Source organism: Allobosea sp. BK604, assembly GCF_004341515.1.
In the GTDB taxonomy this organism is placed as follows: domain Bacteria; phylum Pseudomonadota; class Alphaproteobacteria; order Rhizobiales; family Beijerinckiaceae; genus Allobosea.
Genome location: NZ_SLZF01000008.1, coordinates 169,053 through 222,600 on the forward strand (window position 1 = coordinate 169,053; position 53,548 = coordinate 222,600).

Sequence of the window (53,548 nt, forward strand, 5' to 3'; positions counted from 1 at the left end):
GCCGCGTCTCGGTCAAGGCCGCGAGCGGCGGCCGCGTCGCCAGCGCGCGATAGTTCAAGCCATGCGGAGCCCCCACATGACATCCCACACATTCCTGAGGCTCTCGGGTGCCGTTGCGCTCGGCCTCTCGCTCGGCGCCTGCGGCATTCCCGACAGGCTCGCCAATGTCGGCCAGGCGCCGGCGCTCTCGCCGATCGAGGATCCGACGGCGACCAAGGGCTACAAGCCGGTTCAGATGCCGATGCCGGCGATCGAGCACGCCTCCTATGCGCCGAATTCGCTCTGGCGCACGGGCTCGCGCTCCTTCTTCAAGGACCAGCGCGCCCGCATGGTCGGCGATCTCGTGACCGTGAAGGTCAAGGTCACCGACCGGGCCCAGCTCGACAACACGACCAAGCGCAGCCGCAAGAACGGCGAGGATTTCGGCGCCGAGAACACGTTCGGCTTCGAGAACAAGCTCAACAACATCCTGCCCAACGGCGCCAAGGCCGATTCCCTGCTGAAGCTCGATTCGGAAGGATCGAGCGAGGGCTCCGGCTCGGTGCGCCGGGCCGAGCAGCTCGCCACCAATGTCGCGGCCGTGGTCACCCAGACCCTGCCGAACGGCAATCTCGTGATCGAGGGCAAGCAGGAGATCCGCGTCAATTTCGAGGTGCGCGAACTGATCGTCGCCGGCGTGATCCGGCCGGAGGATATCGAATCCGACAACACGATCGATTCGGCCAAGATCGCCCAGGCCCGCATCGCCTATGGCGGCCGCGGCCAGATCACCGATGTCCAGCAGCCCCGCTACGGCCAGCAGGTGATGGATATCCTCTTGCCCTTCTGACCGACCGTTTGCGAGTTCTCTCAGAACGGTCTCTAGCGAAAATATCCGGAAACCCGGCAGTCCGCGGAACGCTCCCCCTCGTTTCCGCGCCTGCCGGCGGGCGGTCTCCTCCCGAGCCGCCCTTCCTCCCGGCTGCCAGCGACGCTCCCCAAGCTTTCAAAGCTGGCGGCCACGAAGCCCCGCGCCTCCCGCGCGGGGCTTTTCGCAGCAACGAAAAAGGCCTCGCGCGTGGCGGAGGCCTCGATCGGTAAGCTTAGGCAGGGCGCGGCGTCTCAATCGTCCCGGAAGACCCGCTCGTTGCGCTCGTGGCGTTCCTGGGCCTCGAGCGAGAGCGTCGCGATCGGGCGGGCTTCCAGGCGCTTCAGCGAGATCGGCTCGCCGGTCTCCTCGCAATAGCCGTAGGAGCCGTCGTCGATGCGGGCGATCGCCGCCTCGATCTTGGCGATCAGCTTGCGCTGCCGGTCGCGGGCCCGCAGCTCGATGGCGCGGTCGGTTTCGGATGAGGCGCGGTCAGCGATATCGGGATGGTTCTCGCTTTCGCTCTGCAGCGTCACGAGCGTCTCCTTGGCCTCCTTCAGGATCTCGTCCTTCCAGGCCAGGAGCTTGCCGCGGAAATACTCGCGCTGCCGCTCGTTCATAAACGGTTCCGAGTCGGAAGGCCGGTAATCCGCGTCCAGGATAATCTGTTTCGACATGAGGCGCGCTCTCTGAGTGTCTGTTCCCCGGCGTGCCTACCGACTCTGCCTTAGTCGGGCCGCCGATTTGGCGCCCTTATAGCGATGGAGCTCGACCGTAACAATCGCGTTCGACACGGTTTCGCCGCTGCCCGCGAAACCTCTGTCATAAAAGCGAAATTTAGGATTAGACCGAACGGCGCTTCCGGTCAGCGCAGGCGCGCGAGCGCGGCCGCAATCTCGCTTTCGACCAGCCGCGCGACATTCTGGCGGTAATGCGTCTGGTCGAAGAAGTTCGCCGGATCGCGCGTGAGCGGCGAGTCGAGCCTCATATCGACGAGTGTCGTCAGCGGCCGTTTCTCGGCAAGCTCCCTGAAAGCGGCGTGGCAGGCGGCGTCGGCGGCAGGCTCGGCACTGCCTTGCGCCGGGAGGGCGCTGCGATAGACCGGCGGGCGCACCAGCACCAATGGCAGCCCGGCCGGAGCCGCCTCGAGCAGGGCCGCCAGCTGGGTTGCGGCGGGGAAGGGGCCGGTCGCGTTGGCGCCGCTGGTATCGAAATGTTTCCCGAGCCGCTGGCGGCCCGATTCTTCGAGCGCGCCCTGGATCTCGTAACCCTCGGTATAGTCCCAGTAGCCATCGGGCCGGGCCCGCTTCGGCGCGGTCACGAGCAGATAACGCAGCCGGTGCGTCATCTCCTCGAAGACATCGTAGCGCAGCAGGCCGAGGAGGTATTCGCCCGTGCTGCGGCTGAAGAGCCAGAACGGAAAGGGCCTGTCATTGGGCAGGGCCGGATCGGCGGTGCACCAGTAGCTGTCGATGCCGATCACCAGCGCCTTCGCCGGCGTCTGCCGGTGACGCAGGAACCAGTCGATGAGCGCCAGCGTCTCCTTCGGGCCGCTTGCCGGGGCGATCAACGAGACGAAGGCGAGGCCGGTCTTGGCCTTGAGTTCGTCGGGCGAGGCGAGCTGGATATGCGAATTGCCGAAGATGGCGGCGTTGAAGGCCGGGTCCCGGCCGCGGCTGGCGGCAGCGGTGCGCGGTCCCTGCGGGCGCACGCCTTCCTTCAGCCGCAGCGGCGAACGGCCGCTGTCATAGGGATCGAGCAGGAAAACGGTGAGCAGGAACAGGGCGAGCAGGCTCGCCACGGTCGCGACGAACACCCATAGGAAGCCCACGGCGCGGCGCGCGGCCCCGGCATCCAGGACCGGGCGAAGCTGTCCCGCCGGTTCAGAACTGGAAGTAAATGAACTCATAATTGGCGTCGTCACCGATCTTGAAGAGAACGAGGACAAAGAGGATTGCGGTCAGCACGGCGATCCAGCGCGCCGGCGGCAGCTTGTGCACCAGCGCCCAGGAGGTCGGGCCGAGGATTGCGAAGGCGGCGGCCGGCAGCAGCGCGCGCCATTTGAAGCCGATGCCGTGCGGCGCGAAGCCGAACATCGCCTTGTAGATGACGAGCGCCGCCTCGAAGCTGGTGGCGCGGAACAGCACCCAGCAGAGCATCACGAAGATGAAGGTCAGGAGCCAGCCGAGCGGGGCGGGCATCGGCAAATTGGCGCGCCGCCAGAACAGCGCGACGATCAGCGCGATGCCATGGGCAGCGCCCCAGGCGATGAAGGTCAGGCCCGCGCCGTGCCAGAGGCCGCCGAGCGCCATCGTGGCGAAGAGCGCCCAGACCTGCAGCGGCAGGCCGTTCCGCGAGCCGCCGAGCGGGATGTAGAGATAGTCGCGCAGGAAGCGCGACAGCGTCATATGCCAGCGGCGCCAGAAATCCTGGATGCTGGTGCTGCGATAGGGCGCATCGAAATTCTGCGGCAGCACGATGCCGAAGAGCAGGGCGAGGCCCAACGCCATGTCGGTATAGCCGGAGAAGTCGAAATAGATCTGGAAGGTGAATGCGAGCACACCCTGCCAGGCTTCCGCCATCGAGACCGCTTGCCCGGCGGCCGCGGCGGCGAAGACCGGGTTGGCATATTCCGCCAGCGGGTCGCCGAGCATCACCTTCTTGGCCAGGCCGAAGGTGAGCAGCATCAGCCCGCGGGCGACACGCTCGGCCGAATCAGCCCGGAGATAGGGCCGCTCTTCGAACTGGTGCATGATCTCGCGCCAGCGCACCAGCGGCCCCGCCAGCACCTGCGGGAAGAAGGCGATGTAGAGCGCGTAGCGCACCAGGTCGTAGCGCGGCGCTTCGCCGCGGCGCAGATCAGTCAGGTACATCACATGGTGGAAGGTGAAGAAGGAGATGCCGAGCGGCAGCGCCAGGTCGAGCTTTGGCGCCGGCAATCCCGGAATCATCCCAGCAAGATCGGCGAAGAAGTTGAAGTACTTGAACAGCGCCAGCACGGCGAGGTTGAGCACGATCGCCAGCGTGATCAGCCCGGCGCGCTTGGTCTTCAGGAAAGCTTCGGCGATCAGCCAGTTGATCAGGATCGAGAAGGCGAGCAGCGGAATGAAGCGCCAGTCCCAATAGCCGTAGAAGGCGAAGGAGAGGCCCGCCAGCAGCGGCAGCCGCCAGCCCGGCTGGAAACGCTCGACCAGCCAATGCAGGGCGAGCGCGAGCGGCAGGAAGCCGAGCAGGAAAACGAAGGAGTTAAACAGCATCTGGCGGGGGTGGGGCCTTTAGGTCGAGCGCCGCCTTAGACGATTATGACGCGGGTGTCATGCCGGAAGCGTTGCAATGTAGCCATCTCGTTGGCGACGGCGATCTGTCCGCGCCGCCCTCGCGCTGATGTGTTGCTGGCAATGGCGCTGTGGCAATAGTGACTTGCAAAAAGATAGTGACTGTCTTAGCTCAGCCGCGTCATGCAGCCGGTGCTCGCCCCTCTCGCCGAATGCCCCTGCGCCCGCACGGTCGAATCCGTCGGCGAATGGTGGAGCATCCTGATCCTGCGGGATGCTCTCCAGGGCATTACGCGTTTCGACGAATTCCAGCGCAGCCTCGGCATCGCGCCGAACATGCTGGCGCGGCGGCTGAGGCACCTGACCGAGAGCGGGATGTTCGAGCGCCGGCTCTACCAGCAGCGGCCGCCGCGGCACGAATACGTGCTGACGGCGAAGGGCAGGGATTTCTTTCCGGTCGTTGCGGCGCTGGTCACGTTCGGCAACCGGTATCTGGCGCCCGAGGGCGAGGCCTTGTTGCTGGCTGAACGCGGCACGGCGCGGCCTGTCGTGCCCGTTCTGGTCGATGTCACCACATCGCGCCCCGTCACGGCCGCGAGCGTTACCGCCATAGCGGGCCCGCGCGCGAGCGCGGGCATGCACCATCGTCTGGCAACGCTCGCGACGCGGGCGGCTGCCTCATCTCCGAACGAGTAGGAATCCAGATGCGCCGTATCGTCGTCACCGGAATGGGCGTGGTCTCGCCGCTTGGCTGTGGGGCGGAACTCGCGTGGCAGCGCCTGCTCGCCGGCCGTTCCGGCTTGCGCCGAATGCCCGATTCGATTGTCGAGACCTTGCTGGCCAAGGTCGCCGGCGTGGTGCCGACGAAGGATGAGGACGGCGAGGGGGGCTTCGATCCCGATATCGCGATTGCGCCGAAGGATCAGCGCAAGATGGATCGCTTTATCCAGTTCGCGCTGGTCGCGGCCAAGGAGGCGCTGGCGCAGGCGGGCTGGCACCCACAGGGCGAGATCGAGCAGGAACGTACGGCGACGGTGATCGCATCGGGCATCGGTGGCTTCCCGGCCATTGCCGAGGCGGTGCGGACCACCGATTCGCGCGGCGTGCGGCGGCTTTCGCCCTTCACCATTCCGTCCTTCCTGGTCAATCTCGCGGCCGGCCACGTCTCGATTGATCATGGCTTCAAGGGGCCTATCGGCGCGCCGGTGACGGCCTGCGCCGCCGGCGTCCAGGCCATTGGCGACGCGGCGCGGATGATCAGGGCCGGCGAAGCCGATATCGCGCTTTGCGGCGGCACCGAGGCCTGCGTCGATCTCGTCGCGCTCGGCGGCTTCGCGGCGGCGCGCGCGCTTTCGACCGGGTTCAACGACGAGCCGGAAAAGGCCTCGCGCCCCTTCGACCGCGACCGAGACGGCTTCGTCATGGGCGAGGGCGCGGGGCTGCTGGTGATTGAGGCGCTGGAACATGCCGAGGCGCGCGGCGCGACGATCCTGGCCGAGCTCACCGGCTACGGAACCTCGGCCGATGCCTATCACATCACCTCAGGGCCCGAGGATGGCTCGGGCGCGCGCCGGGCAATGGAGGCGGCACTGAAGCAGGCCGGGTTGAAGCCGGGCGATATCCGCCATCTCAATGCGCATTCGACCTCGACGCCGGTGGGCGATCGCGGCGAACTGGCCGCGGTGAAGGCGGTGTTCGGCAGCGAGGGCAGCATCGCGATCAGCGCAACGAAATCGGCCACCGGCCATTTGCTCGGTGCTGCCGGCGGACTGGAGGCGATCTTCACGATCCTGGCGCTGCGCGACCAGATCGCGCCGCCGACGCTCAACCTGGAGAATCCCGACGAGGACGCGGCCGGGCTCGACCTCGTGGCAAAGAAGTCGAGGCCGCTCGCGATGGAGCATGCCATCTCGAACGGATTTGGCTTTGGTGGCGTGAATGCGAGCGTGGTGTTCAGGCGCTGGGCCTGACCCTAGAGTATTTCCGCGTTTCTTCGAATCGCGAAAATTCTCTATCTGATTGTTTTGGCGCATTATCTTCACGCGAACCGGTATCCACTTCGCTCGAAAATGCTCTAGCCGTCAGAGCGTCAGCACGATCTTGCCGAACTGCTCGTTCGATTCGAGGTAGCGATGCGCCGCCACGATCTCCTCGAACGGGAAGGTCCGGGCGATGATCGGCTTCAGCGAGCCCTCGCCCAGCCCGTCCAGGATGAAACTCTTCGCAACTGCGAGGCGCGCCGCGTCACCGGTTATCTCGTGAACGAGATAACCGCGTAGCGTCAGGCTCTTGCTCAGGACGTTGTACAGCGGAAACGGCGTCGCTTCGGGGCTGAGGCCGCCATATTCGATCAGGATGCCCCCCTGCGTCATCGCGCCGGTCAGCGGCAGGAAGGCCGGGCCACCGACCGCGTCGAGCACCACCCGGACGCCAGCCGGACCGGTGATCGCCCGCAAGGCCGCTTCGAGGTCGTCCTCAGCCGAGGCGACGACATGGGCCGCGCCAGCCTCCCTCAAGACCTGCGCCTTGCGCGAGCTCCGCGTCACGGCGATCGGGAACGCGCCGATCCGGTTGGCAATCTGGATCGCGGCGAGGCCGACGCTGCTCGACGCGGCGGTGATAGCGACGAAATCGCCGCGCTGGATGCGGGCGATATCGATCAGCGCGCCATAGGCGGTGAGATATTGCATCCAGGTTGCCGCGGCCGCCTCCCAGCCAAGCGACGGCGGGTGTTTGACCGCCAGCTCCGCGGGGATGGTGATCAGCTCGCCATGCACTGGCCAGCGAACCATGGAGCGCGGCGGCACGAGGCTGACCGCATCGCCGGTAGAGAGGTCCTCGACGCCATCGCCGATGCTCTCGACGATGCCGGAAGCCTCGAGGCCGAGGCCCGAAGGAAAGCGGGCCTGCTCGATATAGCTGCCGGCACGCAGCAAGGCGTCGGCGCGATTGAGACCAAGCGCCTTGGCGTGGATCCGGATTTCGCGGGGGCCGGGCGGCGGAACCTCGATCTCCTCGATGCCGAGGACCTCGGGGCCGCCATGGCGATGGAAGCGGGCAGCGCGAGCCATAAGCCAAACTCCAAATCAGTGATCATGAATGAGCTTTGGCAGTGGCGTAATTGGCGATAAATCAGGCTCTCGGCTCGATAGTCGGAACAAATGGTATCGAATGATGGATCGTCTCACCAGCATGACCGTCTTCGTCAGGGCGGTCGATCTCGGCTCCTTTGCGGCCGCCGCTGCGGCGCTGGGCCTCTCCGCCCCGATGGTCGGCAAGCATGTCCGCTTTCTGGAAGAACGTCTCGGCGCGCGATTGCTCCACCGGACCACGCGCCGCCAGAGCCTGACCGAGTTCGGGCAAGCCTATTGCGAGCGCTGCCGGATCGTCCTTGCCGAGGCGGAGGCTGCGGAGGCGCTGGTTGCCGACCAGGTGGGCGAGCCGCGCGGCAGGCTCAGGGTCACGATGCCGGTCCTGTTCGGCCGGCGCTGCGTCATGCCGATCCTGCTCGACCTGACCCGGCATCACTCCAAGCTGGAGCTCGACCTGTCCTTCGGCGATGGCTTCGTCGATCTGGCGGAGAGCGGTCATGACCTCGCCATCCGCACCGGCGAACTCGACGATGCTGCGAACCTCATTACGCGTCGCGTCGCTCGGCAGCGCATGATCGTCTGCGCCGCGCCGTCCTATCTCGAGCGCTGCGGAGTTCCCGCCGGGCTCGCCGATCTGGAGAACCACGACGCCGTCGTTTATCGCCGCTCGGGACGCGTTCGCCCCTGGTTGTTTCCACGCGAGGGCGGACCGCCTGCGCAAGCCATGCCGCGACACCGGGTGCGGCTCGACGATCTCCAGGCGCTTGCCGATGCGGCGGCGCTCGGCATGGGCCTGGCCTGGCTGCCGTCCTGGCTGGTGCGCGAGCGGCTCCAGCTTGGAGCGCTCGTCGAAGTCCTGCCGGGCGAGGGCGCGCTGCCCTATGACGTGCACGCGCTCTGGCTGCAGACGCCGCATCTGCCGCCGAAGATCCGCGTCGCCATCGATGCATTGGCGGCGGGGCTGCCGGGCTTGATGTGAAGCCCAGCCCGAAAGTTGCCGCTCAGAGCGGAATATTATCGTGCTTGCGCCAGGGCCGCTCGACACTTTTCGTGCGCAGCATCGCCAGCGCCCGCGCGATCCGGCGCCGGGTCGAATGCGGCATGATCACCTCGTCGATATAGCCGCGCTCGGCCGCGACGAAGGGGGACATGAAGCGGTCCTCGTATTCCTTGGTCTGGCGCGCGATCGTATCAGCGTCGCCGCCACGGAAGATGATCTCGACCGCGCCCTTGGCGCCCATCACCGCGATCTGCGCCGTCGGCCAGGCATAGTTGACGTCGGCGCCGATATGCTTCGAGGCCATCACGTCATAGGCGCCGCCGAAGGCTTTTCGGGTGATGACCGTGACCAGCGGTACCGTGCATTCCGAGTAGGCGTAGAGCAGCTTGGCGCCGTGCTTGATCAGGCCGCCATATTCCTGCGCGGTACCGGGCAGGAAGCCGGGAACGTCGACGAAGGTGACGATTGGGATCTCGAAGGCGTCGCAATAGCGCACGAAGCGGGCGGCCTTGCGCGAGGCATCGGAATCGAGCACGCCGGCCAGCACCATCGGCTGGTTGGCGACGACACCGACCGTGCGGCCCTCGATGCGGCCGAAGCCGGTGACGATGTTCCTGGCGTAGGATTCCTGGATCTCGAAGAAATCGCCCTCGTCGAGCGTCTTCAGGATCAGTTCCTTGATGTCGTAGGGCTTGTTCGGGTTGTCGGGCACGAGCGTGTCGAGGCTCATGTCGATCCGGTCGGGAACGTCGAAGGAGGGCCATTCCGGCACGCCGACCGTATTGTTGGCCGGCAGGAAATCGATCAGGCGGCGCACCTGCAGCAGTGCCTCGACATCGTTCTCGAACGAGCCGTCCGCGACCGAGGATTTCGAGGTGTGGACCTTGGCGCCGCCGAGTTCCTCCGAGGTCACGGTCTCGTTGGTGACGGTCTTCACCACGTCCGGGCCGGTGACGAACATGTAGGAGGTGTCGCGGACCATGAAAATGAAATCGGTCATGGCGGGGGAATAGACGTCGCCGCCGGCGCAGGGGCCCATGATCACCGAGATCTGTGGGATCACGCCGGAGGCGGCGACATTGCGCTTGAAGACCTCGCCATAGCCGCCCAGCGCCGCGACGCCTTCCTGGATGCGGGCTCCGCCTGCATCGAACAGGCCGACGATCGGGGCGCGCATCTTCAGCGCCATGTCCTGGATCTTGATGATCTTCTGCGCATGGGTCTCGGAGAGCGAGCCGCCAAAGACGGTGAAATCCTTGGAGAAGACGAAGACGGTGCGACCATTGACTGTGCCCCAACCGGTGACGACGCCGTCGCCGGGAATCTTCTCGGCCTTGTCCATGCCGAAATCGACGCAGCGCTGCTGCACGAACATGTCGAACTCCTCGAAGGAGCCGTGGTCGAGCAGGAGCTCGATCCGCTCGCGCGCGGTCAGCTTGCCGCGCTTGTGCTGCGCCTCGATGCGCCGCTCGCCGCCGCCTCTGCGCGCGCCTTCGCGGCGCTCTTCGAGCTGTTCGAGAATGTCCTTCATGGAGAGCCCCCGGCGCCGAGCGAATTCGCTATCCGGCTTAAGGGGCGCAGGCCAGCCTGTCCATGGCGCGGCAACGAGGCTTTCGTGCAAGGCCGGGTGGGATCAGGCGGACGGCCTGGTCGGGTCGCCCAGCACGCGGTTGAGTTCGACTGCCTCGCGGACGAGCCGAGCGACGACTGCCGGCTCGACAGCGTCGCCCTCATGCAGTTCAAGCGTCGCCATCTCGTATTTTCCGCCGGGCTTGAGACGCGGCTCGATCTCGCGCAAGCGCTTGCCGCGCCAGAAACCGAAGAGCACGCGTTCGGCCTCGGCGCGGATCAGCAGCACCGGCCCTGCGGAAAAATAGACCAGATGGGTCCATTTGATCCGCTCGTCGAGCGCAGCCGCGCTCTTGACCGCTTCGCGAAGGGCCGCGACAGTTGCGCGGCGCCAGCCGTCGAGCTGCGCGACATAGCTGTCGGAATCGCCGGCGGTCGGGGCGCAGGGCTTCATTCTGGTCAGCCCTGCCTCAGCAGCAGCGCGGCGACATCGAACTCGCGTCGCCGGACGGCCCGGCGCTCCGCGGCTTCCTCGTCCTGGCCCCAGATCGCGATCTGGTAGTCCTCGTCGAGATGGGCCGCGGCCCAGGCCGCGTCGGCGTCGAGCCGGCCATCGGCCAGCGCCAGCGTCAGGATGGTGGAGCCGGTCAGGGTCATGACGTTATGGGCGCCTGCAAGCGCAAGCGGAGCGGGGATCTCGGCGACGCGGCGGGCGACCGCCGCCAGCGCATCCGCCGGCTGCTCGGCGAACATCACGCCTTCCGCCAGGGCGAAGCGGGCGCCGAGCGCGGCTTCCGTACCAGCGACGATCGGGTCCCAGATCTCGCGCTGACGCTCGACCAGATTGTCCGGCTCTCCGGCGCGGTAGCAGAGCGCATCGCTGCCGGCATAGCGCACGATTTCGGCGCGGACCGCCTCATGCTGGTCGGCGACGCCGTCGAGCGCCGAATTGACCAGCCGGGTCAGCGGCATCGCGGCCGGGTCGATCCGCTCGACCTGCCCATGCCATTCGGCCGCCAGCGCTTCGGCCACCGGGCGCGAGGCGATGGCGAGCGGCTTGCGCGCCGGTGTGCGGGCGGTCTTGCCGTCGAGCGCGACATGGAAGAGCCCATCGCGTTCGAGCACGCTCGCAGCCTCGTAGAAGCGCTTGGGCAGGGGATTGCGCATCGCCTGCTGCGCCGCGGCGACGGGATCGGGCTGGCGCGCGCCTTGCGAGCCGAACCGTTCGAGAAATGCATCCGTGGACATGCCCGCCCCATAAACCATTTCGACAGGGGCGGGAATGATCCGTGATGTCGCTTCAGCGCACCATTCAGCAGACACTGCTCAGAGGAACATGCCGCCGGAGGCTTCGATGCGCTGGCCGGTGACCCAGCGATTCCCGTCCGACAGCAGCGAGGCGATCATCGGGCCGATATCGTCGGGCAGGCCGGCGCGGCCCATCGCCGTCACCGAGGCGACGAAAGCATTGACCTCGGGATTGTCGCGCACGCCGCCGCCGCTGAAATCGGTCTCGATCGCGCCGGGCGCAACCGTATTCACTGCGATGCGGCGCGGGCCGAGTTCCTTGGCGAGGTACCGGGTGAAGACCTCGATCGCGCCCTTCATCGCCGCATAGGCCCCATAGCCGGGGATCGTGAAGCGGGCGAGGCCGCTGGAGATGTTCGCGATCCGCCCGCCATCGGCGATCAGCGGCAGCAGCTTCTGGGTCAGGAAGAAGACGCCCTTGAAGTGGATGTCGAAAAGCCGGTCGAACTCCGCCTCCCTGGTCTCGGCGATCCCCGCATGCAGCGAGGTCCCGGCATTGTTGACGAGATAGTCGAAATCGTCGCGGCGCCAGGTCCCCGACAGCGCCCGTCGGACATTGCCGACGAAGGCGTCGAAGGAGGCGACCTCACCGGTATCGAGCTGCAGCGCCAAGGCCTTGCGGCCGAGCGCCTCGATCTCCGCGACGGCGGCCTCGGCTTCTGCCTTATTGGAGTGATAGGTCAGGATGACGTCGACGCCAGTCCTGGCCAGGCTCACGGCGGTGTTGCGGCCAAGGCCACGGCTGCCGCCGGTGACGATGGCGATCCTAGCCGTTGATTTTTCTGCGATTTCGGTGGTCATGTTCGAGCTCCAGCTTGGGATGATGTGGCTGGAGCCTAGGCCTTCGGGGGCGTTCTCATGAATGCCTGAACTCTCGAATTTCCTGCCTGATCCTCCAAATGAGCTGGACGATTGGGCAGGTGCGGCTATCTACTGATCTGCGCGCCCCAATTGCGAAAGACGATCCGATGCAGCCCTCACTCAAGGATGCACTCAGCCGTTACATCGCCCGGCATGGCGGCAGCGATGGGTTGTTCGAGACCGCGATCGGCGGGCTCTTCCTGATGCGCTCGAGCCGCGAGGAGATGCCGAAGCCGGTGGTCCACCGGCCGGCGATCTGCCTGGTGGCGCAGGGCGCCAAGCGCGTCCTGTTCGGCGAGGACAGTTTCGATTTCGGCGAGATGCAGGCGCTGATCGTCGGCCTGGAGCTGCCCGCTTTCGGCCGGGTGATCGAGGCGAGCGCGGAGGAACCTTTCCTGGCGCTCGCGCTCGAGTTCGACGTGGCGATGCTGCGCCAGGTCATGGCCGAGCTCGACACGCCGCCTGTGCCGAAGGTGGAGGCCGGCCTCAGCGTCTTCGTCGACGATGCGTTGGGCGGTCCGCTGGCCGCCTGTTTCCTGCGGCTGGTCGAGCTGCTCGATACGCCTAAGGCGATTCCGGTGCTCTTCCCCGCCATCATGCGGGAAATCTGCTTCTGGCTGCTGACCGGCCCGAATGGCGGGCGGATCTGCAAGCTCGCCCTGCCGGACAGCCATACGCAGCGCATCGCCGCGGCGATCCATGTGTTGCGGGCGCATTTCGCCGAGCCGGTGCGGATCGAGCAACTCGCCGCCGCGGCGCGGATGAGCCCGTCCTCCTTCCATCAGCATTTCAAGACGCTGACCGGGATGACGCCGCTGCAATACCAGAAGCAGCTCAGGCTGCTGGAGGCGCGCCGGCTCATGGTCGCCGTTGGCAGCAATGTCACCAATGCGGCCTATGAGGTCGGCTACGAGAGCGCCTCGCAGTTCAGCCGCGAATATGCCCGCATGTTCGGCGCGCCGCCGAGGCGCGACGTCGTGGAGCTCAAGGTCGTGCCTGCCTGAGCCAGGGCTCAGGCCGCCCTGATCCGGCCGAGGAACTGCGCCACCTCGGTGTCGAGCTGCGCAGATTGTTCGGCAAGCCTGTCGGCGGATTGGGCGACATAGCTCGCGGCCTCGCCAGCCTCGGCCGCGACCTTGCTGACGATCTCGATATTGCTCGCCGCCGTCACCGTCTCCTTGGCTGCGGCATCGATATTATGCGCGATGCCGATGGTCGCGGCGCTCTGCTGCTCGACCACCGTCGCGACCGCGGCCGAGACCTGATTGAGCGAGCCGATGCTCGTGTACATCGCATCGATCGCGCGGATCGCGTCGTCGCTGGAGGTGCGGATCGCCTCGATCTGGCTCTGGATATCCTCGGTCGCGCGCGAGGTCTGGTTGGCGAGCGCCTTGACCTCCTGGGCGACGACGGCGAAGCCGCTGCCGGACTGGCCGAAGCGGGCCGCCTCGATCGAGGCGTTGAGCGCGAGCAGGTTGGTCTGGCTGGCGATGGTCGAGATCAGCCCGACGATGTTGCCGATATCATCGGCCTTGCGCGAGAGCTGGCTTACCGTCTCGAGGACCGTTCCGGCCTTGGTCGTGGTCGAGACGACGATGCGGGCGGTCTCGCTGACCTGCCGGTCGATCTCGCCGATCGAGGCGGCGAGCTCGGTGGTCGCCTGGGTCACCGCGATGACGTTCGAGGAGGTCTGGTGCGAGGACAGGTAGGCGGCGTCGGAACGTTCCGCGACCTCCGTCGCTCCCACGGTCATTTGCTGCGAAGCGGAGCGCAATGTCTGCACGGAGACGATGACGTCGCGGGCGATGCCGGCGATCTTGCGCTCGAAATCATCGGCCACCTCGAGCAGCACGGCCTGCCGCTCGCTGCGCGCCTGTTCGGTGTTGGTCGCGACCTCCTGCCGGGCCTGCTCCGCGGCCAGCTTGGCTGTGGTCGCCGCGTCGCGCGCGTTTTCCGAGGTTTCGAGCGTCCGGCGCAGATGGGCCACGGCCCAGCTCAGGGCGATCGCCTGCACGAAGACAATCGTGGCGTGCAGCAGCACCCGGTCGACATCTCCGCCATCGGGAAAGACGCCGACATGGTGGACGATGTTGAGCACCGCATGATGCGCCACGATGGCGAAGGCCGCCGGCAGGAAGATGCGCCAGTCGAGCCAGCCCGACAGCACCGCCAGCATGGCGAAGAAATACATATGGATGTCGGCCTGGTAGGGATGCCGCGCGAAGACATAGACCAGCAGCATCACCTGGCCGATCGTGGCGATCGAGCTGACCTGCCGGGTTATCCAATGCGTGCCGAACACCCACCAGACCGTGGTCGCGAGCGCTGCGAGCGCCATCCCGCAGGTGGTGAACAGGCTGGCCTTGTCCGTTCCGGTCGCGTTGCCGGCGATGGAGAGAAGCACGGAATTCGCCCAGAGTACTGCGATGAGCACATAGGCGAAACGGGTGCGGAGCTGCTGCACGTCCGTCATCGATAGGCCAGTCCAGATTCAGCGAGGCAGAGACGCGCGAAGGAGGCATCGACCACGAACCATGCCCCGGCGCGATAGAGCGCGGCGACATAGCCAGGGCCGGTGCCGAGGCTGATGATGAGAGACGGGTCGCCGCCGGCCTCCAGCAGCCGTCCGCCGGCATGGCTGATGGCCAGGAAGATCTGCGATGCCGGCGTCTCCGGCGGGAAATACGAAGCGACTGGTCGTCCCGGAACGGGCCAGGCCGCCGTGAGAAAAGCCGTCAGCGCCACGACAAGACTGAAGAGCGCGCCAAAGGCGATCTCACGCATTCTGCGATCCTTCCCGGCGGCTTCTGCCGTCGGCGAGAGACAATCAGCGAAGTGAGGGGTATGCAACTTTCACTTGCACAATGCCTGCGGCAGGCTTTCGGAAGCGTAAACGTCTTGTCGAAAAGGCCGGCATTTGGAGTATTCGGCGGCGAACGAGCCCGGCGCCCTCCGCGCCTCCAAGCAATCGGCCGAGTCAGCCCGCGAACCGGTCGCGCCAGGCCGGCTTGGCGCCTGCAAAGGGCAGGGCGGTGGCGGCATGGACGCCGCGCGCGACCGCGCGCGCCAGCACATCCGCGGCGGTGGCGCAGAGTTCGGTCAGCCCAAAGGCGTCCGAGGGCGCGCCGCTGAGGCCGGTCGCGGCCGCGAAGACGATGTCGCCATCGAGCGGGGCGTGTGCGGGCCGCAGCGCCCGCGCCAGGCCGTCATGGGCCGCGAGCGCAAGTCGCTTCGCCTGCGCCTTGGTCAGCGCGGCGTCGGTGGCGACGAGCGCGATCGTGGTGTTCTGGCCGGTGCCGCCCTTGAAGCGCAGGCCGAGATCCTCGGGTGTGATCGCCGCCGGCCAGCCGAGCCCGCCGAATTCGGCATCGCGCTCATAGGGCGCCGCCCAGAAATGTGGACCGTCGCCGATCGTGGCGCTGCCGACGGCGTTGACCGCGACCATCGCGCCGACGATCTGGCCGGTGGCGGCGCGGCCGCTGGCCGAGCCGAGACCGCCCTTCAGCGTCGCAGTGGTCGCGCCGTAGCCGGCGCCGAAAGTGCCGAGCGCGAGATCGGGGCCGGCCGCCTCCACCGCGGCACGGCCGAGCGCGCGATAGGGCGCCTCCGCTTCGCCGCCCTTGGCCCAGCTCTTGTCGCCGCCATTGAGCAGGTCGAAGAGGATGGCCTGCGGCACGATCGGCACGCGCATTCCGCCGACGGGAAAGCCGCGCCCGCTGGCGGCCAGCGCCGACATGACGCCGTCGGCAGCGGCGAGGCCCCAGGCCGAGCCGCCGGAGAGCACGATGGCGTCGACATGCTCGACCGTCATTTCCGGTTCCAGCAGCGGCGTCTCGCGCGTGCCGGGCGCGCCACCGAGAATCGCGACGGAAGCGACGGTCGGACGCTCGAACAGGGCGACCGAGACGCCGGTGGCCGCGACGGGGTCATGGGCCTGGCCGATGAGCACGCCGCGGACATCGGTGATCAGGTTGCGCATGGTGATCCTGGGAGAATGGCGATCCGGGGAGAAAAGATTGGAATCATGCGTCGATTGGCATGCCATTGCCACATTACGATCTTTTCATGAAGGCGCCATCGCCGGTTCAGGGGCGGGGGGCCACCTTGCGATGATCGCGAACCGGCTTCGAGACCCGCTCAGCGACGAAAATGTGGTTCTGATCGACGGAGATCATCGATGAAACGCATAGCCCTCATTGCAGCTTCGTCGGCGGCCGCGCTTGCCGCGACGCTGGCTATCGCCCAGCCCCAGCCGATTCCGCCCGCCGGCGGCAGCGGCGGTGACGCAACCCGCCAGGAGCGGACCGAACAGCGCGACCAGCGCCGCAGCGAATGGCGTGAGCGCCGCGCCGAGCAGATGCAGCAGCGCATGAACGAGCGGCTCGCCAAGCTGCGCGCCGATCTCAAGCTGAAGCCCGATCAGGTGCCGCTGTTCGACACGCTTGAGAATGTGATCAAGCAGGGCGCCCAACAGCGCCGCGAGCGCTGGGCCAGTATGCGCGAGCAGCGCGAAAACTTCCGCCATGCCGACATCATGGAGCGGCTCGACGGGATGGCCTCCCGCCAGGCCGAGCGCGCCCAGCGCACCAAGGCGCTCGCTGACGCGACACGCCCGCTCTGGACCACGCTCAGCGACGAGCAGAAGACCGTGATGCGCCGCTCGGTGCGCGAGGCCTTCGCGATGGCGCGGCAGCGGATGGAGCGGATGCGCGAGCGTTTCGAGGACCGCCGCGGCGGGCGTGACGACCATGAGGATCGCGGCCGCCGCTGGCGTGACCGCTGGCACGATAACGACGATCGCGGCTGATCGTCTCGCAGAGCAGTAAGATCAACGGGCGGCTCGCGAGAGCCGCCCTTTTTACTGGCTTGGATCATCGGACCGGACATCCCGGTCCAATGATCCGGCTTCATTTTTTGCATCGGCTTTTCCGAAAACAGCAATCCACTTCTCGGGCCGATGCACTAGCGAGGACGCCGGGATCAGGTGCCGACCGCGTCCTTCACGCATTTATTGGTGAAGCTCGTCTTGGCCGCGCCGGCGAGCTTCTTGTCGGCGGCCTGCTTGTCGCAGGCAGCGCCGACATCCTTCTCGCACTTGGTCAGGAAACTGGTCTTGGCGGCGCCGGCGAGCTTCTTCTCGGTGGCCTGCGTCGTGCAACTCGCGCTCTGGGCATGGGCGAGGCTGGAGAGGCAGGTCAGGGCGAGCGCTGCGATCAAGGTCTTCATGATGGTCCTCCCCGAATCTGGGTTCGCCAATGATAGCAGAGGCTTGGAGAGGTGTCAGCGAAGGCGGGTCGCGAAGTAGAGCGGGCAGCCGCCCGCTCCTGCGATAGAATATGGCTAATGCAATTTTACCATATTCATTCAAATTGAGTTCACTTTCCGGCCTATAGGGTGGGCCGATCGCTCTCGCGAAAGGGAGGGTATCGTGAAGATTGCATGGTTGATCTGGCTGATGCGGGGCTTCATCGCCTTCGTCTTCGTGCTTTGCCTGTTCGGCCCCTATGGTCTTTCGATTCTGATCGGCTGCCTCGGCCTCGGCTGCTATTTCTACAGGAACGAGGTTGGCTCGCACCTGTAGGCAGCCAAGCCGGTCGAACGGCCGGGCCTGTCGCGCAAAGGAAAAGGGCGGCTCTCGCGAGCCGCCCTTTTCTGATTCCGGCCAGGGCCTTGCGGCCCGGCGCTCCGATCTTGAGTCAACTCAGCGCGAGTAGAACTCGATGACCAGGTTCGGTTCCATCTGCACCGCGTAGGGCACGTCCGTCAGGGTCGGGGTGCGGGTGAAGTTGGCCGAGAACTTGGTGTGGTCGGCGTCGATATAATCCGGCACGTCACGCTCGGCGAGGGCGGCCGACTCGATGACGATGGCGAGCTGGCGCGAGCTCTCCTTGACCGCGATCACGTCGCCCGGCTTGACCTGATAGGAGGCGATGTTGACGCGGCGGCCGTTCACCGTGATGTGGCCGTGGTTGATGAACTGGCGGGCGGCGAAGACCGTCGGCACGAACTTGGCGCGGTAGATCACCGCGTCGAGACGGCGCTCGAGCAGGCCGACCAGGTTCTCGCCCGAGTCGCCCTTGAGGCGGATCGCCTCGGCATAGTAGCGGCGGAACTGCTTCTCGGAGATCGAGCCGTAATAGCCCTTCAGCTTCTGCTTGGCGCGCAGCTGCGTGCCGAAGTCGGAGAGCTTGCCCTTGCGGCGCTGGCCGTGCTGGCCCGGGCCGTATTCGCGGCGGTTGACCGGGGACTTCGGACGGCCCCAGATGTTCTGACCGAGACGGCGGTCAATCTTGTACTTCGCCTCATGGCGCTTCGACATGTCGCGTGTCCTCTGTGGTTCGCGAGTTGAGGACCGCGCCCTCCTGTCCCCGTGCCAGCTCGCCGCGCATCCTTGCGGATGCAGATGGCGACCTGCCATTTTTTCGAGCATCGGATTTGTCCGAAAAGTGCAACCCACTTTTCGGTCCTTTGCTCCCGGGGCGACAGATCCGGCTCTGAAGTGAGCGGATCACGGGTGCGGAAAAAGCCGCGCGGCCCCGTGAGGAGCCGCGCGACGGGAGCCCTATAGGCGCAAAAGCCGGCTCAAGTCAATCGACAGGGCAAAACCGCGCCCTCACCAGCGGCGGCCATAGACATGCCGGGGTCCGTGATAGGAGTGGCGCACCTGCCAGCGGCGGTGCTTGTACCAGCCATAATGATGGCCGCGATTCCAGCCGTAATGCCGACGCGGGCCATGGTGCCAGCCGTGGTGACCATGATTTTTCTGCCAGCCATGCGGCCTGGCCTGAGCCTCCGAGCCTGCGCCGGGTCCGACGGCGGCGAGGCCAAGCGCAAGCGCCGCCATCAGCAAAAGCTTCTTCATCGCATATCCTCCTATCCAGACCGCCGCGGGCGGTGGAGGGGAGAACGCTCGGTCGGCCAATCCGTTCCGGCCGCGAGTTGGAGCGGGACCTCAGTTCGCCAGCGGCATCGGCTCGAGCGATACCTGGGCCAGTCCATAGCCCGCAAGCGCGATGCGCAGCGGCCCGGTGAGGCCGGCGCCGCCGGTGAAGAGCGCCGGCGCCTCGCCTGCGACAAGGACCGGGCGCGAGGGCGAGGGGCCGATGAGTTGCGTGACACGGCGGGCGATGGCGGGCGCCGGGTCGATCCAATTGACCGGCCAGGGCGCGAGCCGGCGCATCCGTTCCAGCAACAGCGGATAATGCGTGCAGGACAGCGTCACCACATCGGTGCGCTCGCCATTGCGCTCGATGAAGCATGGGGCGATCTCGGCCAGGATCGCGTCATCGGCGACGGGCTCGCCCTTGAGCGCCGCTTCGGCCAGGCCGGCAAGACGGGTGGAGCCGACCAGCGTGACCTCGCAGGCGGCGGCATAGGTCTCGATCAGCCCGCGCGTATAGTCGCGCGCGACCGTGCCCGGCGTCGCCAGCACCGAGATCAGGCGGCTGCGGCTCAGCTCGGCCGCGGGCTTCACCGCCGGCACGGTGCCGACGAAGGGAATGGTGAAGCGGGCCCTCAGCGTTGGCAGCACCAGCGTCGAGGCGGTATTGCAGGCGATGACCACGAGATCGGGATGGCAGCGCGCCACCAGCCGCTCCATCACCGCCAGCACGCGGTCGATCAGCTGTGCCTCGCTCAGGCGGCCATAGGGAAAGCCGGCATCGTCGGCGGCGTAGACGATCTGCGCATCCGGGCGGGCGCGGGTCACCTCCGACAGGACGGTGAGGCCGCCAAGGCCGGAATCGAAGACGAGAATCGTAGGGGTGCGCGTGATCACGGGGGAGGTGCCATAGGCCGTTCCGGCCAAAAGATCGACCCGCATCGTCGGCGCTCGTTCTGGGCTGTGCGAAGCTTCGATTGGGCCAGAGTCGGGTTAAGGATCCGTCAAGAATGTCCTATCCGCAGCGATTCAATTTGATGGACTCCGTCCATTAAATAGTTGACTTGGTCCACTAACTGAGGCGATCCTCCTGGAGTCACGAGGATAAGCCATGCCGAGCCCGAATTTGGCCGCGATCGCGGCGATCCGCCGATTCAACCGTTTCCATACCCGCTGGATCGGCGCGCTCGGCGGCAGCCTGCACGGCTCGGGCTTCGCGCTGACCGAGGCGCGGGTGCTCTACGAGCTGGCGCATCGTGACGATTGGCTCGCCAGCGAGCTGGCGCGCGAGCTCGGGCTCGATCCCGCCTATCTCTCGCGCATCCTCAAGCGCTTTGCCGCCGCGGGCTGGCTGGCGCGCGAGCGCTCGCGCGAGGATGGCCGGGCGCTACACCTGCGGCTGACCGAGAAGGGGCATGAGGCGTTCCGGCCGCTCAGCCAGGCCTCGCAGGATCAGGCTGCGGCGATCGTGACGCGGTTGAAGCCGCAGGAGCAGGAGGCGCTGGTCGATGCGCTCGGCACGGCCGAGACGCTGCTCTCCGGCGCGCCGGCCGGACAGGCGCGGCCGATCATCCGCCCGCACCGCCCGGGCGATATCGGCTGGGTGATCTCGGCCCATGGCCGACTCTATGCCGAGGATTATGGCTGGGACATCAGCTTCGAGGCGCTGGTTGCCGAGATCGCGGCAAAATTCCTGCACGAGTTCAGGCCGGGCAGGGAGCGCTGCTTCATCGCCGAGCTCGAAGGCGCGCGCGTGGGCTCGGCCTTCGTGGTGCGGGAGAGCGACGAGGTCGCCAAGCTCAGGCTGGTGCTGGTCGAGAAGCGGGCGCAGGGGCTCGGCCTTGGCAAGGCGCTCGTCAAGGAGGCGGTCGGCTTTGCCCGGGCGGCTGGCTACCGCCGCATGGTGCTCTGGACCAACGACATCCTGCATGCGGCCCGCGCGATCTATATCGCCGAAGGCTTCAAGCTGGTCGCGGAGGAGCAGCACCATTCCTTCGGGCAGGACCTGGTCGGGCAGAACTGGGAGCTGGACTTCGAGGCAGGGTTGTAAGCGAGACCGTCCGTAGCGGTTGAGCAGCGGAGGTCGACGAGCCGACTGCGCGATCCCGCTCGCGCAATCGGTCAGCCCTGGCACTCACAATGCGGAGTTCGTCGCTCGCAATCGATCGACGACTTCGGAGAGGACGTACCACACGAAATTCGGGGTCGTCTCGACCATGTATCGGAACTGTTTAGGGTTCACCAAGGCGATCTCGCACGCCTCGGTGGCCTTCGCAGTCGCGGTGCGCTGCTTGTTGTCGATGAGCGAGACAACGCCGAACGGGCGGCCCTCACCGACCTCCTCGATGAGCTTGCCGTGGCTGCTCACCTCCACTTTTCCACGCAGAACGATGTAAGCGTAAGAGGGGTCGTCGCCCTCTCGAAAGACTGTATCACCGGCGCCGTAGTTGATGACAGTTCCCAACCCGCGGGCCAGTTGGCGAAAGTCAATTGATTTGGCGTTCGGTAAAGGATTCGAGGCAAGGCTGTTCATGGGGACACCTTCACCAACGAGGACGTCACCATATCGTCATAAATTGGCGCGGTGATCAAGAACGAAATCGCCAGTGGGTTCTTGAGACAAGGCCGCGCGCTTCGCGCTTCCGCCAAGCCCGAAACCTATTTCTGGCCAGTTGGCGTACGCCGTAAGAACCGGACGTTCCGAATTTTATTAAGAGATTGACAAGCGAATGCTTGGAATCAGCCGTTTGCTTGCTGTCGATCGAGGGCGCCCTGCAGCTGCTCTACGCGGATGGCCAAGGCTTCCCTGGTCAGATTGATCCCTTCGGGCGCGCCGTCTACCGACAGGAGGACGCCTCGCTCGGCCATTTCGAGCTGTTCCTGGGCAAGTTCCAGATGCTTCTTCAAGATCTGCGTGGCGCGGTCTTTGGCCGCCTGGTTCGTGTCCATAGGGCCCTCGCTTTTTCGCTCCCGATCGAGCGAGGATCGCATAGCTGAGGCGACTCGCCAAACGTTCTGCCGTCTCCATCCGGGCGTAGCCCAAAGGAGTTGCAGGCTCGCGGTCGGGCCCTGGACCATGGAGGCGCCGAGGCCGTCAGACAGGCTTCTGCGGAACCCGCCCAGACCACGCGTCGTTGGTCTGCCGCCCAAGTGGCGAAAACCCGAAAGCGAGGCGATGATGAGACTTTCCGGTGGCTGCAATTGCGGACAGGTCCGCTACGAACTCGATGGCGAGCCCCTTCGTGTCGGCATCTGCCATTGCGAGGCCTGCCGGAAGGAGTCCGGCTCGGCCTTCTCCTATTTCGGGGTCTGGCCGAGGGCCAGCACGACCCTGTCGGGCGAACTCGGCTGTTGGCAAAGCCGGGCCGGGGGCGATCGCTTCTGCCCGACATGCGGCTCGTCGCTGTTCTGCTGGAAGGACGGCTCGGACGAGATCGAAATCAAGCTCGGCACCTTGGACGGTCCGCCCAAGGCGCTTGTGCCGGGCTATGAGCTCTGGACCATCCGGCGCGAGCCGTGGCTCGCCCACCAGAAGGGCGCGGAGCAGCACACGCGTGACCGCGAGGATTCCAGCGCCTGATCTCCGCGTTTGGCATGGATCGACGCGATCTCGTCATCCTGATCGGTGACACTCCCGGTTGTCGGCTCCGGAACAGACTATTGGAGGCAGGCCTGATTTGGCGGGGGCTCTGGAAGATATGGACCATCGACAAGCCGGCGGCGCTGGGCGACTGGCTGTGGGACGTGTTCGTCGTGCAGTTCGCGGCCTTTCTGGACCGCTTCACCTGGCGGCATGTGGTCGCGCTCCTGCCATTCGTCTTTCTCGTCATTGCCTACGAGCACGGGATTCCGATTCCGCCGGAATTTGCCCTGGTCGGTGAATTGCTGGCCTATATCGATATCGTCTCGCTCCTCTTGCTGGTCGGCTTCCTGAGCCGGGCAAGCACGGTCCTCTACCTGGTCAGGCAAGCGGCGGCGCGGACGCTCAGCCTTGCCGGCCGCATGACGCAGCGGCACGATGCGCGCCATGGACGCCAGGGAGGCGCTCGGAACCGGACGCGGCGGGGCAATGGGGGCCAGAACGATGATGACGGCGGTGCAGTTTTCCAACCGTTGGCCTGGGCCTGACGCGCCAGAGCATTTCCGCGGCAAAGCCGGCCGAATATTGCGGCCAGGAGCAGGGTCTGATGGCTAAACACAGGATCTATACGACGAGCGTCGCAAGCGTCTATCCGCTATACGTCGCCAAGGCGGAGAAGAAAGGGCGCACGAAAGCAGAGGTCGATCAGGTTTTCTCCTGGCTCACGGGGTATGATCAAAAAGAACTGGAAGCCGAATTGGAAAAGCGGACGGATTTCGAGACGTTTTTCGCCGCTGCTCCCAAGCTCAACCCTTCGCGAAACCTCATCAAGGGCATCGTTTGCGGTGTCCGGGTGGAGGATATCGAGGAGCCGACGATGCGGGAGATCCGCTATCTGGATAAGCTGATCGACGAACTGGCGCGGGGAAAGGCGATGGAGAAGATTCTGCGGCAGAATTGATGCAGGGGAATCCGAAGGGGCAGCTGGCAGCGAGGGGCGCCGGAAGCGGATGGTGCTTGTTGCCTTCCGACAGTTGATCGGCGTCAGCTATTCCGCTCGCGAACAACGGCAGAGCAGGGCACCAGCCTGTGCTCCTCGTCGAGTTCCCTGGCGTGATGGGCGCCCCATTCGATCAGCGAATCCAGGATGGGCCTCAGGCTCTCACCGAGCGGGGTGAGCAGATACTCGATCGCCTGACGGTCTCCGGCCCTGGGTTGCCGGCTGACCAATCCGTGTTCCTCGAGCGCCCGCAGTTGCTCGATCAACACCTTCTGCGAGACGCCGACAATGCGCTGCTCGAGGTCGCAGGTCCGTTGCGGCCCGTCCAGCAGCACATAGAGCAGGATCGCTTTCCAGCGCCCGGAGAGGACACCCAGCGCCCGCTCCACCGGCAGGCCCGGCAATCTGTTGATGATCTTCATGCGCCACCACTGACCAAACGGTTCGTAGATGGGGATGGCTAGCGGAGATTAAACCGTCGATCCAAGTCAACCAGAGGCAGATCGATGGCAAACCTGTTCGAATCTCAAATGCTTGGCGGCACCGTTTCGCTGAAGAACCGCATCGTCATGCCGCCCATGACGCGCACCCGCACATCCGAGGGCGACATCCCCAACCAGCTGATGGCGACCTATTACGGCCAGCGAGCCGGAGCCGGCCTGATTGTCGCCGAGGTGGCCGACGTCGCGCCGTCCAGCAATGGCTACGCCATGACGCCGGGCATCTACACGCAGGCCCAGTTGCAGGGCTGGCGTCTGGTGACCGATGAGGTCCATCGCAAGGACGGCACCATCTTCCTGCAGATCTGGCATGTCGGCAGAATGGCCCATCCCTCGCTCATGCCGAATGGAGAGGCGCCCTGGGGCGTGACCGAGGCACGGGCCGAGGGCTCGGATGTCTTCGCCCATGATGCCGAGGGCAAGCTCGGCTACATGCGGGCGGGCACGCCGCGCCGCCTCGAGACGGAAGAGGTATCGGCCCTGGTCGGCACCTTCGCCCAGGCCTTCGCCAACGCGCGCCAGGCCGGCTTCGACGGCGTCGAGCTCCACGCGGCCAATGGCTATCTGTTCGACCAGTTCATGAACTCGGTGCTGAACACGCGCACCGATCGCTATGGCGGCGGCAGTGTCGAGGATCGCACGCGGTTCCTGATGGAAGCCGTCGATGCGGCGGTTCGCGAATTGGGCCCGGGACGCGTCGGCGTCCGCCTCGCCCCGTTCGGCACGTTCAACTCCATGCCGGAGGACCCGCTCGCTGAAGAGACATTGCTGTACCTCGCCGAGCAATTGGGCCGCCGCGGTGTCGCCTATATGCACCTGGTCTACGAGCTCATGCCCAAGGGGAACATGGAGAGCGCGACCTTCGAGAAGCTCCATCTCGACCATGCGGTGCTTGCCAAGGTGCGGGCGGCGTTTCCGGGCGCGATCATCTGGTGCGGTGGCTTCACCAGCCGTGAAGGCGCTCAGGACGCGCTCGACACCGGGCTGGTGGACCTGATCGCCTTCGGCAGGCCCTTTATCGGAAATCCGGACTTGCCCGAGCGCCTCAGGCACGGCTGGCCGATAGCGGTGGCGGACCGATCGACCTATTATACGCGCCGCGGCGAGGTGGGTTACACCGACTTCCCGGCCTATCGGATCGAGAGCGCTGCATGCGAGGCAGCCTGACTGCAACGGCGGGCCGAGCAGGCGTGCAGCACCATCTGCCGACGCCTGCCGCGTCCGGCCAACGCCGCCGCGCCACCCGCGAATCCCAAGGAAAAGCCGATGATGGTCGAGCCGATATCGGGCGTGCGCATCCCGGACAGCAAGCTTGCGCGGGACGTCACCCAGCTCATTCGGGACACCGAGAGCGAGCTGCTCTTCCATCATTCGGCCCGGGTCTATTTCTGGGGCGCCATCACCGGCAACCGGCAGGGCCTGAATTTCGATCCGGAACTGCTCTACACGGCCGCGATGTTCCACGACCTCGGCCTGACCGCGCGCTATGAAGGCAGCCAACTCCGCTTCGAGGTCGATGGCGCGAATGCTGCGCGCGATTTCCTGCGGAGCCGCGGCATTTCCGAGGGTGATATCGAGACGGTCTGGAACGCGGTGGCCCTGCACACGACGCCGGGCATTCCGGAATTCATGCGCCCGGAAATAGCGCTGGTTCAGGCCGGCGCCGGCATGGACGTTGCCGGTCGCGGCTATGAGCAATTCACCGACGGGCAACGCGAGGCGGTGATCGCGGCCTTCCCGCGCGAGCCCGATTTCAAGCACGGCATCATCGACGCGTTCTATCAGGGCATGAAACACCGGCCGGCCAGCACCTTCGGGACCTTCAACGACGACGTGCTGGCGTTCAAGGACCCGGGTTTTCAGCGGATCGATATGTGCAGCGTCATCCTTGCTTCGAAGTGGCGAAGCTGAGGGCGCCCCCCCGCTGCGGCGAGTCCGGGGCCAGCGATCATTCCAGCCAGCGGAACGCGCGACGGATGAACTCCCGTCCCGTTCCAAGAACGGGTTCGCCATGGGCCATGAGCACGTTCTCGGCGGGCCAGGCCAGGATGGTTTGAAGCGCAGCGCGAGCGGCGCGCCGGTCGGTGAAGGCGAGGCGAAATTTCCGCGGCACGGCGGGCTCGGTGCCGGTCATGAGATCCAGGCGGGCGACGACGGCGCGCCAGCCCTTGAACCATCCGGGGCGGAACTGCTGGACGAGATCGGTGAACAGGACCGTGCCGCTCTTGCGGTGAAAGAACACCACCTCGATCGTGATCCGGTTGCCATGCATGATGGCGAGATCGAGATCCTCCGCCCAATCCGCGATCGAGGTGTCGTCGAGATCGCCGTCGAAACGGATATCCTTGCGCTTATCGCGCAAGCCGGGCGGGGCATGGACCTTGGCGTCGGGATAGGCCTTTTGCCACTCGCTCAGGAAGACATGGTGCAGCGAATTGGGCGGGACGAGGTAGCGGACCTCGCCCAAGGCGCCCAGCTCTGCGCGAAGCGCGTCCGAGAGCGCCACCGGCGACCAGATGACGACGCCGCCGCTGGATAGTCGGATCACGGCCATGCGTGTCGGGTATTGAAAGCTGGCCGCTGCCGTGACGGTCGGCCCCTGCGCAATCCAGATCTCCGGACCGAACAGCTTTAGCGCAGCGGCATTCGGCATGGGCACAGGCTCACGGTCCGGGCGGCATCGACCAGCGCATGATGCCGGGGCGAGCGCGTGTCGGGAAGGGGTTGGACGTGGCCTCGGACCCCGCGCAGCTGCAGTTCAAACCTTGATCCGCGCCACCGCCGCGGCCGCAGTCCGTCCGGCCAGGGTCGCGCCGCCGACCGTCATCGCGCCGCCACCGGCCGTCGCTTCGCCGGCGAGCCAGATGCGCCCGCCGATCGGCTCGGCCAGCCGGTCGCGAGCGCTCTCCTGGCCGGGCAGGCAGACCGAGTAGGAGCCGTGCGAGAACGGGTCGGTCCACCAGGCCGGGAAGCTCGTCGCCTTCACCGTCTTGCGGAACTCCTCGCCGATCATTTTCGCCAAGAGATCGACCGTGTGCGCCTCGGCCTCCTTCGGCCCGGCCAGCGAGAGCTTGCGGGCATAGTCGCCGCCGAAATAGCCGATGATGATGTCCTTGCCGTCCGGGTAGAGGTCGAAATTCATCATCTCCTCCGGCGCGCCGGCTTCGAGATAGCTCGTGCCGGGCGTGATGCCGAAGCGGTCGCCTTCCATCCGGAAGGCGATCTTGGTCAGCGCGCCCATGACCATGCCGTTGAGCGCATCGCGCGTACGCGCCGGCAGCTCGGGCGTGAAGCGGATCGCGCCGGCCTTGAGCACGCCGACGGGTACGGTGACGATGCAGGCACGCGCCTTGAGCGTGCCCGAGCGCGTGGTGATCTCGACGCCCGGCCCGTCCCAGCGGATGGCGCTGACCGGCTCGTCGAGGCGGATATCGAGGCCTTCGCCATGGCGCGAGACGAGGTTGCCGTAGCCGGTGGGCACGATGAAGTCGTCGCCCGACCATAGGCGCTGGTAGTCGCGGGCCGAGATGCGGCCTGATTCCTCGCCGATCGAGAGCAGCAGGCCGGAGGAGGCGATCGGCGCGAGGTCGGGCCCGAGATCGCCGAGCAGCTCCGCCACCGACATGTCGCGTTTGGTGATGTCGACCGTCTCGAGCCTGCGGTCGATCTGGTTGAAGACGCTGCGCCGGCGCAGCCGATCGGTCTCTGGCATCGGCTTGCCATTGGCGAAGAGCTGGAAGCCGCCGCCCCAGGGCTCGTTCGGCGTGGCGATGCCGAGATCGGCGGCGATCTTCACCCAGGGGTTCCGTTCGGCCCAGTGAATATACATCGCGCCGGCATCATAGGCGGGGCCGAGCGAGGCGTCGGTGAAGGCACGCCCACCGGCGCGCTTGCGCGCCTCGAGGATGACGACCTTGCGCCCGACGGCCCTCAATTCGCGCGCAGCGCTGATGCCGGCCGCGCCGGCGCCGATGACGACGACGTCGAGATCGGCCGCAAAGGCCCGCTCGCGCGTGCCGACGATATTCGCGGCAAGCGCGCTAGTGCCCATGAGGAAGGTCCGGCGGTCGAGCATTGCTGATCTATCTGCGGGCTTGGGCGCATGATGCGCCGCTCTTTGTGCGTTGCAATACACAACTGCTTTTGCGGCCGGATCAGGGCGATCACGAGATGGGGAGCGGGCGCGAGCCGGACGCGGCCATGAGGGCTATGCGGCTGCAGTCGCTATAAAAATTCTAAGATGAGCGAAGAATCTGCGTAGTTTTAGATTGGAATATTTCTATAGTTTGCGTTGCCGTGCAGTCGTCATTGACAGGGTGAAATATCATCAATATCCGATCTGAGCCTTAACTTACAGTATAGGCGCTGTTTACATCAATTATAAATCTAAAGATCACCCATTCCAGTTGGGTGATCTCTTCGACTAAGCGGGGTTGGGCGATGAGCGAGCATTCCGGCAGGTTACGTTACGGCGTAGCGCTTGGAACCTTGATGGTGTTCTTGGCTGCGGTTCCAGCGGGAGCGCAGCAACGACCGAGCGCGTCGTCGCCAGCCGCGAACCCGTCCGACGCGCCGGTGGTGCTCGATCCGATCACGGTCCAGGGGGAGGGCGAGTCGGGCGCGCCGCTGGTGACCGGGCCGACCACGACCCGTACGACGCGCGAGGATCTCGACCGGCAGCAGGTTCAGAGCGTCAACGATCTCGGCAACCGGCTCGAGGCCGGCATCGGCCTGAACCGCGCCAATAACAGCATCAGCATCCGTGGCCTCGACGGTCCGCGCGTCCTGACCACGATCGACGGCATCCGCCAGCCCTTCCTGGTCGACACCCGCATCAACCGTGGTGGCGCCAACGCGTTCGATTTCGACTCGCTGTCGACGATCGACCTGCTGCGCGGCGGCAGCGGCGCCGCCACGGTCGGCGGCGGAGCGCTGGGCGGCGTCTTCGCCGTGCGCACGCTCGATCCGAAGGACCTGCTCAGGAACGGCCGCAATTTCGGCGCTTTGGCCAAGACCGGCTTCGACACCACCGACGATGCCTGGTTCGGCAGCGCCGCCGTCGCCGCCCGCCTGCAGCAGACCTATTTCTTGCTGCAGGGCAGCCTGCGCCAGGGCCACGAGATCGAGAACCAGGGCACGGTCAATAGCTTCGGCCCGACCCGGACCATGCCGAACCCGGTCGATTTCAATCAGTACGGCCTGCTCGCCAAGATCCAGCACTATGTCGATGACGTGCACCGCTTCGGCCTGACAGCGGAGCTGTTCAAGCGCAAGGACGACATCAAGCCTTATGGAACCACGACCCTGACCGGCAATATGCGGCCCGGCAGCTGGTTCACCGGCGAGGAGGTCGAGCGCAACCGCGTCTCGCTGTCCTATGACTTCAAGCTGCCCGGAGCCTTCGTCGACGAGGCCCATGCGACGCTCTACTGGCAGCGCCTGGTGCGCAATGACACCGCCGATGGCTATCGCTGGACCAGCATCGTCGGCCCCTATACCCGGGACAACGAGAACGAAGAGAACGCCTACGGCTTCAACGGCCATATCATCAAGAACTTCCAGACTGGCATGTTCTCCCACGGGATCACGGCCGGAACGGAGTTGCGCATGACGCGGCTGGAGCAGTTCTCGGCGGGATACGACATGTGTCCGCCGCGTCCGACGTCCGGCCTGTTCACGGGCGCTTTCGCCACCTGCAACAACCTGCACACCAACCAGGCCGACATGCCGAAGATCGACGGCAAGCTCGCCGCCTTCTACCTGCATGACGAGATCGGCATACTCGACAACAGGCTGCGGATCACGCCCGGCCTGCGCTACGACTGGTACGAGGAAGTGCCGCAATACACGCCGGCCTATAGCGCCGGCGGTTCGCGGCCGACCGGTTTGCCGCCGTCCTCCAGCGATTCAGCCTGGTCGCCGCGGGTGCGCCTCGAATACGACATCGTGAAGAACGCGCCCTGGGTGAAGGACGTGACCTTCTTCGCGCAATGGGCCAAGTCCTTCCGGCCGCCGACCGCTAACGAGCTCTATAGCCGCTTCGGTGGTCCGGGCACCTATCTGCGCATCGGCAATCCCCTGCTGCGTCCGGAAGTCGGCAACGGCATCGATGTCGGCTTCCGCTTCGGCGACCAGTCGCTCGGCGGTTCGGTGACCTATTTCCACACGAACTACCGCAACTTCATCGATACCGTGCAGCTCGTCCCGCCCGGTGGCGACTATCCCCAAGGCGGCATCACCAGCTACCGCAACATTCCGAAGGCCGAGATCCAGGGTATCGAGGCCAATCTGCGCTACTCCTTCGCGGAGCATTGGTATGCGCGCGGCTCGTTCTCCTTCATTCGCGGCCGCGACAAGAGCAACGACACCTTCCTGAACTCGATCCCGCCGATGCAGGCCATTGTCGGTGTCGGCTACGCCAATACGACCTGGGGCGCCGAGGTCTTCGCCAAGTTCGCCAGCGATCGTGACGATGTCGCCGCCGGCCCCGGCCTGAGCTCCGGCTTCAAGGCGCCGGGCTATTCGGTGTGGAACGCCAGCGCCTGGTGGCGCCCGATGCCGCAGATCGCCGATCTCGAGCTGCAGGTCGGCGTCTACAATATCTTCGACGAGAAGTATTTCGACGCGGTCGCGATCCCGGTCGGCGTGCTGGCGCAGCCGCGCGACTATTACAGCGAGCCCGGCCGCACGGTGAAGGCGACGATGAAGTACCAGTTCTAAACGAGAGAACTCGAGACCCTCTCGATCAGGCCGGCGTTCGCGCCGGCCTTTTTTCTTGAGGCGCGGGGGACCTCTTCTCCTGAATGAGGGAGAGGAGGCGGCCCGCCGTCAGACGTTTTTGCGCGCCCTTGCCGTCATGCTCGGCCTTGTGCCGAGCATCCATGTCTTGAACACCGGCCTCGACGAAGGAAGACGTGGATGGTCGGGACAAGCCCGAGCAAGACGGGGGAACCGGTTCGGTGGCCGCCCTCATCCTCAGGCGTTTCGTGCGCCTATCGCTCTTCCTTCGGCCCGCCGACCAGCGACTTGAATACGCCGCGCAGGGTGCGGGCCTCCTGCTCGGTCATCTCGAGCCGGTGCAGGATGTCGCGCAGGTTGGCGGTCATGATCGGCTTCTTGCCGGCCGGGAAGAAGCCGCAGCGGTCGAGCTCGGCTTCGAGATAGTCGAACATCGAGAGGATGGTGGCGCGGCTCGCCGGCGGGGAGGCGTTGTTCTCGCGGAAAGGCGGCTCGCCGCCGGTCGCCTTGAACCATTCATAGCCGGTCAGCAGCACAGCCTGCGCCAGGTTGAGCGAGGCGAAGGTGGGGTTCACCGGGAAGGTCAGGATCGCATCGGCAAACGAGATCTCCTCGTTGGTGAGGCCGATGCGCTCGCGGCCGAACAGGATGCCGACGCGCTCGCCGGAGCCGAGCCGCTCAGCGATCGGCGGCATCGCCTCGGCCGGCGTGACGACGCGCTTCATCTGGCCGCGCTCGCGGGCGGTGGTGGCGAGCACATAGTTGAGGTCGGCGATGGCGGAAGCCGCGTCCGGGAAGAGCCGCGCATTGTCGAGCACATGGGTGGCGCCCGAGGCGGCGGAGGTCGCGCCTTTCTTCAGCCCGCCGCCGGTCGGCCAGCCGTCGCGCGGGGCGACGAGGCGCATCTCGGAGAGGCCGAAATTCGCCATGGCGCGGGCGCACATGCCGATATTCTCGGCGAGCTGGGGCTCGACCAAGATGATGACGGGGGCTGCGGCCTCAGCGGGCGGGCGGGTGCGGTCGGTGCCGGAGCCGGGCATGTAGTATCTGCTTCGTCTTGGGATCGGGCTCGTGGGCCCGATCCTATCAGGTGTTGATCAGAGCCGCTTCAGGCGCTGCGGCGCAGGCCGAAGTCAAGCCTGGCCTCCGGAGCGAACTCGCTTGTGCGCCTCGCCGGGGCAACCGTCGCCCTTGATCCGGAAGCTGGAGACCAGCCCATTCAGGCGCTGGATCTGGCCGGTGAGCGAGCTGGCGGAGGCCGCGCTTTCCTCGGCCAGGGCGGCGTTCTGCTGGGTCATCTCGTCCATATGGGCGACGGTCTGGCTCATCTCGTCGATGCCGTTCGCCTGCTCGGAGGACGCGGCGGAAATATCCGACACCGTCGCCGAGACTTTCTTCGAGGCTTCGACGATCTTGCCGAGCGCCTCGCCGGCAGAGCGGACGAGGCCGACGCCTTGCTCGACCTCGGCGCCCGATTCGCTGATCAGAGCCGTGATGTCCTTGGCGGCGTCGGAGGAACGCTGGGCGAGGGTGCGGACCTCGGAGGCGACGACGGCAAAGCCCTTGCCGGCATCGCCGGCGCGGGCGGCCTCGACCGCAGCGTTGAGGGCGAGCAGGTTGGTCTGGAAGGCGATCTCGTCGATCACCGAGGTGATGTCGGAGATCTTGCGCGAGGCGGCCTCGATCCGCGTCATCGCCTCGACGGCTTCGGTGACGATCGCACCGCCCTTTTCGGCGACCTGCATCGCCTCCTCGGCGAGTTGCACGGCCTGGCGCGACGAATGGGCCGAAGCCTTGACGGAAGCGGCGAGTTCTTCGGTCGTGGCAGCGGTCTCCTCCAGCGAGGACGCCTGCTCCTCCGTGCGCTTGGAGAGGTCGTCGGCGCCCATATTGATCTCGCGGGCGGCATTGGCGACGTCGACCGAGGTGGTCTGGATGGTCGCCACGGTCTCGGAGAGGCGGTTGACGGCGCGGTTGAAGTCGTCGCGGAGCTTCTGGTAGTCGGCCGCGACCTGGGCATCGATGCGGTAGGTCAGGTCGCCCTGGGCCAGCATGTCGAGCCCGGAGGCGAGCAGGCCGACGACCTGCTGCTGCTCCCGGGCGAGCGCGGCGCGCTCGGCCTCGACGCGCTGGCGCTCGGCCTCGTTGCGCTGACGCTCGGCTTCCGCAAGGCGGTTCTGCTCCGCGGATTGTGCCTCGAGGCGGCGCATCTCCAGCCCGTTCTCCTTGAAGGTGAGTACGGCTCTAGCCATCGCGCCAACCTCGTCGCGACGGGTCTGGCCGGGAATCTCGGCGTCGAAATCGCCATTGGCGAGACGAACCATCGTGCCTTGCAGTCCGGCGAGCGGGTTGGTGATGGTCCTGGCCGACATCCACATCGCGGCGGCGAGGCTGACCAGGAGCCCCAGAATGCTGAAGCCAATGACGGCCATGACGATCTGGTCGGTGGAGGCGCTCAGCGCGTTGCTGGTGTTCTCGGTGTCCTTGGTCAGGTTGTTGTTGAGCTCGGTAATGGCGCGGATGACGTTACGCAGTTTGCCGTCGACCTGATCCATCACGGCGAGCGCCTTCTCGTTCTCGTCGCGTCGGCCGAATTCGATCGCCTGGTTGACGCCGCCGCGGATGTCGCTGATCTGCCGGATCAGCGCATCGTAGTCGGCGCGGAGATGGGGCAGGTAGGACTGGCCCTCCTTCAGCAGGTCGAGCGACTGGCCGTAGGAGCGCTCGCCCTGGGCCTCGGCATCCTTGATGGCCGGCGAGTTCAGAGGATAGGCGATCACCTTGTAGGCCTGGGCCAGGATGTCGGTGGCGGCGCGCGAGGCGCGGGCGGTCGCGAAGATCGCCTTGCTGCGGGCATTGATCAGGTCGGAATACGTCTCGTCGACCTTGTGCAACTGCATGCTGGTGAGGATGGTTGCGACGAGCCCTATCAGGCCGACAAAGAGCATCGCTCCCGCGATCTTGAAGCTGATGCGGATATTGTTGAGGTTCATAGCAGCGACCGCCTGGCGTCCGGAATGCGGAGGAGTGGAACGGTCGGAATCCTCTGATTTCAGATTTAATAAACTATAAAATGCGCTTGAAATCCTGAGATTTTTTGGCTTCAGCCGCGAAAAATCTTCATTTCGCGCACGTGCAGATTGTGCCCGAAATAAGGCGATTCAGATTGCGATATGCCGGGCGGGCGCCGACTCAATTGCGGCGCCCGTCTTGGCCTCTATCCTAGCCTGACTTCTGCTCGACAGCGCGCAGCACGCGGAGCGTATTGCCGCCGGCGAGCTTCTCGAGATTCTCCTCGGACCAGCCGCGGCGGATCAGCTCGGCGATCAGGCCGGGGAAGGTCGAGGTGTCCTCCAGCCCCTCCGGCACGGCGCCGCCGAAGAAGTCCGAGCCGATGCCGACATGGTCGTGACCGATGCGCTTGGCGAGATAGTCGAGATGGTCGCAATACTGCGCCAGCGTCGCCTTCGGCCGTGGGCCGGACTTGGCCACGATCTCGGCCTCGGCCTTCTTGTAGTCGAGCCCGTCGGGCGTCTTGCCGTACCGGTCCTTGGCGGGGCGATGCCAGTCGCGCGAGGCCTGGCTGATGAAGTCGGGCACGAAGGTCGCCATCACCACCCCGCCCGAGCCTGCCACGCGGTCGAGCACGTCGTCGGGCACGTTGCGAGGATGATCGCACAGGGTGAAGGCGTTGGAATGCGACCAGACGACCGGAGTGCTGCTGACATCGAGCACGTCATGCATGACCTTGTGCGAGACATGGGCGAGGTCGACGACCATGCCGAGCCGGTTCATCCGCCGGATCACGTCCTTGCCGAAGGCGGTGAGCCCATTGTGCCTGGGCGCATCCGTGGCGGAATCGCACCAGTCATGCGTGCCGTTATGGCAAAGCGTCATCAGCCGCACGCCGAGGGCGTAGTAGGCGTCGAGCGCGTCGAGTTCGTTGTCGATTGCCGAGCCGTTCTCGATCGTCATGAACAGCGCGATCTTGCCGTCAGCCTTGGCGGCCTCGACATCGGCCGCCGCGAGGCCGGGGCGGAAGACTTTCGCGTGCTTGTCCATGACCTCGCGCATCAGCGCGATCTGGGCCAGGGCGAAGCCGGCCGGCTTGGGATGGTTCGGCGGGACATAGGCGGCAAAGAACTGGCCGGCGAGCTTGCCGTTCTGCATGCGCGGGATGTCGGTGTCGGTCTCCGCATGGACCTTGTCGAGCCCGTAGGCGCCGACATCGCCCTTGGCCTCGCGGTGCAGGCGGATGACATAGGGCAGGTCGTTATGGCCGTCGATCAGCGGCGCGCGCTCGAGCAGGGCGAGCGCGGCGGCATAGGCATTGTCCTGAACCGGAGGGGAGGCGAGAGCCATGGCACACCTTGGGGAGGGAATCGAGAACGGCCGGGATCGTGGCAGGGACTTGCCGTGAAGGCGAGGGGGCATGGTGCATGCCGGCGTCCCGCACGCGCCTCGCGGCAGGCCTGCCGCTGCGCGAACACGAGATCGCGGAGATAAAGACGCCTTGTTCGTAATGCGGTCCCGCATCTGCGTAGCAGCATTTCATGCTGCAACGCGTGCGGGATGACGCCCTTACCCGAACCGCGCCGGCGAGAACGGCGCCGGGTCGACGAAGACCTTCTCGTTCGTCACCATCTCCGCCACCATCCGCCCGGTCACCGCGGCCAGCGTCAGGCCATGATGGGCGTGGCCGAAGGAGAACCAGAGGTTCCGATGCTTCGGCGCCCGGCCGATGATCGGCATCATGTCCGGTGTGCAGGGGCGGGCGCCGAGCCAGGGCTCGGGGTCGATGCGCTCGCCGAGCGGGAAGAATTTCTTGGCGATCGGTTCGGCCCGGCCGAGCTGGACTGGTGTCTTCGGCGCATCGCGCAGGGCGAATTCTGCGCCGGTCGTCAGCCGGATGCCCTTCAGCATCGGCGCCAGGAAATAGCCGCGCTCGGTGTCGAGCACCGGGTGGTTGAGCACGGCATTGCCGAGCGGCTTGTAATGCATGTGATAGCCGCGCTTGACCGCGAGCGGCAGGTTGTAGCCGAGCCGGTTGGTGAGCACGTCGGCCCAGGGGCCGAGCGCGACGACGGCATCATGCGCGCTCGCCCGCGTACCGTCGGCGAGCGTGACGGCCCATTCGTCGCCATCCTGCGTCAAGCTGCCGGCATCGCCCTGGCGAAGCTGGCCGCCGAGCGCCTCGAACAGCGCGACATAAGCCTTGGACAGGCCAAGCGGATCGACCACGGTGACCGGGTCGGTCCAGTGCAGGCCGCCGATCAGGCTCTGCTCCAGATGCGGTTCTTCGGCGCGAAGCGTCGGGACGTCGAGCGCCCGGTAGTTCAGGCCGAATTCCTTGTTCCAGCGGGCGGCCTCGGCAAGGCGGGCATCCTGCTCGGCCGGTGTGCGGAAGACCTTCATCCAGCCCTTGCGGCGCAGCAGATGCGTCGCGCCGGCCTCGTTCGCCAGCGCGTCATGCTCGGTGACGCAATGTTCGATCAGCGTCGCATATTGATGAGCGATCGCCTCGTGCTTCGCGGCGCGCGAATGCATCCAGTAGGAGAACAGGAAGGGCGCGAGCTTGGGGATCGCGTTCCAATGGTAGGAGGCGTCGATCGTGTTGTTGCGGGCGTAGCGCAGCAGCGCGCCGAAATCATGCGGGAAGCCATAGGGGTAGACGCCCTCGCGCTGGATCAGCCCGGCATTGCCGTAGCTCGTCTCCTCGCCCGGCCCGCGACGATCGACCAGCAGCACAGAGCGGCCGGCCTTCTGCAGATGAAGCGCCACCGCAATCCCGACGATACCCGCGCCGAGAACGATCGTATCGGTCCGCATTGTCTGCTCCTCGCCAGCCTTGCCCACTCATAAAAATACCGCGTCGGGCGAACTGTCAGCGGCACGGCGCATTTTTGCGAGCATCCAGCAAAAGTTTCGCAAGATTTGCGCCATCCGGGTCGAATGGCCCGCTATGGGTCGCAAGAGGCGTGCCGCGACGCAATTTTCTGCATGCGCAGGGGAGGGCTGCCGGAACGGCTGATGACGCGGTGAGAGCGATCAGCCAAGGTGACGCAAATTCCGTTCCGACTCGAGCCTTCATGTTCTCGCGTTTCGCCGCTTTTCTCGCCTGGCTCGGCCGCTACGGCACGCAGGGTTTCGCGCTCTCGATCTTCCTGGGGCTCGCGCTGCCCCAATTCTCGTCCGCCGCGCGGCCGCTCCTGCCGGTGACGATTTTCTGCTTCACCACGGTGGTCTTCCTGCGTGCCGATTTCGGCATCATCGCCGGGCTGATACGTCGGCCGGCGCGGCTGATCGCAGCCTGCCTGTGGCTGCTCGCCGCTCCGATGCTGATCGTCGGCCTTGGCCTCGTGCTGGTCGGACGGGCGGCGCTCGACCCAGGCCTCGTGCTGGGTCTGGCGATCATGTGCGCGGCGCCGCCGATCATGTCCTCGCCGGCGGTCGCGATCATCTACGGTTTCGAGCCCTCGCTGCTGATCGCCACCACGATCCTGACGACGCTGCTCAGCCCGATCGTCGCGCCGCTCGTCGTCGAGCTGGTCGCGGGGGCGGCAGTGCCGCTCGACCGTTGGGCGCTGACGCTGCGGCTGATCTATTTCATCGGCGGCGGCATCGTCGTGGCGGCGATCCTGCGGCGCGTGCTCGGCGGGGAACGCATCCGCGCGATGAAAGCCAACCTCGATGGCTTCGGCGTGCTGATGTATTTCATCTTCGCCATCGCGGCGATGGACGGCGTCACGCGGGCTGCGCTCGAGCGGCCGACGCAGGTCCTGACCTTCCTGGCGGTCACCTTCGCCATTGCGGCCAGCGGCCTGGTGCTCGCCAGCCTTTTGCTGCGGAATCTGAAGCTGCCCGAGCGCTTCATGATCGGTTACGGCACTGGCCAGCGCAATATGGGCCTGCTCGTCGCCGCGCTGGGTGCGGGTGTCCCGCCGACCACCTTCCTCTATTTCGCGTTGGCGCAATTCCCGATCTACCTGTTGCCCTGGCTGCTGCGCGGCGTCGCGGCGCGGATCAGGCGCGCGGAAAAGCCTGCTGACGCGGGCTGACGGCGGTGCCTGCGAGGCTCCAGCCTATGAAAGGAGCCTCGCAACCATGATCACGCTCTATTCCGGGCCGCTGAGCCTGTTCTCCCGCAAGGTCGAGATCGCGCTGCGCGAGAAGGGGCTCGGCTTCGAGCGCGTCATGGTGCCGTTCAACCAGACGACGGGCTATGATCCGAAGCACCCTGAGGTCACGGCCCTGAACCCGAAAGGGCAGGTGCCGGTGCTGACCGATTGCGGGCTGGTGCTCTACGATTCCACCGTGATCATCGAATATCTCGACGAGGCCTATCCCGAGTTGCCGCTGCTGCCGGCCTCGCCGGCCGATCGCGCCCGCTGCCGGCTCGACGAACTCTATGCCGACGAGATCCTGTTCAGCGCGCTGCGCCCGCTGATGCACCGGACCAGCCCGCCGACATCCGACCAGACCAGGCGCATGGCGCAGGAGGCTGATGCGCTGATCGCCGAGGCAGCGCTGTCGCGGCACTACGCCGTGCTCGACGAACGCCTGGCCGGTCGCGAATTCTTCGCGCAGAACCTCTCCGTCGCCGATATCGCGCTGTTCATGAGCGTGCTGTTCTCGCAGCGGCTCGGCGGGCCGTCGCTCGCCGGCTTCTACGGGCTCGCCATGTGGTACGAGCGGCTGTCGAAGCGCCCGGCCTTCGCGCAGGTCGCGGCCGAGATCGCGGAGGCGGACCGGCGCCTATCCTTTCCGGTGAAGCGCGCGCTGAAAAGCGCCTGAGCGCGATTGCCGTCGCTGTCCGCGGGCGATAAACCGCAGGCCATGACAGCTCCGATCCGTATCGCCCCCTCGATCCTCTCGGCCGATTTCGCCAAGCTCGGCGAGGAGGTCCGCGCCATCGACGCCGCCGGCGCCGACTGGATCCATTGCGACGTGATGGACGGGCATTTCGTGCCGAATATCAGCTTCGGCCCGGGCGTGCTGCAGGCGATCCGGCCGCATACGTCGAAATTCTTCGACGTCCACCTGATGATCGCCCCGGTCGACCCCTATATCGAGGCCTTCGCCAAGGCTGGCGCCGACCTGATCTCGGTTCATGTCGAGGCCGGGCCGCATACGCACCGGACACTGCAGGCGATCAAGGCGCAGGGCAAGCAGGCCGGCATCGTGCTCAATCCGGGCACGCCCGAGAGCGTCGTCGAACCGCTGATCGGGGATATCGACCTGATCCTACTGATGAGCGTCAATCCCGGTTTCGGCGGGCAGAGTTTCATCCGCTCGGTGCTCGAGAAAATTGCGCGGGTGCGCGCGCTGATCGGCGAGAGGCCGATCGCGCTCGAGGTCGATGGTGGCATCACGCCGGAGACCGCACCGCTCGCGGTCAAGGCCGGCGCCGATGTGCTCGTCGCCGGCTCGGCAGCGTTCAAGGGCGGGCCGGCGAACTACGCCGCCAATATCGCCGCGATCCGCAAGGCGGCCGAAGCCGCCCGCGGCCAGTGGGTCTGAGGCCGTCTCAGAGCATTTCCGCGTTTCTCAGAAGCGCGGAAATGCTCTCTCTATTTGTGTCGACGCATTTTCTTCACGCGAACCGGTAGCGACTTCGCTCGAAAATGCCCTAGGCGCCGAGATCGAGCTGGGCGAAGCCGCCATAGATCAGGCGCTTACCATCGAAGGGCATTGGGTTGGCATCGGGCTGCATGCGCGGGTCGGCCATCATCTTCTCCCAGCCGGCGTCGCGCACCTCCTTGCTCGGCCATTCCACCCAGGAGAAGACGACGATCTCGTCCTCCTTCGCTTCGACGGCACGGAAGAAATCAGTCTGCTTGCCGCGAGGCACGTCGTCGCCCCAGCATTCCGAGACGCGCGTCGCGCCATATTCCTTGAAGAGGGGCGCGGCCTTGCTGGCGTGCTCGATATAGGCCTGGCGATTGGCGGCGGGCACGGCGGCAACGAAACCATCGACATAGGACACGGGACTTCCTCCTTTTCTCGCTGCTGCCTTCGCAGCATGCTCCCACAGGCGAGGCGGCAGGCCTCGGCTCTTCATGCTAGCCTCGGGACTGCCCGGGCCTGTCAGCAGGCCGTGCCTGGCACGGCAGCCATTTCGTCCCGGGCCCGCGCGTGCTAGCAGCGCGGTGACATTTTCTCAGTTTACAAGAGTGCGCAATGATCCCCCGCTATTCCCGCCCCGAGATGGTCGCGATCTGGGAGCCGCAGACCCGCTTCCGGATCTGGTTCGAGATCGAGGCGCACGCCACCGACAAACTGGCCGAGCTCGGCGTGGTTCCGAAGGAGGCGGCCGCGACGATCTGGGCCAAGGCCAAGGACGCGACCTTCGACGTCGCCCGCATCGACGAGATCGAGCGTGTCACCAAGCATGACGTCATCGCCTTCCTGACCCATCTCGCCGAGATCGTCGGGCCGGAGGCGCGCTTCGTCCATCAGGGCATGACCTCTTCGGACGTGCTCGACACCACGCTGGCCGTACAGCTCTCGCGTGCGGCGGATATCCTGATCGCCGATGTCGACGCGCTGCTCGCCGCGATCAAGCGCCGCGCCTTCGAGCACAAGTTCACGCCGACAATCGGCCGCTCTCACGGCATCCATGCCGAGCCGGTGACCTTCGGTCTCAAGCTGGCGCAGGCCTATGCCGAGTTCGACCGCTGCCGCGCGCGCCTGGTCGCGGCGCGCAAGGAGATCGCGACCTGCGCGATCTCGGGCGCTGTCGGCACGTTCGCCAATATCGATCCTCAGGTGGAAGAGCATGTCGCGAAGATGATGGGGCTCGCCGTCGAGCCGGTCTCGACGCAGGTGATCCCGCGCGACCGGCACGCGATGTTCTTCGCCACGCTTGGCGTCGTCGCCTCCTGCGTCGAGCGGCTCGCGACCGAGATCCGCCATCTCCAGCGCACCGAGGTCTATGAGGCCGAAGAGTTCTTCTCGCCGGGCCAGAAGGGCTCCTCGGCGATGCCGCACAAGCGCAACCCGGTGCTGACCGAGAACCTGACCGGCCTTGCCCGCCTCGTGCGCGGCATGGTGACGCCGGCGTTGGAGAACGTCGCGCTCTGGCACGAGCGCGACATCTCGCATTCCTCGGTCGAGCGCATGATCGGCCCCGATGCGACGGTGACGCTCGACTTTGCGCTGGCACGGCTGACCGGCGTCGTCGACAAGCTGCTGATCTACCCGCAGAACATGCGCCGGAACCTCGACCGGCTCGGCGGCCTGCATAATTCGCAGCGCGTGCTGCTGGCCCTGACCCAGGCGGGAGCGAGCCGAGAGGAGAGCTATACGTTGGTCCAGCGCAATGCGATGCGGACCTGGGAGCACGGCGAGGATTTTCTCACCAATCTAAAGGCCGACAAGGACGTGACGGCGCGGCTCTCGGCCGCCGAGCTCGAGGCGATGTTCGACGAGGGCTATCACTTCAAACAGGTCGACACGATCTTCCGGCGGGTCTTCGGGGAAGCTTGACCTCGCCCGGCGGAAAGGTGCTTTAGACATGAAATCCTCCGACGCCGACATCCTCATCATCCCCGGCTGGTCGGGCTCCGGGCCCGGACATTGGCAGAGCCGCTGGGAGGCCAAGCTCACCACGGCAAGGCGTGTCGAGCAGGACGACTGGTACAAGCCGCAGCGCGAGGTTTGGGCGAACCGCATCGTGGCGGCGGTGCGCGCCTCGACGCGACCGGTCGTGCTGGTTGCGCATTCGGCCGGGGTCAGTGCCGTGGCGCATGCGGCCGAGCATCTCAAGCCGGGGGAGGTCGCAGGTGCTTTCCTGGTCGCGCCGGCTTCGGAGAGGGCCAAGCGCGCCATTCCCGGCATGGCGGCGGATTTCATTGCCCTGAAGCGCGAGAAGCTGCCGTTTCCATCCGTGCTGATCGCCAGCGCCACCGACCCCTATTGCTCGCAGGAAGAGGCGAAGGAGCTCGCCGAGGCCTGGGGCGCCGAATTCGTCGATGCTGGCGATAGCGGGCATCTCAACACCGAGTCCGGCCACGGCCCCTGGCCGGACGGGCTGCTGCGCTTCGCAGGCTTCCTCAAGAGCCTGACGCCGAGCCGGCCGCACTGAGCCATCGGTCATTGCGAGGAGCGTAGCGACGAAGCAATCTAGGCGACTGTGCGCGCCTCCCTGGATTGCTGCGCTGCGCTCGCAAAGACGGTATCGTCCTGACGATCCGCGACTTCGACCCGCCCAAAGAAAAACCCGCCCCGGATCGCTCCGGCGCGGGCCTGTTGCCTCGACGTCAGCTAGTCGAGATCAGTTCTCGACATAGGTGATCTTGCCGTCGGCACCCTTCTTCCAGGTGTAGACGGTGTAGTCCGGACGGGTGATGTCGCCCTTCTTGTCGAAGGCGATGTCGCCGATCACGGTCTTGACCGGCTGGCCGCCCTGCAGCACGGCGGCGATCTTCTTCGGATCGGTCGAGTTCGCGCGCTTGGCGCCCTCGGCCATGATCTGGACCGCGGCGTAGCTGTAGAGCGTATAGGCTTCCGGCTTGAACTTGCGGGCCTCAAACTTCTTGAGGACGGCGGCCGCCTCCGGACGCTTCTGCGGGTCCGGCGGGAAGGTCATCAGCGTGCCTTCGACACCCGGGCCGCCGATCGTGGCGAACTCGTCGGTGGTGATGCCGTCGCCCGAGACGAGCACGGTCTTCAGGCCCTGGTCGCGCATCTGGCGCACGATCAGGCCGCCTTCGGTGTGCAGGCCGCCCCAGTAGAGATAGTCGGCACCGGCCGACTTCAGCTTCGAGACGAGGGCCGAGAAGTCCTTCTCGCCGGCGTTCACGCCTTCATAGAGCACTTCCTTGACGCCGCCGGCATTGAGACCCTTCTTCGTCTCGTCGGCGAGGCCCTGGCCATAGGTCGTCTTGTCGTGGACGATGGCGATCTTCTTGTCCTTGAAGTTCTTCAGGAGATAGGCCGAGGCCACGCCGCCCTGCTGGTCGTCACGACCGCAGGTGCGGAAGGTGTTCCACAGGCCGCGCTCGGTGATCTTCGGGTTGGTGGCCGAAGGGCTGATCATCAGCAGGCCGTTCTCGGCATAGACTTCCGAAGCCGGCATGGTGACGCCGGAGTTGAAGTGGCCGACTACCCACTTGACGCCGTCGCCGACGAACTTGTTGGCGACCGAGACGCCCTGCTTCGGATCGGAGACATCGTCGCCGACCGAGACGGTGATCTTCTGGCCCAGCACGCCGCCGGCCGCGTTGATGTCCTCGACCGCCTGCTCGACACCGTTCTTCAGCTGCGCGCCGAAGGCCGCGTTCGGGCCGGTGATCGGGCCGCCGACGCCGAGCTTGATCTGGGCGTTCGCTACGCCCGAGAAGGCGAGGACCGCGCCAAGGGCGATACCGCCCAAGAGCAGCTTCTTCATGAGATGGGACTCCCCTGTATTGTCACTAGGAACGGGCCAAAGTTTCGGTCCGTCTCGGCGCGTGAGCCACCGTGAAATGCAGTCTTGCGCTTTTTCAACGGTCTGTCACGCGGCAAGCTCGATGGTGTTTTCGGTCTTTCGGAGGGGGTTAAGCGCCCTCTCGCGCCTTCCATGTGAAGGGCCCCGTGCGCTCGTAGAGCCAGCGGTATTGCGTCGTCATCTGACGCGCGCGGTTATAGCGCCAGCCGGCAAATCCGAAGGCCATCAGCACGATGGTGTCGATGATGTAGTAATGCGGCGTCAGCAAGGTCGCCTGGAACAGGGCGAAGTGGATGAAGCGGATCACCAGCCCCAAAATCAGGATGTAGAGCACGAGCTGATAGTTCGGCCGCCAGGTGATGGCGACGGCTCGGCCGGTCATCCACGCCGCCCAGCCGCCCATCACCACGGTGACGAGCAGAAAGAGCCAGATGGTCGGTTCTTCGTAGAGGATGCCTTGCATCGTCGCGTATTCCCTAGTGCCGCCCGCCTTCGAGATAGGCTGCGCGAACCTGCGGATTCGCCAAAAGCTCCTGGCCCGAGCCGCTCATGGTGATGACGCCGTTGACCATGACATAGCCCCGATGGGCGAGCTTCAGCGCATGGAAGGCATTTTGCTCGACCAGGAAGACGGTGAGCCCCTGCGTGCGGTTGAGCTCGCGGATGGCCTCGAAGATCTGCTTGACGATCAAAGGCGCGAGGCCGAGCGAGGGCTCGTCGAGCAGGAGCAGCTTGGGACGGGCCATCAGGGCGCGCGCGATCGCCACCATCTGCTGCTCGCCGCCGGAGAGCGTGCCGCCGCGCTGCTGCAGCCGCTCGCGGATGCGCGGGAAGAGCTGGCAGATCTTCTCGAGATCCTCCTCGAAATGGGCGAGGTCGCGCACGGCCGCGCCCATTTGCAGGTTCTCGTAGACGGTCATGCGCGGGAAGATGCGCCGGCCCTCGGGCGACTGGGCGATGCCGATGCGGGCGATCTCGTGGCTCGGCATCCTGGTGATGTCGCGCCCGTCATAGGTGATCGTGCCTTCGCGCGCCTGGGGATTGCCGAAGATCGTCATCATCAGCGTCGATTTTCCGGCGCCGTTGGCGCCGATCATCGTGACGATCTCGCCGGGATGGACGTCGATATCGACGCCCTTGAGCGCGATGATCTTGCCGTAGAAGGTCTTGACGCCGCGGACGGCGAGGAGCGGGGCGCTCATTGCAGGCCAACCTCCGCCTCGACCTTCTCGACCTCCTCGTCGTCGACGCCGAGATAGGCGGCGATGACCTTGGGATCGGCCTTGACCTGGGCCGGCGTGCCGTCGGCGATCTTGGTGCCGTAATCGAGCACCACGACATGGTCCGAGATCTCCATGACGACGGACATGTCGTGCTCGATCAGGAGCAGGGCGGTGCCCATCTCCTTGCGGATCGAGAGCAGGAGGGTGTTGAGGTCGTGGCTCTCGCGCGGGTTCAGGCCGGCGGCCGGCTCGTCCAGGCAGAGCAGGACCGGGTCGGTGCACATGGCGCGTGCGATCTCGAGCCGGCGCTGGTCTCCATAGGGCAGATCCGCCGCAGGATCGTCGGCGCGGTCGAGCAGGTTGATCTTCTCAAGCCAGAAGGCGGCCTTGTCGATCGCCTGCTGCTCGCGCGCCTTGTAGCCGCCGATGCCGAGCACGCCGAGGAAGGTGAAGCCCGAGGCGATCATCAGCGGGTTGTGCTGCGCGATCAGCAGGTTCTCCAGCACGGTCATGCCGCCGAACAGGCGGATGTTCTGGAAGGTGCGGGCGACCTTGGCCTTCCAGGAGATGCGGAAGTCCGGCATGCGCTCGAGCAGGTAGCTGTCGCCATTATCCTGCGTCAGCGTGATCATGCCTTCGGTCGGCTTGTAAAAGCCGGTGATGCAGTTGAACACCGTGGTCTTGCCGGCGCCGTTGGGGCCGATCAGGGCGGTGATATCACCCTTGCGGGCCTCGAAGGAGAGGTCGTTGACGGCGGTCAGGCCGCCGAAGCGCATCGTCAGATGCTCGACCTTGAGCAGGGGAGCGGTGGTCATCAACCGTGCCCCTCCTGGACGAGATCGGCGGAGATCGCTTTCTTCTCCTTGATGAAGGCGGTCGGCTCGCGGGTCGAGATCAGGCCGCGCGGCTTCCAGATCATGATCACGACCATGGCGAAGCCGAAGATCAGCATGCGGTACTTGGTCGGGTCGAAATCGGCGCCGAAGATCACCTTCAGCCATTCGAGCTCGCGCAGCAACTCGGTGCCGCCGATCATCGCGGTGGCGGCGATGGCGCAGCCCCAGAGTGAGCCCATGCCACCGAGCACGACGATGGCGAGGATCACAGCCGATTCCATGAAGACGAAGGATTCAGGCGAGATGAAACCCTGGCGCGCGGCGAAGAAGGAGCCGGCGAAACCGCCGAACATGGCGCCGAGCGAGAAGGCGGTGAGCTTGGTATTGGTGGTGTTGATGCCGAGCGAACGGCAGGCGATCTCGTCCTCGCGCAGGGCCTCCCAGGCGCGCCCGACCGGCAGGCGGCGCAGGCGCAGCGTGACGAAGGCGGTGAGCAGCGCCAGGCAGAGGATGACGTAATAGAGGAAGATCGTCCGGTAGAGCGGCGAGAACTCGAGCCCGAAGACAGCGGCGAAGCCATTATCGGCCGCCGTGAACGGAATGCCGAAGAAGGTTGGTCGCGGGATGCCGGAGATGCCGGCATAGCCGCCGGAGAAATCGACCCAGTTGACCAGGACGAGCCGGATGATTTCGCCGAAGGCGAGCGTCACGATGGCGAGATAGTCACCGCGTAGACGCAGCACGGGGAAGCCGAGCAGCATGCCCCAGAAGGCGGCGAGGATGCCGGCCATCGGCAGCAGGATCCAGAAGGACAGGCCGAAATTCTTGGCGAGCAGCGCGTAGGAATAGGCGCCGACAGCATAGAAGGCGACATAGCCGAGATCGAGCAGGCCGGCGAGGCCGACGACGATGTTCAGCCCCCAGCCGAGCATGACGTAGATCAGGATCTGGACGCCGAAATTGTCGATCCATTTCAGCGCGCCGCCCCAGCCCGCGAGCGTGATCGCGATGATCGGGAAGGTGATGAGGAAACCGAGGCCCACCAGCGAGAACAGGCGCGAATGGCCCTGCAGCCGGGCGAAGGTGCCATGCGGCAGGATACGGACGATGGTGCGGCCTTCGCCCTTCTTCTGCTGGCGCAAAGCCATCAGGAAGCGGCCGACGAAGACGATGGCGACGGCCCAGGCGACGGTGTCCCAGCGCGGATCGAGCACCAGCACGTTGTCGAGATTCTGGCGCGTGCCCCAGGCGATGATCGGGATGCACAGGCCGAAGGTGATCAGCGCGGCGAAGGCGGCTTCCTTCAGCGCCGCCATCATGTTGGCCTGGCGGGCGGCAGGAGCGGAGACAGGGGTCGCCATGGCGTCAGACCTTCTCGACTTCCGGCCGGCCGAGGATGCCGGAGGGCATGAAGACGAGCACGACCGCGAGGATGCAGAAGGCGGCGACATCCTTGTAGTCAATGGTGAAATAGGCCGACCACATCACCTCGATCAGGCCGATCAGAAGCCCGCCGATGACAGCGCCCGGCAACGAGCCGATGCCGCCCAAGACCGCAGCCGTGAAGGCCTTGACGCCCGGTGTGAAGCCGTCGGCGAAGTTCACCACGCCGTAGAGCACGAGATACATCACGCCGGCGACGGCGGCGAGCGCGGCGCCCATCACGAAGGTGATCGAGATGGTGCGATCGACATCGATGCCGAGCAGGCCGGCCATCTTGCGGTCCTGCTCGCAGGCGCGCTGGGCCCGGCCGAGCGGCGTCTTCTGCACGATGTACCAGAACACGCCGAGCAGGACGGCCGTGGTGACGATGATGACGATCTGCTTATAGGAGATCGAGACCGAGTAGGTGGCGCTGTCGATCAGGGTGATCGAGCTGTTCAGCATCGGTGGGACCGACTTGTTGCGCGGACCCTGCACGACCTGCACGAAATTGGTCAGGAAGATCGACATGCCGATCGCCGAGATCAGCGGCGCCAGCCGGAACGAGCCACGCAGCGGCCGGTAGGCGACGCGCTCGATCGTCCAGTTCCAGAGCGAGGTGAAGAACATCGCCAGGAAGAGCACGACAATCAGCGCCAGCATGATCATGCCCGCTCCGGTACCGATCACCGCCGTCACCAGCATGAAGAAGATCAGCGCGATGAAGGCCGAGAGCATGAACACGTCGCCATGGGCGAAGTTCACCATGCCGATGATGCCGAAGACCATCGTGTAGCCGATGGCGATGAGGCCGTAGATCGACCCCAGGGTCAGCCCATTGATGAGCTGCTGGAGAAAAACTTCCATTGACGACGCCTAACCCCTCGAACCAGCTCCCGTTCTTCTGGCCGGCATGATGCCGACGCATGCGGGATGCGATTGCTACGCAGAGCTACCAATGGCTTGCGCCGACGACAATCACCTCATGACAAGTTTCTGTCAAAAGCAATCTGCTCCGATTTGCTCTCGAAATAGGCAGAAGACTTTGCGGCGCAGCGCTCATTTGGCGCAAGATGATTGTGGCCTGGGCAGTGCATAACTCGGGGTCGGGAGGCCCTCAATTGCGGTCGGCGAGCTGGAATCCATGCGCCAGCGGGTCGCGATCATCGATGAAAATGGTGTTGTAGCCGGTCATCCGGGCCCACCCCTCGATCGAAGGTATAATGGCGTCATGGTCGCCGACCTTGGCCGCGGCCTCGACCCGGCCGCGGAAGAGCGTGCCGATGATGCTCTCGTGGACGAAGTCGTCGCCCACCTTCAATTTTCCTTGAGCGGCCCATTGCGCCATGCGCGAGGAGGTGCCGGTGCCGCAGGGCGAGCGGTCGATCGCCTTGTCACCGTAGAACACGGCGTTGCGGGCACGGGCGTCCGGCTGAGTCGGCTTGCCGGTCCAGAGGATGTGGCTGAGGCCGTTGATCGCCGGGTTCTCGGGATGGACGAACTTGTACTTGGCGTTGAGCGCGGCGCGCAGCTTCGGGCTCCAGCGCAGCAGGTCGGACGGGTTGACGTCGGCGATGTCGTTGATCGCCTTCTGCGGGTCGACAATCGCGTAGAAATTGCCGCCATAGGCGACGTCGACGGTGACCTCGCCCAGGCCCTCGACCTCGGCGCTCAAGCCGGTCGCGTGCAGGTAGGAGGCGATGTTGGTGATGCGGACGCTGTCGACATAGGGGCCGTTCTGGACATAGGTCGCGGTCACCAGGCCGGCGGGCGTGTCGATCTTGAGGACGCCGGCCGTCTTCGGCGTCACGAGGCCGCGCTCCAGCGCCATGGTGACGGTGCCGATCGTGCCATGGCCGCACATCGGCAGGCAGCCGGAGGTCTCGATGAAGAGGAAGGCGATATCGGCGTCCTCGCGCGTCGGCGGGTAGAGGATGGCGCCGGACATCATGTCGTGGCCGCGCGGCTCGAACATCAGGCCGGTGCGGATCCAGTCGAACTCGGCGAGGAAATGCGCGCGCTTCTCGACCATGTTCTTGCCTTCGAGGCGCGGGCCGCCACCGGCGACGAGGCGCACAGGATTGCCGCAGGTATGGCCGTCGACGCAGAAGAAGGTGTGTGTGCTCATGGCATTGGCTCGGCTGGCTGAGGAGTTGATTCAAATATGGCGCGGCAGCGCTCGGCAAGGAGAGCGGCAGCCACGTCAGGCGAGAGATCGGTGATGTCGAGCTCGACCAGCGGTGCTCCCGCTGGTCGCAGCAGCCGATGGTTGGCCCGCAGCGAGGCGAGCACCGCCGGATCGGTCAATTTATGACGCTCTGCCCGGCCGGCGGCGACGAGCCGCGCGGCATTCTGCTCCGGCGCGCAGTCGAGCACGATCGCAACCAGTTCCGCGCCACGCGCTGCCGCCAGGGCGCGGTATTCGTCGAAGACGGCGCTGTCATGGACATCATCCGCGAGCGCATCGGTAAGGATGAGCAGGCCGGGCCGCATCCGGGCGACATGATCGAGGATCGCGGCGCGTAGCGCCTTGAGCAGGGAATGGTGGAGCGGGTCGCGGCGCTCGAACAGCACCTCGGCCGGGTTGATGATCGTATGGTTGTCAAGCAGGCGGGCATCGAGCAGGGCGGCGAGCTCGCGGGCGATGGTCAGCTTGCCGGAGCCCGGCCAGCCATTGATGTGGATGATCGCATCCGCCGCCACGCCAGGCCTCAGAACCGGGTCGGGCTGAACGGGTCGAGCGCGAGCGGAGGCGCGCGCCCGGCGACCAGGTCGGCGATGATCGCGCCGGTCACGGCCGATTGCGTCATGCCGTAATGGCCATGGCCGAAGGCATAGTAGACGTTGCGGTTGCGCGAGCTCGGGCCGATCACCGGCAGCGAATCAGGCAGGGAGGGTCGGAAGCCCATCCAAAGCGTGCCGCTCTCGAATTGCGGCAGGCCGTCGATGAAGCCGCTCGCCTTGTCATAGAGCACGCGCGTGCGGGCATGGTTCGGCGGCGCCTCCAGCCCGCCAAACTCGACCGCGCCTCCGATCCGCAGCCCGCTCTCGAGCGGGGTGACGACGAAGCCGTGCCCCTCGAAGCCGATCGGCCGCATCGTCAGGCCGGTCCTGCCGGGAAAGCTGACATTGTAGCCACGCTCGGTATCGAGCGGCACCTTGTCGCCCATCGCCGCAGCAAGCGGCTTAGACCAGGCGCCGGCCGCGATCACCGCGCGGTCGACGACGCGCTGCCACCCGTTCGGACCGATCAGGGCAGGGCGCTCGCCCATCGAGATCGTGCTGACTTCGGCCTTCTCGAAGGTCGCGCCGCGCGCCAGCGCCGCCTCGAACAGGGCGAGCGTAAGCTGGAGCGGATCGCTGATATGGGCGGTGTCGGGATGGAAGGCGGCACCGACGAAGCGGTCCTTCAGCGCCGGCTCGAACTGACGCAGTTCCTCGCGGCCGATCATGTCGACCGTGATGGCGAACTCAGCCTGGCGCTTGGCGATCTCGCCGGCCTCGGTGAAGGCGCCCCGGTCGGTGAAGACGTAGAGTCCGCCCTTGCGATGGATATGATTCGAGACGCCGGTGGCTTCGGCCAGCTTGAGCCAGGCCGGCAGCGCGCGCTGCTGCAAGGCTCCGAGCCCCTGGACGGAACGCTCGAACGCGTCGGGCCGGGCAGCGAACAGGAAGCGGATCAGCCAGGGCAGGAGCTTGGGGAAATAGGCGGGGCGGATTGCCAGCGGCCCGAGCGGATCGAGCAGGAATTTCGGGACGTTGCGCAGATTCTTCGGGCTGGCGATCGGCAGGATGTCCGTATGTGCCATCCAGCCGGCATTGCCGCGCGAGGGACCGAACGCGGGCCCTTCGCGATCGAGGATCAAGACCTCATGGCCGTCGTCGAGGAGAGCGTGCGCGATGGCGACGCCAACGATGCCTGCCCCGACAACGGCGATCTTCATGGCAAGCTCATCCCCTCACGGCCCTTAGTCCCCGCGTGCTTCCGTTCGGGATCGGCCGAACGATGAGATCGCGTGCCCGTCAATATCCGGAGCGTGTTCTGATCGCAAAAGTCCATTCCACCTTTGCGGAACATGCCCGGAGCTTCGGCAGCGTATCGTCGTCGCAGAAAGCTTGCGCGCCGAGCCTTTTCGCTTGCAGATTGCAAGACTGCCGTCTTAGGCTGGTCCCATGGGTGATATATCAATGTCCGACGCCGCGTCAATCCTGAGCCCCGGGCGCTGGAGCGTTGCATGAGCGGCCGTTTCGCGACTGAAATGCGCGGCGGCGGCGATGATTCCAGCGCGCCGCTCGCTCCTGCGGGCACGCTTAGCCTGTCAGAAATCGCCTATGGCCGGCTGGAAGAGGCGATCGTGACGCTGTCGCTGCGACCGGGCGCGGTATTGACCGAGGCGCAGCTGATCGACCTCGTCGGCGTCGGCCGCACGCCGGTGCGCGAGGCGCTGATTCGGCTGGCGCAGCAGGGGCTGGTCGAGATCCTGCCGCGCAAGGGCGTGGCGGTGACGGATATCAACGCGATCGACATCATGGCCGCGCTCGATGCGCGCGAGGTGCTGGAGCGCCTGATCGCCTCCGACGCGGCCAAGCGCGCCAGCCCGCGCGAGCGCATTGCCATCGTCGAGAAAGCCAAGGCGATGCGGGCCGCGGCCGAGGCCGGCGATGCCAATGCCTATATGCGGCTCGACAAGGAGCTCGATGCGGCGGTGGCCGCGGCGGCGCGCAGCCCCTATGCGACGCGGGCGGTCGAGCCGCTGCAGGCGCTGATCCGGCGGGCCTGGTATTATTTCGAGCGACAGGACGATCTCGTGCCGGCTGCCGCCCATCACGCCGCCTTCGCGCAGGCGCTCGCGACGGCCGATCCCGAGGCGGCGAGCGCGGCAAGCGATGCGCTGATGCTGCATCTGCGCAACGGACTCCTGGCCACGCTGGGGCAGGACTGATCCAATCGCGATCGATTCCAGAATTTGTGATATATCTTTGTTCGGCGGCCTGATCATGGCGCGGCGCTGTCGCTATGCTGGTCTTCTCGCCGCGAACACCCTACATCAGCGGCCAAGAACGCTCGTTTTCTACAGATCGGGTCGATGACCAAACTCGTTCAGGCCGAGCCGCGCGACATGGTCGCATCCGGCGGGCCGGCCTTCAGGCAGGCGATGGCGCAGGTCGCCAGTGCCGTTCATGTCGTGACCACGCAGGGGCCAGCCGGGCGCGCCGGCATGACCGCGACCTCCGTCGCGCCGGTTTCGGACGACCCGCCGACGATGCTGGTCTGCATCGAGGCAGCCAGCCGCACGCTCGCGGCGATCGAGGCGAGCGGTGCCTTCTGCATCAACACGCTCGGGGACCAGAGCATCGAGCTCGCCGAGATCTTTGCCCGCCGCCGCAATCTCGAGGGCGAGGCGCGCTTCGCCACCGCAGACTGGATCACGCTCGCAACCGGGGCGCCGGTGCTCGCGGATGCGCTCGTCGCCTTCGACTGCCGGCTGATCGACGTCAAGCACGTCGCGACGCACCGGATCCTGATTGGAGAGGTGGTCGCGATGGGGGGCGTCGGGACAGGGGCCGGGCTGGTCTACCGGCGCCGGGGTTTCAGCAGCGTTTGATCGCGACGCCCGTCGTCATTGCGAGGAGCGAAACGACGAAGCAATCGACGGCCTCCGAGCTCTACGAGACTGGATTGCTTCGCTTCGCTCGCAATGACGCTGCGGTTGGAATTCACCCTTCCGCGTCGACCTCTGCAAACACGCTCATCGCCTCCTTGAAGGCGTGGTTGGCGGCCGGCACGCCGGCATAGATCGCCGCCTGCATCAGCACTTCCTTGATCTCGTCACGGCTCATACCGTTATTTAGCGCGCCGCGGACATGGATGCGGAATTCGCCCCAGGCGCCGAGCGCCGTCGCGATCGAAAGCACGATGATCGAGCGCTCGCGGCGTTCCAGTCCCGGCCGGTTCCAGATGTCGTTCCAGGCGGTACGGGTGATGAACTCCTGCCAGTCGCGGTTGAACTCGCTGACGCTGGCGCTCGCCTTGTCGACATAGGCTTCGCCGAGCACGGCGCGGCGGGTCTTCATGCCCTCGGCATAGCGGGTGGGTTCGTCCATGGCAGGCCCCTTAGCCGTTCAGGAAGTCGAGCACGGCCTTGCCGAACGCTTCGGGCTGCTCGAGATTGGAGAGATGGGCGGCGTCGAGCTCGACGAGATCGGCGCCGTGGATCGTCTCGGCCATCAGCTTGCCGGCCGCTGGCGGCGTCGCCGGGTCAACCTTTCCGACAATGACGAGCACGGGGTTGGTGACGGAGGCGATCGCCTCGCGCTGGTCCATGTCGCGGATCGCGGCGCAGCAGCCGGCATAGCCGAGCGCGGGCGTCGCCGCGAGCATCTCGCTGACCTTGGCGATGGTGTCCTTGTCGCGCTCGCGGAAGCCCGGACTGAACCAGCGCTCCAGCGTCTGCTGCACGATTGCGGCCATGCCATTGGCCCGGACATTGCGGATGCGGCCGTTCCAGAGCTCCGGCGGTCCCATGCGCGAGCCGGTATTGGCGAGCACGACGCGGTTCAGCCGCTTGCGGGCGTGGGTCGCGAGCCATTGCCCGACCATGCCGCCCTTCGAGAGGCCGCACCAATGCACCTTGTCGAGGCCGAGATGGTCCATGATCGCGATGGCGTCGCTGCCGAGCTCGGAGATCGAATAGGGCCGGTCCGGCGCCGTCGACTTGCCGTGGCCGCGGGAATCGTAGCGGACGACGCGGAAATGCTTCGACCATTCCGGAATCTGCGGATCCCACATCGAGAGATTGGTGCCGAGCGAGTTCGACAGCATCAGCACCGGCGCATCGGCGGGACCGTCGATCTCGATATTGAAGGATTCGCCCCGGATGGTCTCGATCGGCATCGGCGTTTCTCCTGAACTCATTCCGTCGTGATCGCACCCTGGCTCGAAACCAGAAGGCGTTTGCCGTCAAGACTTTGCTGTGCGGTGGCCGA

Annotated in this window: 59 protein-coding genes (2 of these 59 only partly in view); 22 read left to right on the plus strand and 37 right to left on the minus strand. The window is 65.9% G+C overall.

Annotated elements, in window-relative coordinates; genetic code table 11:
- A protein-coding gene (gene flgA, locus EV560_RS24015) for a flagellar basal body P-ring formation chaperone FlgA (RefSeq protein ID WP_131858353.1) crosses the window boundary here: on the plus strand, positions 1-53 show its 3' end. It extends 1,009 nt beyond the left edge of the window; only the last 53 of its 1,062 coding nucleotides appear in the window; the start codon falls outside the window, past its left edge; its stop codon occupies positions 51-53.
- Positions 54-76: 23 nt separating this feature from the next.
- Entirely contained in the window at positions 77-829 is a 753-nt protein-coding gene (gene flgH / locus EV560_RS24020; protein WP_131858354.1) for a flagellar basal body L-ring protein FlgH, read from the plus strand.
- A gap of 272 nt (positions 830-1,101) precedes the next feature.
- Here the strand turns inward: flgH and dksA are convergent, their stop codons facing one another.
- The 3 genes from dksA to EV560_RS24035 all read right to left on the minus strand — a co-directional run bounded on the left by dksA (position 1,102) and on the right by EV560_RS24035 (position 4,104).
- Positions 1,102-1,524, minus strand: coding sequence for an RNA polymerase-binding protein DksA (gene dksA / locus EV560_RS24025; RefSeq protein ID WP_131858355.1), 423 nt, complete (start codon positions 1,522-1,524; stop codon positions 1,102-1,104).
- Positions 1,525-1,712: 188 nt separating this feature from the next.
- Positions 1,713-2,756 carry a hypothetical protein gene (locus EV560_RS24030; RefSeq protein WP_248312174.1) on the minus strand — a complete coding sequence of 348 codons (1,044 nt, stop codon included), beginning with the start codon at positions 2,754-2,756 and terminating at the stop codon, positions 1,713-1,715.
- Entirely contained in the window at positions 2,731-4,104 is a 1,374-nt protein-coding gene (locus EV560_RS24035) for an MBOAT family O-acyltransferase (RefSeq protein WP_131858356.1), read from the minus strand. The genes EV560_RS24030 and EV560_RS24035 overlap by 26 nt, the downstream gene beginning before the upstream one ends.
- 201 nt (positions 4,105-4,305) lie before the next feature.
- Between EV560_RS24035 and EV560_RS24040 the strand changes: the two genes are divergently transcribed.
- Entirely contained in the window at positions 4,306-4,818 is a 513-nt protein-coding gene (locus EV560_RS24040; RefSeq protein ID WP_131858357.1) for a winged helix-turn-helix transcriptional regulator, read from the plus strand.
- A gap of 8 nt (positions 4,819-4,826) precedes the next feature.
- Positions 4,827-6,092, plus strand: coding sequence for a beta-ketoacyl-ACP synthase II (fabF, locus tag EV560_RS24045; protein ID WP_131858358.1), 1,266 nt, complete (start codon positions 4,827-4,829; stop codon positions 6,090-6,092).
- A 111-nt stretch (positions 6,093-6,203) separates the two neighbouring features.
- On the opposite strand, the gene EV560_RS24050 is transcribed toward fabF, so the two are convergent.
- Positions 6,204-7,193: a zinc-dependent alcohol dehydrogenase family protein gene (locus EV560_RS24050; protein WP_131858359.1), complete on the minus strand. Its 990-nt coding sequence runs from the start codon at positions 7,191-7,193 to the stop codon at positions 6,204-6,206.
- A gap of 103 nt (positions 7,194-7,296) precedes the next feature.
- Between EV560_RS24050 and EV560_RS24055 the strand changes: the two genes are divergently transcribed.
- Complete coding sequence (locus tag EV560_RS24055; protein ID WP_131858586.1) at positions 7,297-8,193, plus strand: LysR family transcriptional regulator; 897 nt, start codon at positions 7,297-7,299, stop codon at positions 8,191-8,193.
- A 22-nt stretch (positions 8,194-8,215) separates the two neighbouring features.
- Here EV560_RS24055 and EV560_RS24060 read toward each other — a convergent pair whose 3' ends face one another.
- From EV560_RS24060 to EV560_RS24075, 4 genes are all read right to left on the minus strand, one after another.
- Positions 8,216-9,745: an acyl-CoA carboxylase subunit beta gene (locus EV560_RS24060; RefSeq protein ID WP_131858360.1), complete on the minus strand. Its 1,530-nt coding sequence runs from the start codon at positions 9,743-9,745 to the stop codon at positions 8,216-8,218.
- A gap of 102 nt (positions 9,746-9,847) precedes the next feature.
- Positions 9,848-10,237 carry a DUF1801 domain-containing protein gene (locus EV560_RS24065; RefSeq protein ID WP_131858361.1) on the minus strand — a complete coding sequence of 130 codons (390 nt, stop codon included), beginning with the start codon at positions 10,235-10,237 and terminating at the stop codon, positions 9,848-9,850.
- Between the two features lie 5 nt (positions 10,238-10,242).
- Positions 10,243-11,031 (minus strand): ATP12 family chaperone protein, encoded by a 789-nt coding sequence (locus EV560_RS24070; protein ID WP_131858362.1) that lies wholly within the window; start codon positions 11,029-11,031, stop codon positions 10,243-10,245.
- A gap of 78 nt (positions 11,032-11,109) precedes the next feature.
- Entirely contained in the window at positions 11,110-11,892 is a 783-nt protein-coding gene (locus tag EV560_RS24075; RefSeq protein WP_131858363.1) for an SDR family oxidoreductase, read from the minus strand.
- A gap of 167 nt (positions 11,893-12,059) precedes the next feature.
- On the opposite strand from EV560_RS24075, the gene EV560_RS24080 reads away from it, so the two are divergent.
- Positions 12,060-12,956 carry an AraC family transcriptional regulator gene (locus EV560_RS24080; RefSeq protein ID WP_131858587.1) on the plus strand — a complete coding sequence of 299 codons (897 nt, stop codon included), beginning with the start codon at positions 12,060-12,062 and terminating at the stop codon, positions 12,954-12,956.
- An 8-nt stretch (positions 12,957-12,964) separates the two neighbouring features.
- Here the strand turns inward: EV560_RS24080 and EV560_RS24085 are convergent, their stop codons facing one another.
- The 3 genes from EV560_RS24085 to EV560_RS24095 form a co-directional block, all read right to left on the minus strand.
- On the minus strand, positions 12,965-14,425 hold the full coding sequence (locus EV560_RS24085; RefSeq protein WP_131858364.1) for a methyl-accepting chemotaxis protein: 1,461 nt from the start codon (positions 14,423-14,425) through the stop codon (positions 12,965-12,967).
- Positions 14,422-14,736 carry a hypothetical protein gene (locus EV560_RS24090; protein ID WP_131858365.1) on the minus strand — a complete coding sequence of 105 codons (315 nt, stop codon included), beginning with the start codon at positions 14,734-14,736 and terminating at the stop codon, positions 14,422-14,424. Before EV560_RS24090 ends, EV560_RS24085 begins: the two co-directional genes overlap by 4 nt.
- A gap of 193 nt (positions 14,737-14,929) precedes the next feature.
- A complete protein-coding gene (locus EV560_RS24095; protein ID WP_131858366.1) occupies positions 14,930-15,931 on the minus strand; it encodes a P1 family peptidase in 1,002 nt (333 codons plus the stop codon).
- A 198-nt stretch (positions 15,932-16,129) separates the two neighbouring features.
- On the opposite strand from EV560_RS24095, the gene EV560_RS24100 reads away from it, so the two are divergent.
- Complete coding sequence (locus EV560_RS24100; protein WP_131858367.1) at positions 16,130-16,759, plus strand: Spy/CpxP family protein refolding chaperone; 630 nt, start codon at positions 16,130-16,132, stop codon at positions 16,757-16,759.
- 173 nt (positions 16,760-16,932) lie between these two features.
- Here EV560_RS24100 and EV560_RS24105 read toward each other — a convergent pair whose 3' ends face one another.
- The gene (locus EV560_RS24105) at positions 16,933-17,178 is read right to left on the minus strand and encodes a hypothetical protein (protein WP_131858368.1); all 246 of its coding nucleotides are present in this window, start codon (positions 17,176-17,178) and stop codon (positions 16,933-16,935) included.
- Between the two features lie 202 nt (positions 17,179-17,380).
- On the opposite strand from EV560_RS24105, the gene EV560_RS35850 reads away from it, so the two are divergent.
- The gene (locus tag EV560_RS35850; RefSeq protein ID WP_165923597.1) at positions 17,381-17,533 is read left to right on the plus strand and encodes a hypothetical protein; all 153 of its coding nucleotides are present in this window, start codon (positions 17,381-17,383) and stop codon (positions 17,531-17,533) included.
- 120 nt (positions 17,534-17,653) lie between these two features.
- Here EV560_RS35850 and rpsD read toward each other — a convergent pair whose 3' ends face one another.
- From rpsD to murI, 3 genes are all read right to left on the minus strand, one after another.
- The gene (rpsD, locus tag EV560_RS24110; protein WP_131858369.1) at positions 17,654-18,271 is read right to left on the minus strand and encodes a 30S ribosomal protein S4; all 618 of its coding nucleotides are present in this window, start codon (positions 18,269-18,271) and stop codon (positions 17,654-17,656) included.
- Between the two features lie 294 nt (positions 18,272-18,565).
- Entirely contained in the window at positions 18,566-18,814 is a 249-nt protein-coding gene (locus EV560_RS24115) for a hypothetical protein (RefSeq protein ID WP_131858370.1), read from the minus strand.
- 90 nt (positions 18,815-18,904) lie between these two features.
- Positions 18,905-19,774 (minus strand): glutamate racemase, encoded by an 870-nt coding sequence (gene murI / locus EV560_RS24120; protein WP_131858371.1) that lies wholly within the window; start codon positions 19,772-19,774, stop codon positions 18,905-18,907.
- Positions 19,775-19,943: 169 nt separating this feature from the next.
- Here murI and EV560_RS24125 point away from each other — a divergent pair, with 169 nt between their 5' ends.
- The gene (locus EV560_RS24125; RefSeq protein ID WP_131858372.1) at positions 19,944-20,882 is read left to right on the plus strand and encodes a bifunctional helix-turn-helix transcriptional regulator/GNAT family N-acetyltransferase; all 939 of its coding nucleotides are present in this window, start codon (positions 19,944-19,946) and stop codon (positions 20,880-20,882) included.
- An 84-nt stretch (positions 20,883-20,966) separates the two neighbouring features.
- Here the strand turns inward: EV560_RS24125 and EV560_RS24130 are convergent, their stop codons facing one another.
- Positions 20,967-21,365 (minus strand): Crp/Fnr family transcriptional regulator, encoded by a 399-nt coding sequence (locus EV560_RS24130; protein WP_131858373.1) that lies wholly within the window; start codon positions 21,363-21,365, stop codon positions 20,967-20,969.
- Between the two features lie 206 nt (positions 21,366-21,571).
- Complete coding sequence (locus EV560_RS24135) at positions 21,572-21,781, minus strand: hypothetical protein (protein ID WP_131858374.1); 210 nt, start codon at positions 21,779-21,781, stop codon at positions 21,572-21,574.
- Positions 21,782-22,007: 226 nt separating this feature from the next.
- On the opposite strand from EV560_RS24135, the gene EV560_RS24140 reads away from it, so the two are divergent.
- The 3 genes from EV560_RS24140 to EV560_RS24150 are packed head-to-tail and all read left to right on the plus strand — an operon-like array spanning position 22,008 to position 23,373.
- A complete protein-coding gene (locus EV560_RS24140) occupies positions 22,008-22,412 on the plus strand; it encodes a GFA family protein (RefSeq protein ID WP_207908103.1) in 405 nt (134 codons plus the stop codon).
- Positions 22,413-22,426: 14 nt separating this feature from the next.
- The gene (locus EV560_RS24145) at positions 22,427-22,960 is read left to right on the plus strand and encodes a hypothetical protein (protein WP_248312175.1); all 534 of its coding nucleotides are present in this window, start codon (positions 22,427-22,429) and stop codon (positions 22,958-22,960) included.
- Positions 22,961-23,019: 59 nt separating this feature from the next.
- Positions 23,020-23,373 (plus strand): DUF2200 domain-containing protein, encoded by a 354-nt coding sequence (locus tag EV560_RS24150; RefSeq protein WP_131858375.1) that lies wholly within the window; start codon positions 23,020-23,022, stop codon positions 23,371-23,373.
- 83 nt (positions 23,374-23,456) lie between these two features.
- On the opposite strand, the gene EV560_RS24155 is transcribed toward EV560_RS24150, so the two are convergent.
- Complete coding sequence (locus EV560_RS24155) at positions 23,457-23,834, minus strand: winged helix-turn-helix transcriptional regulator (protein ID WP_131858376.1); 378 nt, start codon at positions 23,832-23,834, stop codon at positions 23,457-23,459.
- A 108-nt stretch (positions 23,835-23,942) separates the two neighbouring features.
- On the opposite strand from EV560_RS24155, the gene EV560_RS24160 reads away from it, so the two are divergent.
- Both EV560_RS24160 and EV560_RS24165 read left to right on the plus strand, forming a co-directional pair.
- A complete protein-coding gene (locus EV560_RS24160; protein WP_248312176.1) occupies positions 23,943-25,079 on the plus strand; it encodes an alkene reductase in 1,137 nt (378 codons plus the stop codon).
- A 102-nt stretch (positions 25,080-25,181) separates the two neighbouring features.
- Positions 25,182-25,823 (plus strand): HD domain-containing protein, encoded by a 642-nt coding sequence (locus EV560_RS24165; protein ID WP_131858590.1) that lies wholly within the window; start codon positions 25,182-25,184, stop codon positions 25,821-25,823.
- 37 nt (positions 25,824-25,860) lie between these two features.
- Here the strand turns inward: EV560_RS24165 and EV560_RS24170 are convergent, their stop codons facing one another.
- Together EV560_RS24170 and EV560_RS24175 are read right to left on the minus strand one after the other, a co-directional pair.
- Entirely contained in the window at positions 25,861-26,565 is a 705-nt protein-coding gene (locus tag EV560_RS24170) for a DUF4336 domain-containing protein (RefSeq protein WP_131858378.1), read from the minus strand.
- A gap of 105 nt (positions 26,566-26,670) precedes the next feature.
- Positions 26,671-27,963 carry a flavin monoamine oxidase family protein gene (locus EV560_RS24175; protein WP_207908104.1) on the minus strand — a complete coding sequence of 431 codons (1,293 nt, stop codon included), beginning with the start codon at positions 27,961-27,963 and terminating at the stop codon, positions 26,671-26,673.
- A 389-nt stretch (positions 27,964-28,352) separates the two neighbouring features.
- Between EV560_RS24175 and EV560_RS24180 the strand changes: the two genes are divergently transcribed.
- Positions 28,353-30,632 carry a TonB-dependent hemoglobin/transferrin/lactoferrin family receptor gene (locus EV560_RS24180; protein WP_131858380.1) on the plus strand — a complete coding sequence of 760 codons (2,280 nt, stop codon included), beginning with the start codon at positions 28,353-28,355 and terminating at the stop codon, positions 30,630-30,632.
- 272 nt (positions 30,633-30,904) lie between these two features.
- On the opposite strand, the gene EV560_RS24185 is transcribed toward EV560_RS24180, so the two are convergent.
- The 4 genes from EV560_RS24185 to EV560_RS24200 form a co-directional block, all read right to left on the minus strand.
- Positions 30,905-31,690: an RNA methyltransferase gene (locus tag EV560_RS24185; protein ID WP_131858381.1), complete on the minus strand. Its 786-nt coding sequence runs from the start codon at positions 31,688-31,690 to the stop codon at positions 30,905-30,907.
- Between the two features lie 93 nt (positions 31,691-31,783).
- Entirely contained in the window at positions 31,784-33,643 is a 1,860-nt protein-coding gene (locus EV560_RS24190) for a methyl-accepting chemotaxis protein (RefSeq protein ID WP_131858382.1), read from the minus strand.
- A gap of 229 nt (positions 33,644-33,872) precedes the next feature.
- On the minus strand, positions 33,873-35,012 hold the full coding sequence (locus tag EV560_RS24195; protein WP_165923598.1) for a dipeptidase: 1,140 nt from the start codon (positions 35,010-35,012) through the stop codon (positions 33,873-33,875).
- A 219-nt stretch (positions 35,013-35,231) separates the two neighbouring features.
- Positions 35,232-36,479, minus strand: a complete 1,248-nt coding sequence (locus tag EV560_RS24200) for an NAD(P)/FAD-dependent oxidoreductase (RefSeq protein ID WP_131858384.1) — start codon at positions 36,477-36,479, stop codon at positions 35,232-35,234.
- Between the two features lie 260 nt (positions 36,480-36,739).
- Here EV560_RS24200 and EV560_RS24205 point away from each other — a divergent pair, with 260 nt between their 5' ends.
- From EV560_RS24205 to rpe, 3 genes are read left to right on the plus strand one after another with little or no spacing between them, the layout of a single operon-like run.
- On the plus strand, positions 36,740-37,708 hold the full coding sequence (locus tag EV560_RS24205; protein ID WP_131858385.1) for a sodium:proton symporter: 969 nt from the start codon (positions 36,740-36,742) through the stop codon (positions 37,706-37,708).
- A 46-nt stretch (positions 37,709-37,754) separates the two neighbouring features.
- Positions 37,755-38,444 carry a glutathione S-transferase family protein gene (locus EV560_RS24210; RefSeq protein ID WP_248312177.1) on the plus strand — a complete coding sequence of 230 codons (690 nt, stop codon included), beginning with the start codon at positions 37,755-37,757 and terminating at the stop codon, positions 38,442-38,444.
- A 42-nt stretch (positions 38,445-38,486) separates the two neighbouring features.
- Positions 38,487-39,170 (plus strand): ribulose-phosphate 3-epimerase, encoded by a 684-nt coding sequence (rpe, locus tag EV560_RS24215; protein ID WP_131858386.1) that lies wholly within the window; start codon positions 38,487-38,489, stop codon positions 39,168-39,170.
- Between the two features lie 109 nt (positions 39,171-39,279).
- Here rpe and EV560_RS24220 read toward each other — a convergent pair whose 3' ends face one another.
- Positions 39,280-39,636 (minus strand): DUF1428 domain-containing protein, encoded by a 357-nt coding sequence (locus EV560_RS24220; protein ID WP_131858387.1) that lies wholly within the window; start codon positions 39,634-39,636, stop codon positions 39,280-39,282.
- Positions 39,637-39,830: 194 nt separating this feature from the next.
- On the opposite strand from EV560_RS24220, the gene purB reads away from it, so the two are divergent.
- Together purB and EV560_RS24230 are read left to right on the plus strand one after the other, a co-directional pair.
- On the plus strand, positions 39,831-41,138 hold the full coding sequence (gene purB / locus EV560_RS24225; protein ID WP_131858388.1) for an adenylosuccinate lyase: 1,308 nt from the start codon (positions 39,831-39,833) through the stop codon (positions 41,136-41,138).
- Between the two features lie 28 nt (positions 41,139-41,166).
- A complete protein-coding gene (locus tag EV560_RS24230; RefSeq protein ID WP_131858389.1) occupies positions 41,167-41,736 on the plus strand; it encodes an RBBP9/YdeN family alpha/beta hydrolase in 570 nt (189 codons plus the stop codon).
- A 189-nt stretch (positions 41,737-41,925) separates the two neighbouring features.
- Here EV560_RS24230 and EV560_RS24235 read toward each other — a convergent pair whose 3' ends face one another.
- From EV560_RS24235 to EV560_RS24275, 9 genes are all read right to left on the minus strand, one after another.
- Positions 41,926-43,041 carry a branched-chain amino acid ABC transporter substrate-binding protein gene (locus tag EV560_RS24235; RefSeq protein ID WP_131858390.1) on the minus strand — a complete coding sequence of 372 codons (1,116 nt, stop codon included), beginning with the start codon at positions 43,039-43,041 and terminating at the stop codon, positions 41,926-41,928.
- A gap of 148 nt (positions 43,042-43,189) precedes the next feature.
- Complete coding sequence (locus tag EV560_RS24240) at positions 43,190-43,543, minus strand: DUF6867 family protein (protein ID WP_131858391.1); 354 nt, start codon at positions 43,541-43,543, stop codon at positions 43,190-43,192.
- 13 nt (positions 43,544-43,556) lie between these two features.
- The gene (locus EV560_RS24245) at positions 43,557-44,282 is read right to left on the minus strand and encodes an ABC transporter ATP-binding protein (RefSeq protein WP_131858392.1); all 726 of its coding nucleotides are present in this window, start codon (positions 44,280-44,282) and stop codon (positions 43,557-43,559) included.
- Positions 44,279-45,118, minus strand: a complete 840-nt coding sequence (locus tag EV560_RS24250; RefSeq protein ID WP_131858393.1) for an ABC transporter ATP-binding protein — start codon at positions 45,116-45,118, stop codon at positions 44,279-44,281. The genes EV560_RS24245 and EV560_RS24250 overlap by 4 nt, the downstream gene beginning before the upstream one ends.
- Positions 45,118-46,500, minus strand: a complete 1,383-nt coding sequence (gene livM, locus EV560_RS24255) for a high-affinity branched-chain amino acid ABC transporter permease LivM (protein ID WP_131858394.1) — start codon at positions 46,498-46,500, stop codon at positions 45,118-45,120. The genes EV560_RS24250 and livM overlap by 1 nt, the downstream gene beginning before the upstream one ends.
- Positions 46,501-46,504: 4 nt before the next feature.
- Positions 46,505-47,428: an ABC transporter permease subunit gene (locus EV560_RS24260; RefSeq protein WP_131858395.1), complete on the minus strand. Its 924-nt coding sequence runs from the start codon at positions 47,426-47,428 to the stop codon at positions 46,505-46,507.
- A gap of 250 nt (positions 47,429-47,678) precedes the next feature.
- A complete protein-coding gene (locus EV560_RS24265; protein ID WP_131858396.1) occupies positions 47,679-48,689 on the minus strand; it encodes a 4-hydroxyproline epimerase in 1,011 nt (336 codons plus the stop codon).
- Entirely contained in the window at positions 48,686-49,264 is a 579-nt protein-coding gene (locus EV560_RS24270; protein ID WP_131858397.1) for an AAA family ATPase, read from the minus strand. The genes EV560_RS24265 and EV560_RS24270 overlap by 4 nt, the downstream gene beginning before the upstream one ends.
- Before the next feature lie 8 nt (positions 49,265-49,272).
- Positions 49,273-50,505 (minus strand): NAD(P)/FAD-dependent oxidoreductase, encoded by a 1,233-nt coding sequence (locus EV560_RS24275; RefSeq protein ID WP_131858398.1) that lies wholly within the window; start codon positions 50,503-50,505, stop codon positions 49,273-49,275.
- 291 nt (positions 50,506-50,796) lie between these two features.
- Here EV560_RS24275 and EV560_RS24280 point away from each other — a divergent pair, with 291 nt between their 5' ends.
- Positions 50,797-51,504 carry a GntR family transcriptional regulator gene (locus tag EV560_RS24280; protein ID WP_131858399.1) on the plus strand — a complete coding sequence of 236 codons (708 nt, stop codon included), beginning with the start codon at positions 50,797-50,799 and terminating at the stop codon, positions 51,502-51,504.
- Between the two features lie 144 nt (positions 51,505-51,648).
- On the plus strand, positions 51,649-52,167 hold the full coding sequence (locus EV560_RS24285) for a flavin reductase family protein (RefSeq protein ID WP_248312178.1): 519 nt from the start codon (positions 51,649-51,651) through the stop codon (positions 52,165-52,167).
- A 112-nt stretch (positions 52,168-52,279) separates the two neighbouring features.
- Here the strand turns inward: EV560_RS24285 and pcaC are convergent, their stop codons facing one another.
- The 3 genes in view from pcaC to EV560_RS24300 are tightly spaced (at most 17 nt apart) and all read right to left on the minus strand, a layout consistent with a single transcriptional unit that may run on beyond the window.
- Complete coding sequence (gene pcaC, locus EV560_RS24290; RefSeq protein WP_131858400.1) at positions 52,280-52,666, minus strand: 4-carboxymuconolactone decarboxylase; 387 nt, start codon at positions 52,664-52,666, stop codon at positions 52,280-52,282.
- Positions 52,667-52,676: 10 nt separating this feature from the next.
- Entirely contained in the window at positions 52,677-53,456 is a 780-nt protein-coding gene (gene pcaD / locus EV560_RS24295; protein ID WP_131858401.1) for a 3-oxoadipate enol-lactonase, read from the minus strand.
- 17 nt (positions 53,457-53,473) lie between these two features.
- Positions 53,474-53,548: the 3' end of an aconitase X swivel domain-containing protein gene (locus EV560_RS24300; RefSeq protein ID WP_131858402.1), read on the minus strand. 336 nt of this gene lie beyond the right edge of the window; the window shows 75 of its 411 coding nt (coding positions 337-411); its start codon lies beyond the right edge, outside the window; its stop codon occupies positions 53,474-53,476.

Excerpts from the sequence above, each read along its gene's own strand:
- flgH (WP_131858354.1), top strand. The coding sequence starts at position 77 with ATGACATCCCACACATTCCTGAGGCTCTCGGGTGCCGTTGCGCTCGGC.
- dksA (WP_131858355.1), bottom strand. The coding sequence starts at position 1,524 with ATGTCGAAACAGATTATCCTGGACGCGGATTACCGGCCTTCCGACTCG.
- EV560_RS24030 (WP_248312174.1), bottom strand. The coding sequence starts at position 2,756 with ATGAGTTCATTTACTTCCAGTTCTGAACCGGCGGGACAGCTTCGCCCG.
- EV560_RS24035 (WP_131858356.1), bottom strand. The coding sequence starts at position 4,104 with ATGCTGTTTAACTCCTTCGTTTTCCTGCTCGGCTTCCTGCCGCTCGCG.
- EV560_RS24040 (WP_131858357.1), top strand. The coding sequence starts at position 4,306 with ATGCAGCCGGTGCTCGCCCCTCTCGCCGAATGCCCCTGCGCCCGCACG.
- fabF (WP_131858358.1), top strand. The coding sequence starts at position 4,827 with ATGCGCCGTATCGTCGTCACCGGAATGGGCGTGGTCTCGCCGCTTGGC.
- EV560_RS24050 (WP_131858359.1), bottom strand. The coding sequence starts at position 7,193 with ATGGCTCGCGCTGCCCGCTTCCATCGCCATGGCGGCCCCGAGGTCCTC.
- EV560_RS24055 (WP_131858586.1), top strand. The coding sequence starts at position 7,297 with ATGGATCGTCTCACCAGCATGACCGTCTTCGTCAGGGCGGTCGATCTC.
- EV560_RS24060 (WP_131858360.1), bottom strand. The coding sequence starts at position 9,745 with ATGAAGGACATTCTCGAACAGCTCGAAGAGCGCCGCGAAGGCGCGCGC.
- EV560_RS24065 (WP_131858361.1), bottom strand. The coding sequence starts at position 10,237 with ATGAAGCCCTGCGCCCCGACCGCCGGCGATTCCGACAGCTATGTCGCG.
- EV560_RS24070 (WP_131858362.1), bottom strand. The coding sequence starts at position 11,031 with ATGTCCACGGATGCATTTCTCGAACGGTTCGGCTCGCAAGGCGCGCGC.
- EV560_RS24075 (WP_131858363.1), bottom strand. The coding sequence starts at position 11,892 with ATGACCACCGAAATCGCAGAAAAATCAACGGCTAGGATCGCCATCGTC.
- EV560_RS24080 (WP_131858587.1), top strand. The coding sequence starts at position 12,060 with ATGCAGCCCTCACTCAAGGATGCACTCAGCCGTTACATCGCCCGGCAT.
- EV560_RS24085 (WP_131858364.1), bottom strand. The coding sequence starts at position 14,425 with ATGACGGACGTGCAGCAGCTCCGCACCCGTTTCGCCTATGTGCTCATC.
- EV560_RS24090 (WP_131858365.1), bottom strand. The coding sequence starts at position 14,736 with ATGCGTGAGATCGCCTTTGGCGCGCTCTTCAGTCTTGTCGTGGCGCTG.
- EV560_RS24095 (WP_131858366.1), bottom strand. The coding sequence starts at position 15,931 with ATGCGCAACCTGATCACCGATGTCCGCGGCGTGCTCATCGGCCAGGCC.
- EV560_RS24100 (WP_131858367.1), top strand. The coding sequence starts at position 16,130 with ATGAAACGCATAGCCCTCATTGCAGCTTCGTCGGCGGCCGCGCTTGCC.
- EV560_RS24105 (WP_131858368.1), bottom strand. The coding sequence starts at position 17,178 with ATGAAGACCTTGATCGCAGCGCTCGCCCTGACCTGCCTCTCCAGCCTC.
- rpsD (WP_131858369.1), bottom strand. The coding sequence starts at position 18,271 with ATGTCGAAGCGCCATGAGGCGAAGTACAAGATTGACCGCCGTCTCGGT.
- EV560_RS24115 (WP_131858370.1), bottom strand. The coding sequence starts at position 18,814 with ATGAAGAAGCTTTTGCTGATGGCGGCGCTTGCGCTTGGCCTCGCCGCC.
- murI (WP_131858371.1), bottom strand. The coding sequence starts at position 19,774 with ATGCGGGTCGATCTTTTGGCCGGAACGGCCTATGGCACCTCCCCCGTG.
- EV560_RS24125 (WP_131858372.1), top strand. The coding sequence starts at position 19,944 with ATGCCGAGCCCGAATTTGGCCGCGATCGCGGCGATCCGCCGATTCAAC.
- EV560_RS24130 (WP_131858373.1), bottom strand. The coding sequence starts at position 21,365 with ATGAACAGCCTTGCCTCGAATCCTTTACCGAACGCCAAATCAATTGAC.
- EV560_RS24135 (WP_131858374.1), bottom strand. The coding sequence starts at position 21,781 with ATGGACACGAACCAGGCGGCCAAAGACCGCGCCACGCAGATCTTGAAG.
- EV560_RS24140 (WP_207908103.1), top strand. The coding sequence starts at position 22,008 with ATGATGAGACTTTCCGGTGGCTGCAATTGCGGACAGGTCCGCTACGAA.
- EV560_RS24145 (WP_248312175.1), top strand. The coding sequence starts at position 22,427 with ATGGATCGACGCGATCTCGTCATCCTGATCGGTGACACTCCCGGTTGT.
- EV560_RS24150 (WP_131858375.1), top strand. The coding sequence starts at position 23,020 with ATGGCTAAACACAGGATCTATACGACGAGCGTCGCAAGCGTCTATCCG.
- EV560_RS24155 (WP_131858376.1), bottom strand. The coding sequence starts at position 23,834 with ATGAAGATCATCAACAGATTGCCGGGCCTGCCGGTGGAGCGGGCGCTG.
- EV560_RS24160 (WP_248312176.1), top strand. The coding sequence starts at position 23,943 with ATGCTTGGCGGCACCGTTTCGCTGAAGAACCGCATCGTCATGCCGCCC.
- EV560_RS24165 (WP_131858590.1), top strand. The coding sequence starts at position 25,182 with ATGGTCGAGCCGATATCGGGCGTGCGCATCCCGGACAGCAAGCTTGCG.
- EV560_RS24170 (WP_131858378.1), bottom strand. The coding sequence starts at position 26,565 with ATGCCGAATGCCGCTGCGCTAAAGCTGTTCGGTCCGGAGATCTGGATT.
- EV560_RS24175 (WP_207908104.1), bottom strand. The coding sequence starts at position 27,963 with ATGGGCACTAGCGCGCTTGCCGCGAATATCGTCGGCACGCGCGAGCGG.
- EV560_RS24180 (WP_131858380.1), top strand. The coding sequence starts at position 28,353 with ATGAGCGAGCATTCCGGCAGGTTACGTTACGGCGTAGCGCTTGGAACC.
- EV560_RS24185 (WP_131858381.1), bottom strand. The coding sequence starts at position 31,690 with ATGCCCGGCTCCGGCACCGACCGCACCCGCCCGCCCGCTGAGGCCGCA.
- EV560_RS24190 (WP_131858382.1), bottom strand. The coding sequence starts at position 33,643 with ATGAACCTCAACAATATCCGCATCAGCTTCAAGATCGCGGGAGCGATG.
- EV560_RS24195 (WP_165923598.1), bottom strand. The coding sequence starts at position 35,012 with ATGGCTCTCGCCTCCCCTCCGGTTCAGGACAATGCCTATGCCGCCGCG.
- EV560_RS24200 (WP_131858384.1), bottom strand. The coding sequence starts at position 36,479 with ATGCGGACCGATACGATCGTTCTCGGCGCGGGTATCGTCGGGATTGCG.
- EV560_RS24205 (WP_131858385.1), top strand. The coding sequence starts at position 36,740 with ATGTTCTCGCGTTTCGCCGCTTTTCTCGCCTGGCTCGGCCGCTACGGC.
- EV560_RS24210 (WP_248312177.1), top strand. The coding sequence starts at position 37,755 with ATGATCACGCTCTATTCCGGGCCGCTGAGCCTGTTCTCCCGCAAGGTC.
- rpe (WP_131858386.1), top strand. The coding sequence starts at position 38,487 with ATGACAGCTCCGATCCGTATCGCCCCCTCGATCCTCTCGGCCGATTTC.
- purB (WP_131858388.1), top strand. The coding sequence starts at position 39,831 with ATGATCCCCCGCTATTCCCGCCCCGAGATGGTCGCGATCTGGGAGCCG.
- EV560_RS24230 (WP_131858389.1), top strand. The coding sequence starts at position 41,167 with ATGAAATCCTCCGACGCCGACATCCTCATCATCCCCGGCTGGTCGGGC.
- EV560_RS24235 (WP_131858390.1), bottom strand. The coding sequence starts at position 43,041 with ATGAAGAAGCTGCTCTTGGGCGGTATCGCCCTTGGCGCGGTCCTCGCC.
- EV560_RS24240 (WP_131858391.1), bottom strand. The coding sequence starts at position 43,543 with ATGCAAGGCATCCTCTACGAAGAACCGACCATCTGGCTCTTTCTGCTC.
- EV560_RS24245 (WP_131858392.1), bottom strand. The coding sequence starts at position 44,282 with ATGAGCGCCCCGCTCCTCGCCGTCCGCGGCGTCAAGACCTTCTACGGC.
- EV560_RS24250 (WP_131858393.1), bottom strand. The coding sequence starts at position 45,118 with ATGACCACCGCTCCCCTGCTCAAGGTCGAGCATCTGACGATGCGCTTC.
- livM (WP_131858394.1), bottom strand. The coding sequence starts at position 46,500 with ATGGCGACCCCTGTCTCCGCTCCTGCCGCCCGCCAGGCCAACATGATG.
- EV560_RS24260 (WP_131858395.1), bottom strand. The coding sequence starts at position 47,428 with ATGGAAGTTTTTCTCCAGCAGCTCATCAATGGGCTGACCCTGGGGTCG.
- EV560_RS24265 (WP_131858396.1), bottom strand. The coding sequence starts at position 48,689 with ATGAGCACACACACCTTCTTCTGCGTCGACGGCCATACCTGCGGCAAT.
- EV560_RS24275 (WP_131858398.1), bottom strand. The coding sequence starts at position 50,505 with ATGAAGATCGCCGTTGTCGGGGCAGGCATCGTTGGCGTCGCCATCGCG.
- EV560_RS24280 (WP_131858399.1), top strand. The coding sequence starts at position 50,797 with ATGAGCGGCCGTTTCGCGACTGAAATGCGCGGCGGCGGCGATGATTCC.
- EV560_RS24285 (WP_248312178.1), top strand. The coding sequence starts at position 51,649 with ATGACCAAACTCGTTCAGGCCGAGCCGCGCGACATGGTCGCATCCGGC.
- pcaC (WP_131858400.1), bottom strand. The coding sequence starts at position 52,666 with ATGGACGAACCCACCCGCTATGCCGAGGGCATGAAGACCCGCCGCGCC.
- pcaD (WP_131858401.1), bottom strand. The coding sequence starts at position 53,456 with ATGCCGATCGAGACCATCCGGGGCGAATCCTTCAATATCGAGATCGAC.